Source organism: uncultured Gimesia sp. (assembly GCF_963972345.1).
GTDB lineage: Bacteria > Planctomycetota > Planctomycetia > Planctomycetales > Planctomycetaceae > Gimesia.
Genome location: NZ_CAXAVM010000041.1, coordinates 1 through 42,533 on the forward strand (window position 1 = coordinate 1; position 42,533 = coordinate 42,533).

Consider the following 42,533-nt stretch of genomic DNA (forward strand, 5'->3'; position numbering starts at 1 on the left):
GGGTCTGGTAGCTCTGTTTCTGATGAGGATGGCGTTGTTGACGATGTCTATGAAGTGCCCGGTGAATTTATCTTCAGTCAGGGCGGACTGGATGCTTACTTCACCTTTACGGCTACGACGGCTGGTACTTATTATATCGGACTGTCTGCCTTTGATAACTATGACTACGATGCGACGACCACCGGACAGGGGACTGGCTCAGTAGATCCCACATCAACCGGTTCTTATGACCTGACGATTACCGTTGAAAATGGCGGGGCTCCCTTACACGGGACGCAGTCGATTGTGACTGATACTACACTGGATGAGGGGACTGCCGTTGATCTGGTTGTGGTCCGCAATCAGACAGATCTGGGGCCAAACGGACATACTTCCGCACTGCCTGCCAGTGATACCTGGATTGACGAGTGGAGTTCGTTCTGGGTGGAAGTTTATGTCGAGACAGCGGATGCCAGAAGCATTACTGCTGCAGTCGCCGACTTGAACTACAACACAAATTTCTTCACTGCAACAACGATTGAGTTTGGCAGTGCATTTGCCGCAGCGGGAGAAGCGGTGATTGATGATTCTACGGGCGTCGTGACCGGAATCAGTGGAGTCGCCAATGCCGATAAGACCGGTTATGGTAAAAAGGCTCTGCTGGCTCGAGTCAAGTTTGAATCACTGGCGCAGGATGATGTCTCGATCGACTTTGAAGACAAATTCATCGGTCCACATGCTTTGGGTCTGTCACTGAGCAATGTCAGTGTCAGTCTGTTTAATGATGCTGAGACGACATTGGTCGTCGGTGATGCTCCTGATACCGATCTGTGGGCGATTGCCTACGATGTGAACGACGATGATACAATCAACTACCGCGATCTGATAATCCTGGCTTCCATTTATGGAGAGAATGTTCTCGATGCCGATTCTCCTTACGTCTGGGCGTTGGATGCTGATAAGAGTGGAAAAGTAGATTATCGGGACCTGAACTTTATGGCTTCCAACTACGGTGTCCACAAAGGGGGAGATAAAGATGTTGTCTATCCATCTAACTTCCTGCAACGCTGGTATGGTAAGACAACCGATATCACCGGCGATTCGACGATCGACCAGGTAATGGATGAAGCACTGGGGATCTGGCAGGATGCATTGGGCCTGGAAGCGGTTCCGGACATTCAGCTGGTAATTACCAACCTGGGCGGAACTCAACTGGGTGAAGGTAAGATAACCGCCGTCGATGAAGAGGGGCGTCCTGTTTCAGGGATTGTGACTCTGGACGATAATGCCGCCGGTCTGGGCTGGTATTCGGATCTGGATTCATCTGTCTTCAGTGATACCGACCTCGAAGGGGGCGTGGCTTACTCGGCTGATGCAGAATCTGCTGCCGCCGGTCATTATGACCTGCTGACGGTTTTGCTACACGAAATCGGCCACGTACTCGGATTCACAGATACTTACGCTCCGTTCGAAAGCTTTATTCAAACGGGCGTAGGCGGAACTCTGACCTTCGTGGGCAGTGGCTTTGAAGCCACGCTGACCGATGATGGTCTGCACCTGGATGATACAGTACATGCCGGCGATGTGATGAATGCGACATTGGATCCGGGCGTTCGCAAACTGCCTTCGATCCTGGATGCCCTGATTCTGCAGTCTGCTCACGAAGCTGCTGCATCGGGCAGCTATGAGATCCTGGTCGGAGTGAATGCTCCTCTGATGGCGAATCTGCCGCTGGTGGCTGAACCTCCTGTGACGCAGGTTACAGAGGATGAAGATTCCCTGGTGACGACCGTCGCTTCTCTGCCCGAACTGTCGCCGGTTGTGTTTGATGTGACCAGCAGCCTGCTGACGGGTGATGAGACGGTTCAATCGGGATTGGCTCAGTACTTCAATCAACTGCTGCAGAGCCAGGGGACCGAACAGGGTGAACTGGATCTGACGGTTCTGGAAGGGTTGAGCGATGAGATCATCAATGATCTGCGTTTGAACGGTCTGTCGATTGTTGACAGCGGGAAGATTGATGATTCGGCCCAGGCAGATCTGGAAATCAGTGATCTGGATCTGGCAGGTTTGAATGAAGAAATCGATGCTGATTTCGATGATGTCTTCTCAGACTGGGCAGGCCCCATACTTTAAACAGTCTGTATGAATTTCAGGCCCTGATGTGTATGCGAGTGCTGGCATCAGGGCCTTTTTCTTAGAATGTCACGTTCTGGGAGCTGCGGGGGAGATAGGGTGTCGAGTTGCGTTTTGACAACATACAGTCATTTTCGTAAGCGCTGACAGCCTGTATCCCAAGAGTTTTAAAGTCTTTGCATTCTGTTCTTGAATGCTGAACACTGCGATGGTATGTTTCAGGTGTCTTGAGTACAGTCAGGACAAATCAATCAAGTATTTTCGGGGTGAACTGCCGAAGTATCAGGGTGAAGTTCATTTCAATCAGTTCAGGTCCCACATTTCTGGAACCAGTTACTTCTTAAGATTTTGTATCACATTGAGGAGAAAAAAAGCGTGAGTGCTAAGAAAGATGACAAACCAGCTGATGAGACAACACAACCTGCTGCAGAACAGGCACAGGCTCCCGCCCAGCAACAACAGGTCAAAGTTAATGACAGCAATGTTATTGCGAGCTACGCCAACTTCTGTCGCGTATCCAGCACCCCAGAAGAACTGATTCTGGATCTGGGTCTGAATCCTCAGCCACTGGATCCAGCGAACACGGAGATCAATGTCGGGCAGCGGATCATCCTGAACCATTACACCGCCAAGCGACTGCTGAGTGCTCTTTCAATGGCATTACAGCGTCATGAGCAGGCCTTTGGTGTTCTGGAAACAGATATTCGTAAACGCGTTGTTCGTCAGCAGACCTGATCTGACAACGCTGATCGTCTCGTTTCCTGCAGCAATGGGGAGCGAGTGATGATGACAGTCTGATAAGATTAAGCTTACCCGCCGGCCCGTTGTGTTTTCACATCGGAGCCGGTTTTTTTGTGCTGCTGCCTGGTAAGTAGAGAGGCCGAGTTCCCGGCCCAGTTCCCGGAGGGCTGGTTCCCGATATTCCGGTTTTTCCTGAAAATTTGGATAAAAGTATGGCAGCGGTTGAGTAGGAAAGTGAAATCGACTTTGGTAACTTTCTTTAGGACAGCGCAAGTCTGCTAGAGTAGAGAGCTTTAAATCTCTGATCTAATACGGTAATGTAGAAGAAACATGTTTTAAACCTGTATTCGCGACAGAGCATTCTCCCTGCGTGTCGAGTTGACACTGTGTGTGCCCTGCCGGATTCATTATTCAGCCCGGAGAGGGCACAATGCTTGATAAACCAGATTCTGCTTCGTACTCCCATGAAGGCAATGGGCACTCCGATAATCAGCTGCCAGAAGAACTGATCAACGATTTGAGCTCGGAATCGTTAACTTTCGTAGAATCGCTGTACACAAGCTATCTGGAGTCGCCGAGCTCCGTGTCGCAGGAATGGCGGGAGTATTTCTCGAAGTTTCCCCAGAAGATGCCCCGGAGCCGCAAACCGAATTTCGGACCCTCTTTCAAACGTCATACGATGTTCAATCCTCCCGGCAAGCAACAGAGGGAGGGCATGGACCGCCAGACGATGAAAATCGCAGATCGTCAGGAGCGTCTGGACCAGTTGATCCGTAACTACCGTGTACGTGGCCATATTCTGGCTTCCCTGGACCCGTTGGGAAAACAGCGGGCCACGCCTCCCGAGCTGATGCCCGAGTTCTACGATTTCTCGGAACGGGACTACGACCGCGTTTTTTCTACTTCCACGTTTGGTGGTCCCAAGCAGCGAACGCTGCGGGAGATGATCCAGTGGTTGAGAAATACCTACTGTCGATCGATCGGTGCGCAGTTCATGCACATCGACAGCCTGCGTGTGCGGAAGTGGCTGCAGAACCGGATGGAAAGCACCGCCAATTTCCTCAAGTTCGAGCGCCCCGAATCATTGCGGATCCTGCGTCGCTTGACCGATGCGGTGGTGTTTGAAGAATTCATCCAGAAAAAATATGTCGGCCTGAAAAGCTTTTCGCTGGAAGGGGCCGAGAGCCTGATTCCGCTGCTGGATCTGGCGATTGAAAAAGCGGGCGAACAGGGCGTCGATGAAATCGTGTTCGGGATGGCACATCGGGGCCGCCTGAACGTCCTGACCAACATCATGGGGAAAAAGCCCCGTGAAATTTTCCGCGAATACGAGGACTCTGTCCCCGAGATGAGTGTGGGGCGAGGCGATGTGAAATATCATCTGGGTTACAGCTCCGACTGGATGACTGAAACCGGACACAACGTGCACCTGACGCTTTGTTTCAACCCGAGTCACCTCGAATTCGTGAACCCGGTTGCCATGGGCCGGATGCGCGCCAAGCAGGACCGCTGGGCCAATATTGACCGTACCAAAGGCATGGTTCTGCTGATTCACGGTGACGCTGCTTTCGCCGGGGAAGGGGTTGTGCAGGAGAGTCTGAACCTGAGTGAGTTGCGGGGTTATCGAACGGGGGGAACGATTCATGTGATCGTCAATAACCAGATCGGTTTCACCACGGATCCGGCACAGAGCCGCTCTTCGACGTACGCGACAGACGTGGCGAAGATGTTACAGATCCCGATTTTCCATGTGAACGGGGAAGATCCGGAGGCAGTGGCCCAGGTGGTTCGACTGGCGATGGACTTCCGCAAGGAATTCCACCGCGATGTGGTAATCGACATGTATTGCTATCGTCGACGTGGTCATAATGAAGGGGATGAGCCAGCATTCACGCAGCCTTTGATGTACGACATTATCAACAAGCGTCCTTCAGTGAGAGACAGCTTTCTGCAGCGCATGCTGGAACGCAAGTCGGTGACGAAAGAAGATGGTGATCGACTGCAGGATGAAAGTGTTTCCCACCTGGAGTCCGAACTGGCAGCAGCCCGGGTTGAAAATTATCCACACAGGGTTGAATTACCGGCAGGGATCTGGGCCGGCTACCGGGGCGGTCGTGAGTTACCGGCTGACCAGATTGATACCGGTGTTCCCGAGAAAAGCCTGGTGAACCTGCTCTTGAAGCAGACCGAGGTTCCCGAAAATTTCACGCCCCACAAGAAGATTCAGCGTCTGTTGAGTATCCGTCAGGAGATGGCAGAGGGAGAACGCAAGATCGACTGGGGAACGGCTGAGGCGTTGGCCTTTGCCTCACTGTTGACCGAAGGTTACCGAATCCGGGTCAGTGGTCAGGACGCACAGCGCGGCACGTTCAGTCATCGTCACGCCGTACTGCATGATGTCAAATCCGGTAAAAAATATACGCCGTTGAAACATCTGGTGGAAGGACAGGGACCGGTTGAGTTCGTGAACAGTCCGCTTTCCGAAGCAGGCGTACTCGGTTTTGACTATGGTTACAGTCTGGACTGTCCCGATGGCCTGATTATCTGGGAAGCGCAGTTTGGCGATTTCTGTAATGCCGCCCAGGTGATCATCGATCAGTTTATCGTTAGTGCCGAAGACAAGTGGCAGCGTTACAGCGGCATTGTGATGTTGTTGCCACACGGTTTTGAAGGGCAGGGCCCCGAGCATTCGAGTGCCCGCTTCGAGCGTTTTCTGCAACTGGCCGCCGAGAGCAATATTCAGATTGCGATGCCTACCACTCCCGATCAGTTTTTCCATCTGCTCAGGCGTCAGATGATCCGCAAATGGCGGAAACCATTAATTGTGATGACACCCAAGAGTCTGTTAAGGCATCGCGACGCGGTTTCCAGCTTCAAGTCGATGAGTACAGGCTCGTTTATCAAAGTGATCGGCGATACCACAGATCTGAAGCCGGAGAAGGTCAAACGAATTCTGCTGTGTACCGGTAAAATCTACTACGATTTAAGCGAACACCGAAAGCAGACAGAGCGAGACGATGTGGCTATCATCCGCATGGAGCAGCTCTATCCGGTTCCGAAAGAGGAACTGGAGGCGGCACTGGCTCCGTTTGCAGAAGGGACTCCCGTGTACTGGGTTCAGGAAGAACCGGAAAACATGGGAGCCTGGCGATTCATGTATTGTCGCTTCAAAGGGAATCTGTTCGGTCGTCATCCGCTGAAAGGTGTGTATCGACCCGCCAGTGCCAGTCCGGCGACTGGTTCGGGGCGCAGCCATCAGTTTGAACAGGAAATGCTGATTTCCGAAAGTTTCCGGGAAGAGGAATAAGGATCAGGCACGGTCGCTCAAGCGTGAGCGCTGTGAATCAGATCTTTAAGGTGAAAGTGATGTTTCCCCAGTTTGCCGCCATAGTTTCCGGCGGTAATCTGGAGGATCCCCGGTTGCTGACAGATGGTATGCAGTCCGACCTGCATTGCCTGCTGTACGGGTTCGAACGCGGCACCGTCGATGACAATTTCATAGACGCAGCCAGTGCCCTGGGGGAGTTCTGACGTGGTTTGTGCCTGTAGCGTCGGGCAATAGGCATCGTTGGTGCTGGCCTTCAGTTTGGAATAGCGCGAGCCGACTTTACTGCCGCTGCGGACGATGCCCCCCGGGAAGGGGAGGATTGTAAGGTCGACCTGTTGCATGGCCGAGACTGCCGCTTCTGTTGCGAGCAGCCCTCTTTTCTGATCGGAGGCACAGATTAACAGATTACCGCCGGCGACTCCCTTGAACGTTCCGGTCTGATCCTCGCAGACAAATTCCCCATCCATGACGGGCACACGCCAGAGTCTGCGGTTTCCCCATTTTTTGGAGATCTGAAAACCGTCTCCAAAAAAACGCAGTTGGCTGCCTAAGGAGATATTCTTTTCCGGATCTTCGCAGGTGTAGCCGGAGTAACAGGCGGTAGTCGGGCAGGTGAGAATGCATTGTCCGACGCGATTCGTGACGGCTTTTTCCAGAGCGGTCTGTCCGAAGGCAAAGAACATCAGGCTGACGCCGGGACGGCCATCGGGGCTTTCTGCCGGGGAGAGATATTTCTCGACTCCTGCTTCGGCATCACAGGCGATCACACTGGTTGCATAGCCGGTGGCTTCTGCTGCTGCAATTCTGACCCAGGCCTCGGTCAGGGCCGTCACGATAATTCGCGTGCCGACGGTGGTAAATGCTTCCGCAAAAGTATCACAAACGGGAACACCGTTTAACGCCAGTTCTGGATGCTTGTTCAAAATGGTTCCCGGAGAATTTCAAGGGGGCAATGAGAAAGTGACAGATCTTTAAATTGATTATTGCGGAATGAAAAGCAAAAACAAAGGCTCACTGATCCCGGTCATATTCGGGAACATCTTTGATCTGCAGGTCCATCTGAATCAGTTTGGGAACGCTTTTGGCCTGCATTTTTTTCATGATTTTGGCGCGGTGCGCTTCGACCGTTTTGAAACTGACATTCAGCTTTTCGGCAATTTCGCGACTGGAAAATCCGACGACAACATATTCCATGACCTCCCGTTCACGGCGGGTGAGCGTTTCTTTGCGTTCCATCAGATCCTGGTTCTGCACCCGGTTCTGTTTGTTTCTGATGTCGGTTTCGATGCCTTTCTGAATGTAATCCAGCAGCACCTGATCGCTAACCGGCTTTTCCAGGAAGTCGATCGCTCCTGCTTTCATGGCCCGCACCGCCATAGGGACATCGCCGTAACCGGAGACGATGATGACAGGAATATCGTATCCGCGTTCCCGCAGTTTTTCCTGTAATTCCAGGCCACTCATACCGGGGATTCTGACATCCAGGACCAGGCAGCCGGGAAATTCCGGTGAATAACTCTCCAGAAACTCGCTGGCGAGTTCATGTGTCTGTACTTTCAGGCCGACCGATTCGATCAGCCAGCGGAGTGATTTTCTGATGGCGGGATCGTCGTCTACAACGAAGACGGTTGCCTCTTGCTGGATAGTCATGATTTCAGACGCCACTATTTCGATCTCCATGTGCTAATGGAAGAGTGATAATAAAACTGACTCCCTGTTTGTTTCTGCGCGGGGTCAACTTGCCTCCGTGGGCTTCGATAATCGTCTGACTGATTGACAAACCGACGCCGAGTCCCTTTTGTTTTGTAGTATAGAATGTTTCGAAGATAGATTTTTCCTGGCCTTTTTTCAAACCCATTCCGCTGTCTGTTACACAAATCATCAGATTTCCCGCCTGATCCAGATCAGATTGAATCCCCACTCTGCGGTCTTCAGGGGGCTGCTCCGACATGGCTTCGAAGGCATTTAACAGCAGATTGACCAGCACCTGCTCAATCTGGATTGCATCACCGATGATCTGGAGAGGTCCCGGGCTTAACTCCAGATGCAGTGTAACAAAATTACGTTGGATTTCATGTTCCAGCAGCGCGATGGAATTCTGGATGACGGCATTAATGTCCAGTTTTTTCTGTTCGACTTCACTCTTTTGAACATGACGCCTGAGACGCTTGATCGTTTCACTGGCACGTTGTGCCTGGCGTGATATTTCTTCGAGGGGTTCCACCAGATTATCCAGAGTTGTGGTTCCGGACTGAATACGGCGAATACAGCCATTTGTATAATTATTAATTGCCGCCAGGGGCTGATTGAGTTCGTGCGAGAGTTCGGCAGCGAGTTCCCCCATGGTTGAAAGCCGGGAAAGATGCGCGAGTTCCGCGCGTCGTCTAACCAGCTCCTGTTCTGCCTGCTTCTGCTGCGTGATATCAGTGGCGATGACCATCGCGGCGATAATAACGCCTTCACTCACCATGGCACCGATGCGGCAGGAATAGAGCGTTTTTTTTCCTTCCGGATTAAGCCCTTCGGTTTCCAGTACTTGTGTCTTTCCTGAATGAAAGACTTCCTGAAGAATGCGGCGAGCTTTAGCGAGGTCTGCCTGGTTCATGTAACTGAAAATGGATGAACCGATAATGGCATCCCTGCTTACCGACTGAATCTGATGATTAATATAGAGAATGTTCCCTTCATGATCGAGCGTCAGAATCGTATCAGGCGCGTTGGTCACCAGGGAGCGCCACTTGGCTTCTGTCTGCTGCAGCACATTATAAAGCCGGTTTCGCTTGGTATATTCCTCGTTCAGAATTGCATGTGCATGTTCCAACTCGGCAGTGCGGGACGCGACCCTGGCTTCCAGATTCTCGTTTAACTTTTCCAGTTCCTCCAGGGCGGAGTGTTCCCGGGTCACGTCCTTTACGCAGGAAAGCAGGAATGTCTCGCCGCGAAAATAGATCTGGACCGCAGAGAGCATGGTACATAAGCGGGTGCCATTGGGAATGATGAAGTCAAAATAGAGTTCGCGCGCCGTCCCTTCTTTCTGCACCTGTTCAATCATTTCCCGGCGTGTCTGCTTGTCGGGCCAGAACCCGATGTCAAATGCACTTTTGCCCAGAACGAATTCCCGGCTGCATTGCAGCGCGGTCAGAAAGTTCTCATTGACTTCAATGAAGACTCCGGTGTCAATCTCCGTAATGCACATGGCGATCGGATTCACCTGAAAGATCTTGCTGAAGCGATCTTCGGAGCGGCGGAGTTCTTCCTGCGAAGTGACTTTCTCGGTGATATCAATGGCGACAGAAAGAAAGCCGTCCACCTGTCCCTGTTCATCGAAGAAGGGATTGTATTCGGCGTCAAAAACCAGCTCATTGACTGTCCGGATCTGCTGCTGTGGTTCACCGTTGAGTGTTCGCCGGAAAATATCGATCAGGTCGGGTTCAGCAGCGTACTCATTGAAGATAGATTTGCCCACCCATTCGCCCGGGAGATAACCCAGTCGGGACAGGCCTCCCCCTTCGGAGAGTGTGACGATACCGTGGCGATCGACGGCCCAGATGATCAGGGGAGTGATGGAAAGGATTTTTCGCATCAGTTGCTGATCTGAATCGATGATGTTTTGCAGGAGTTCGCTGGTCTGCAGTTCAGGGAAAGTTTCGGAGATGATGCGGGAGGCGAGACTGTTGTGTTCTGCTGACTGATTGTGGTTCACGGGGCAGCTCCTCAACACATCTTATCTTCAGGTCACTGTTAACAATTTCGCGGAGGTAGGAATGCCGAACCCCTCTATCGGGACAGGTTCTGAGAAATCCTGTCAGAGCAGGGTTCTGCCGCAAACGATCGGTTTAAGCTTTGATTATCCCGCATTGTGGTGAAATGTCAAACTTTGGAACGCCTCGGGCGTTGATTCCCGTGTTTGAGATCAAGTGAGGTCGACATCGATCTCACCGCCAGCCTGCTGATCTGACGCTTGTAAATGCTGGTGATCTGTTAAGTCAAATTTCAGGGGAGTGACAGTGACAAAGCCATCTGCCAGCTCATGGATGTCAGTGCCCGGGTCCAGTTGATGATTTTGAATCGGATCAAGTCCACTCCAGAAATAAGGACGCCCACGGGGATCAATTCGTTTTTCCATCACATCAAAATGTCGTTTTACTCCCAGGGAAGTCCATTTGACCCCCCGTGGCCAGTCGGGCCGTATGGCGGGAAAATTGATATTCCAGAGACGGTCGGCGGGAGATTTTTCCTGTAACAGTTTTCTGATGACGGGAAGACTCTGTGTGGCGCAGCGGTCGTAGTCCGGTTTGGTGTCGTTGGCAAAACTGCTGGCTGCCGAAATGGCGATTGAAGGAATACCGGCGAAGGCACCTTCGATGGCTCCTGCAACAGTGCCGGAATAGAGCACGTTAATCCCCACATTCGAACCGGAATTGATGCCACTGACAATGAGGTCGGGACGTTTCGGGCAGAATTCCAGAATTCCCAGTTTGACACAGTCAGCCGGACTGCCGGCCACTGCCCAGCCCCAGTGCTTTTCACTTTCAAATTCCTGATGTATCATCAGTGGATGTAAATAGGTAATACTCAACCCCACCCCGCTCTGTTCGGCGAGGGGGGCCACTACTTCCACATCACCGAGTTGCGTTAAAGCTTTCTGCAGGCTGCGAATGCCGGGGGCGTGTATTCCATCATCGTTCGTCAATAAAATTTGCACGATTGATCCTTAACTCTGAATGGTTCAGACAGGTTCTGAACGACAGCTTATCTTAGTAACTTATTGCGAAAATCCGCCGGTATCTGATTCAGAATAAGCCGGCCTGACTCTATCTTATCGGAACAGGTGATTTAATGACAACGCGCCGACTGTTTGCGATTGTGCCTGCTGCTGGCCGAAGTCGACGTATGGGAGCCCATAAACTGCTGCTCTCGCTGGGCAGCGAAACAGTGATTCAGCGACTGGTGCGGGCCCTGAGCTGTAAATTAGTCACAAAAGTCGTCATTGTCGCCCGCCGGGATGACGCGCGTTTAGCAGAGCATCTGGCTGATTTGCCCGTCGAACTGGTGCAGCCGGAAACAGATCCCCCCGATATGAAAACCAGTGTCCAGCACGCGCTGCACTGGATTAAGGAACGCTATCAACCAGCGGAGGATGAGAGTTGGTTACTGGTTCCGGCAGATCATCCTGTGCTTGAGCAGTCTGTCATTGAAGAATTATGCGAGGGGTGGGAACAGTGTCCGGCTGACGTGATGATCCCCGCGTACCAGAATCGTAAGGGACACCCGACTTTTTTTCGGTGGTCGATGGCGGGGGAGGTCTTTAAGCTCCCGGCAGAGCAGGGGATTAATGCACTCTGGCAGCGAGGGGGCGTACAGCCTCACCTGCAGTCATGCGATGTGCCGGAAATCCTGCTGGACCTGGATACTCCTGAAGAATTTGAGGAATTGCAAAAGAAATATGGCAAAGATTAAGAGACGTTGATGCATCCAGAAATAAAGATGTATTCATTCTCGGCAGAAAGTAACAGATCGGATGTCGTTTCTATGATTCATGTTGAGTTCTGATAACAGGTTACCACGAACGAATGTTGCATTTGTGAAACTTTGCAGGTGATAACGGTTATAAAGTGGAACCGGTAACAAGCTCTTCACTAAAAAGAGATATCCCCCTTTTTTCCTCAAGTTGCCGAAACTATGTGATCTATGCTTGAGTGCTAAATAGAACAACCCGCGATGATTTCGATTTTTCCATACGGGACGTCAGCTTTTGATTTGCATCTTTTTTCAGGTCATGTCAATAATGCAGACAGTCATGTATGAGATGAAAAATCGGAAAACGCACACTTTCATCATGTGACGCACTTTTTTGGAGGGGGAAAAATGAAAAAGACTCTGGCCTTGGCATTCGCCGCTGTGGCAATGCTGGCTGTCAACGATTCGGCACAAGCCTGCAGGTATTTTGGAGCAGCCAGTTATAACTGCTGCCCGACTACTGCCTGTCAGCCAACAGCATGTTATACCGCCTGTCGAGTTGAGCGGAAAACCTGTTATCGTACTGTTTACGACCAGGTTGCAGAACCTCAACAGTACACGGCTTATCGCACCGAATACGAGACAGTTTACGAAGACAAGCAGGAAACCTGTTATCGCATGGTGAATGAAACGGTTTACCGCGATGTCGAATATACGGTTCAAAAGCCCGTATATGAAACATCGGAGCGGGAAGAGCGTTACACTGTCCGACGACCGGTGGTCGAAACCAAGTACCGTGATTGCAGCTATCAGGTACAACGTCCTGTCTGGGAAAACCATGAACGGGAGTGTCGACGGACTGTGATGCGACCTGTTGTGGAAACAATCGAACAGGAATGCCGACAGACCGTAATGCGACCTGTCACAGAAACGGTTAACCAGGAACGGTGTTATACGGTTATGAAGCCGGTAACGACCTACCGCACGGTGCATCGTTTACAGGGAGTCTGGGAAACAAAACAGATTACCAAACCCGGAAAATGCCGTCCCTGCTGGACCACTGATGCTTGCGGGATTCCGCGGATGACCATGGTTCAGGTTCCAGGGCGGACTCACTGTCGCAAAGTCTGGCGATTGAAACGTGTTGCCTGCCAGGTGCCTTGCACCCAGTATGTACCAGAAGTCGTTCGCCAGAACTGCCCGGTACAGGTAACGCGTTATGTACCCGAAGTGATTGTGAACAAAGTACCTGTAAAAGTCTGTAAAATGGTACCCGAAGTGGTTGTGACCAAAGTTCCTTACCGGACCTGCCGGTGGGTAACGGAAACCGTCGCTCAGAAGGTTCCTTATCAGACGTGTAACTGGGTTTGTGAAGAAAAGGTTCGTAAAGTTCCTGTTCAGACCTGTCGAATGGTCTCGGAACAATGCACCCGTAAAGTCGCTGAATGCGTCACGCGGAAAGTGCCTTTCACTGTCACACACCGGGTTGCCCGCTGCGTACCCAAACAGGTTCCTGTAACCTGCACACGGTATGTCACCAAATGCGTGGCCCGTAAGGTTCCTTACGAAGTCTGCACGATGGTTCCTACCACAGTCTGTCCTACGACTGCCTGTGCTACTGGTAACTGTGATCTGGCTCCTCAAAGCCAGGAAACAGCAAAACCGGTTGTTCCCGAACCACAGCCTGAACCGGAAGCAAATCCGGATCTGAATCCTGGTACGCCGAGAGTATCTGCTTAACAGGACGCTGGATTCGCTTGTGATGTAAATGAACAAAGGCAGGTTTCAATTGAAACCTGCCTTTTTCTAATTTCGATTCAAAGAAACTGAAAAATCGCTACTGTCGAGAGTTTTTCCTGTGCCAGGAACTGGTTTACCATCCACCTTCTGATTTCATGCCTTCAGCACCACAGACGATGTCGCATGAGGTATTCAGGTCACAGTCATCGAACGCGTCATCAAACTCACTTCCGAGAATGTAGCTTTTGGTTTTTCCATGGCTGCCTGACCAGAACCCGGTATAAGCATAAGTCTGGTTGAGTGCGCCGATGGCATTGGAAACGTCGTTAAGTTCCGTATTCACGGCGACAGCAACTTCGCTTAAACCGACGATCATCGCCAGTACAGCGATTGTCAGAACCAGCACTAATTCTGCAGAGATCACGAACCCAGCTTCGTCATTGTACAAACGCTGAACGATACACAACATGAGAGAGTCCCCTTACTTAATCGTAGAGTGCGCCGACCGTCGAATGCGAGTTCAACAGGCAAGCTATGTGAGAGAGAGTTTTGTTTGTGAGAGAGTATTTTGATTCGTGAATGTTTTCGCAGGGTGTTACCCCGTCAATCAATTCACGGAAGTTTTGTAATGCAGACGGTATGCCAGAGGGAGGGGATTGGCTGCTGTTCACAGGCCGATTGAACAGTTTATGTTCAAAACTGATAAAGACTTAGGGTGTGATGGAAATCAAGGAATCAGTGCGGGCATTAAAAGCGTGGATCCCCTTGAGGTGTTAAACAGCTTGAACACAAAGGTTAAACAAACTGTAAGCGCGTGTAATCGAAAAAGAACCGGCGGAAGTTCCGTCGGTTCTCTGAGAGAGCTTGTTTAGCAGCTGTCGATTATGGTGTGACGCTTTCAGAAGCAGTTACCGCTGAAGTACCTGTCACCAGGTCACAGGTGGTGTTCAAATCGCAGTCATCAACCGCATCATTGAACAGGGAACCAGCGTAGTGGCTTTTGGATTTGCCATCACAAAAAGTACTGGCACTAAAACCGGTATAAGCATAACTTTGATTCAGTGAACCGATGGCATTTGAGACATCGTTCAATTCGGTATTAACAGCAACAGCGACTTCGCTCAAACCGACGATCATTGCCAGTACAGCGATGGTCAATACCAGGACCAGTTCTGCAGAAATAATAAAGCCGTTTTCATCTTTCCATAATGCCCGCAACATGATTTTATCCCCTTGTTTTTTTAAATGTCTATTTTGAGAGCTGCTATAATGTATCCAGTTTTCGGTAGCGCCTCCAAGTCCATTTGGACCGAGTATAATAGATCGACAGACGCTATGGTTAAATGTAATGCGATCTAGAACTCCACTTGACGGAGTTTCATTTTCTTAGAAGTAAAAAGCTCTGTTCAGGATTTTCCTGAACAGAGCTTTTCAAGTTTGTCGTAATGAAAATTACGGAGTAGTAGCTTCAGAAGCAGTCACTGCTGCAGTACCTGTAACCAGGTCACAAGTTGTGTTCAGGTCGCAGTCATCGACAGAATCACTGAAACGTGAACCAGCGTAGTGGCTCTTGTTTTTCTCACCGGTACCAGCGAAACCTGTGTAGGCATAGCTCTGGTTCAGAGATCCGATTGCGTTTGAAATGTCGTTCAGTTCAGTGTTGACAGCAACAGCGACTTCGCTCAGCCCAACGATCATGGCCAGAACGGCGATGGTCAGTACGAGTACCAGTTCGGCTGAAATTACGAAACCTGCTTCATCGTTCCAAAGTTGATTTAACATCTTAGTGAGTTCCTTGGTCATAAAAATAAATTGAGAGACGAGTTTGTGGTTTGATTTCCGAGATAGAAAACAGCCCACGACATTGAGATAAATAAAGCGAAAGCGATATTTATCAATTTGCCAGATTGAGAGACTACGCTCCATTCAGGCACTTTTTGTGAAGTTACCGGCCCGTAACTTCACGGCACAAACTGCAGTGTTGTATTCATCAAAGTTCTATAAAATGCACGTTATGACCCGCGGAGCGGTGGAAGCCCAGAAAATGATGCAAAGACATCATCCGCATTGAATGCTCTCTCACCTTCATGCAATGCCGTTGACTTCTCTTCTTCTTTCGGGGACAAGTCGCGAGAATAAGAAGAAGCCTCAACACGGGTCACAACGTTGCGAATCAAACTGTGTCAGTAATCTCCAGGTAAATGAGTCGGTGATTGTTTAGCTTGTTACTTTTGTTTCTTGTTGCAGAGTTCATATCGCAGTCGGTGTGCCATTAGGGTGGTGGGGGAGTGTTGTGGGAAGTCCACAAAGCGTGTGGACCAGAAGAAACGCGAGGAGGGAATCGCTATAACTGTAATCAAACTTGTGGTTTACACATTCTGAAAAGAAAGGGCCAGAATGGCGCAGAAAGTTTGAGAGGTTGCGTGCAGGCAACATTCGTTATCAAGGATGTTGAACAGTCTGTAAAAGCGACTGTGAATCAAATGAGTTTTTTTTGAAACATCGGAACTCTGGCAGGGACGAATCCCTGTCAGAGTTCCGGATGAGTCGAATTAACTGATTATATCAGTTTCTCTCAATTCACACCTTAAGACCAAGGTGTAGTTACTTTAGAAAGTAGTACCTTCGTCAGCGGTGACAAGAGCAGTTCCAGTAACCAGATCACAAGTTGAGTTCAGGTCACAGTCATCTACCGAGTCAGCAAAGCGTGAACCGGCGTAGAAGCTTTTGGTCTTTCCACCATTACCCAGAAAACCAGTGTAAGCATAGCTCTGGTTCAGTGCTCCGATTGCGTTTGAAATGTCATTCAGTTCAGTATTGACAGCAACAGCGACTTCGCTCAGGCCAACAATCATAGCCAGAACAGCGATGGTCAGCACGAGTACGAGTTCTGCAGAGATGACGAAGCCAGCTTCGTCGTTCCAAAGTTGATTCAACATTTTTGAGTTCCTTGTGTTTTACTTGAGAGTTACGTTTTTGTTTTCGGCCCTGATCGAGAAACCATGAACCGCGAGAGACAACCTGGACGCTAACATGCTTCCAGGTCCCGGCAGTGGTTATCACTGGACCGGACAGACCTTGAGAAGGTCTCTCCGAAACTTCGTTAACCACAGGAAAGCAGCAGTTCAGAACAAAAGGTGAGAACCGGTTCACTCACGATCTGCCTGGGTTCAGAGATGTGGAGTACACATTCCCCTCCCTGCTCATTTCCCTTTTTGCCAGTTATGCTGATCGCATAGACCATGCCGAAGGAACTATCTTCATAAACGTTACAGGATGCAGAACACTCAAGTTTTAACTAACACCTTTAATGATTGCAGTTTAACAGCAACATTCTCTGCACTCGACAACGCTGGTTGTTCAGCAGGTGTGCCGGCTTTTGTAAGGATTCCGTTACATCGCTTTACATTTCATGTTTACGAAATCCAACAAATTCTTACATTGATCAGGATTGATCCGGTCGGCGAAAGATTCTGTGCCTTCCATTCAGAAGCAGCAGAGACTGGATTCGAGATGTGATACAATTACTGACCGGGTAAGAACATCCGGCTAACCGGAAGAGCAATATCACCGTTTGTGAAAGTGTAAAGACAGCATGCAGGTTACCATCACAGCCGTCGGACCGGACAATCGCGGACTGGCTGACCCCATCGTTCACTATGTGACCGGTGTGGGAGCCAATATTCATGAAATTCAGATGTATGACCATGATTCGGAACGTCTGTTTGCGATGCTGTTACGTATCGACTGGCCCACTGAGGTGGAGCCGATCTCCGTATTGCGCGAGCGGATTATGCAGATCGGGACGCAAAAAGGTTTGACGTTGCGCGTCTGGGCTCGCGATGAGCACGAACGGCCTCCCCGGATCGCAATCTGTACAACTTATCGTAGTGAGCCTGCTGAAGCCGTGTTAAAAGCGATTGAAGCGGGTGAGATCAACGCGACGCCGGCAGTCATTATCGGGAACCGGGATCGTTGTCAGTCTCTGGCCGATCGGTATCAGCTGGATTTTCATCATATCGGCGATGAGCGCGGGAATCCCGACAATACCAGGCTGGTCGAACTGTTCGATACCTATGAAGTCGATTATGTACTGCTGGCCCGGTATATGCGTGTCCTGCCACCACGTATCTGCTGGAGTTTTGCCGGCGGTCGCATTATTAATCTGCATCATGGCCTGCTCCCTTCGTTTCCCGGATTTCAGCCCTACGAAGATGCATTCAGCCACCATATGCTGACCTTTGGTGCCACGATCCATTTCATTATTCCCGAACTGGATGCAGGAAATCAGATCATACATCAGAACGCGTTCACGGTTTCGCCGGGAACATCCCTGAAAGAAATCAAACGGATTGGCGAAACGGAGCATGAGCCCGAATGCCTGGTGGAAGGGGTACGACGTGTGATCGATCAGGAAGTGGAACTGCATTTCCATCGCGTCGTTGGCAGGGAAGACAAAGCCTGACCCGATTCTGTTTTACCTGGCGTCCAGTTTCGTTTTGATCAGATCAAACACCGAATCAAACATGGGTTCCGTCAATCGACCGGTAAACGTGTTCTGCTGACTGGGGTGATAGCTGCCGATGAGCCAGTGACCGCCTGAAAACTGGTAGGCGGCGCCATGGGAAAATGCGGGTCGCTTTTCGGTCAGTTCTCCCTGGCGTTTTTTGAAGTCGAGCACGGCTTTCCAGCCGATCTGCCCGAGTGCCAGGAAAATCTGGACCGGCAGCATCTCTACAGTCTGTTCCAGCCAGGGGTGACAATTTTCGATTTCGTCGCGGGTTGGTTTATTCGCGGGCGGGGCACAATGGCAGGTGGCAGTAATGGCGCAGTTTATTAATTTCAGTCCGTCTGAACTATGTTCTGCGGTGGGCTGGCTGGCAAAACCAGCTTTGAACAGTGCACGATACAGCCAGTCTCCACTGCGATCGCCGGTAAACATTCTACCGGTGCGGTTGGCACCATGGGCGGCGGGAGCCAGTCCGACAATCAGCAATTGAGCCTGCGGGTCACCGAAATTAGGCACGGGTTGTCCCCAGTAGTCCCAGTCTTGAAAGGACTTTCGTTTTTCTTTCGCAATTTTCCGGCAGTGGGTCAGTAAACGTTCACACCGGGTGCAGTCAATAATGTTCTGATTCAATTTGTTCCACTGTGAAGCAGACATGCAGTCCTCAAGGCAAGGTAGTTGATGATCTCTGTCGGTAATGAATATCGTAACGATTAATCCGACAAAAACGATTTAAAGTGAATTCTCTACGCTACCAATACCAGCAAACAGGTCATATCGTCAAACCGGAGTCTATATTTAAAACGAACATTTTAAATTCGGGACTTGATAATTCGTCGCAGGCCACTTTACGATAGTGGGTACGTGATTCCAGCACCGACCAGGCCTCGGTAGATATTCCCCCAACAGATTTACAGCTTTTGACCTCGTTTCAGGAACAGCCACTGTGTCGAAACTACAACTTCCACTGATCTCCCTGATTGCTGCTATCCCTGGTGGCTTTTTAGCTTATCTGCTGGTGATGGCATTTTTGAACCATGCGGAATCGATGTCAACCATGCTGCTCGCGGTTGCTGGCACGACACTGCTGATGAGCGCTGTTCTGGTATTGATGCCCATCGGAGCTTTAATCTTTGGTCCCAAAGGGGGAGCGAAGAAAAAAGCGAAAGGCAAAGATTCGGAGGCAGCGGATTCATTTGACGAAGACGAAGCAGGCGACGAGGAACTGGTTTCCGATTCTGCCGCCGAACTGTCAGGCGAATTTGAAGACGATGAACTCGGCGATGATTTTGACGAAACGGATGACGATTCATTCGAATCAGCCGGTGATCTCGAAATCGGTGATGATTTTGATGATGCCGAAGTCAGTGGCCAATTGTCGGACAGTGAATTCGATTTCGCTGACGATGATTATGAATTCGATGAGGATGATGAAGAAGAGAACAAATAAACTTCGTCCCCTGCTTCACCCCTCGTCAGCCGTTTATTTCAGATTCTGCTGAAAGAACTGGTCCATATCTTCGACCATGTCATTGAACCAGGGCAACTGGTTCCAGCAGCCATGTTTGCCTTTGGGATAAACTTTAATGCCGGTGGTGACGCCCAGCAACTTCAGTTTTTCACGGGAAGGCACATTGCGGTCGGGATTATCGAGTTCACCCGTCATAAACAGCAGTGGTGGCGTTTTCTTATCGAAGTGCAGATAGGGATCGCTGAGCTTGTATAGCTCAGGAGCTTCATCAACCGATTTTCCCAACCATTGATTAGAGTAAGATTTGTTTCCGCTGTTGCGGGAGCGTTCTGCCACAGAGCCGGATGCCATTTCCATGGGGCCGGCCATCACAATGGCCGCCTGCAGCTTAGATGATTGAGCCGGATGGCCGGCGTCTCCCTGCAGCTGTTTTTCATCAGGTGCGGCTGCCATCAAACCGACCAGGTGACCACCGGCAGAGCCGCCGACAGCTCCGATCTGCTTCGGGTTAACATGGTACTTTTTCGCTTCCGCTCTCAGGAACCGGACGGCTGCATTGCAATCCTGGATAGCCGCAGGAAATTTTGCTTCATGGCCCAGACGGTATCCGACGGCCATGGTGACATATCCGCGTTCACTCAGCGCGACAGCCAGGGCGCGGAATTTTGTTTTGTCACCGTTCATCCAGCCGCCACCATGCACGACCACGACCGCAGGAAAAGGGCCTTTGCCCGACTGGGGGACGAAGATATCCGCCAGCAGTTTACGGGTTCCCGACTGTCCGTAGACCACATTCAAATGCGGCGTGACCGATTCGGGAACGGTGGTCGCGGGACGCTGTATCTTTCCGCCTGTCGCAGAGACAGCCGGTTCCGGCATACAGCCATAGGCATTCATTCGCTGACGATACAGGCCACCGAAACCGGTGATGTAAAGCGAACGCATGTCCGAATCCCCGAAAGCACAGTTGATGGGGCGTGTCGGCGTCGGAATTTTTGCCAGCAGTTTACCTGCGGGATTCCAGATCCAGATGTCAGCAGGACCCGCGCAATAGACGTTTCCCGCGCGGTCGATGGTCATTCCGTCTGCTCCCTTGTCCGGGCCGGAATCCATTTTTGCAAACAGCCGCCCGTTGTTGGTGACGCCAGGGCTGGTGACATCATAGGCCCAGATTTCTTTGGGAACGTAGGCAGCGACATACAGGGTTTTCCCATCCGGTGACAGAATCAGTCCATTCGGGGTTTTGATATCTTTGACGGCGACAGACTGCTTGCCTGCGGGCGAAATCCAGATGACTTCACCTGCACCTGTAAGTGTGTAATAGATGCCTCCCTGTTGATCGACGACCAGATCGTTGGGTTTGCGAGGAGGTTTGGCATCGGCGGGCTGACCGGCGATGGGAGTTTTCGTTTTGCCATTCAGCACACAGATCTGGCTGTTTCCATTGTCGGACAGGAAGAGCTTGCCATGGTTGAAATAACTGGCACTGATCCTGCCGGCGTCATCCAGAAAGACCGAAACTTTTCCCGTGCGGGGAGAAAAGCGATAGAGTTTCTCCCCCTTTACATCCGGGAAATACAGATTGCTTCCCCCATCCCAGGCAGGGCCGTCTGCCAGATCAAAGTCTGTGGCGATCGTTTCCAGCGGGGAAGTCGTATCGACGATGGAATCATCTGCCAGGGCGTGATTCCAAAGTAGTGAGAATGTGAATAGAAATAGCACGAGCGGTTTCATAGATGTTTCCTGATGTTTGAGAAAAAAAGTTCCCAACGAACATAATCAGCTGTTTTTTCCGGACCAGTCCAATCGGTCGCACGTTCCGGGTCTGCTTGATTCACTTTGCGGCGGCTTTTCAGAGCGATTTACATTTAATCAGAGCGATTCTCAAACTGATATACTCGACCCCAATGGCCCTGCAGACTCTACAGTAAACAGGATCCAGTCTAAGTGGCAAAAACCGCTGATGGCACATACAATTGAAGCAATCAGAAGTGGCAATCCAGGATGCCCGGAATTTGAGTGAACCTCGGCAGTAATTTATGTATCAAAAAAATAGAGATCGATCCAGCGTCTCTGCCTGGGCGTCTCTGTCTGGTCGTCGCATGTGAATCTGGTATCTATTCTCAGTAAACTGAATCAGCAGATCAATCGTTAAGGGGACGAATGAGCCTGTTCTGTCTAAGAAACATCCTGAGCCTGTTTGGGTTTCCCAACCTGTCTATTTGCATGAATTGAAAGATCACGATGAACGAGGAAGGTGAGGAATCCGATCAGACGATCATTGAACGCCGCTTTATCAGGCTGGTCCAGCGGGGGCGCTGGGAGTTTGTGCAGCGCGTGAATACGACGGGTGTCGTCTGCCTGTTTCCATTGACGGTGGATCGGTGGGTAATTTTTGTTGAGCAGTACCGTCCCCCCGTGGATGCGTGTGTGATCGAATTTCCGGCAGGTCTCGCGGGGGATATTGCAGGCCAGGAAGCGGAACTGCTGGAGACCGCTGCTGCCCGGGAACTGCTGGAAGAAACCGGCTACCAGGCGGGACGGCTGGTGCCGCTCGGTTCGACTGTATCCTCTGCGGGATTGACCGATGAAGCGGTCGAGTTTTTCCTGGCCCTGGACCTGCAGCAAGTCGGTGCCGGGGGAGGAGAGGAAACCGAAAATATTACGGTGCACGCGGTTCCCTTCGAGGAAATTGACGTGTGGCTACAGGCCGCACGAGACCGGGGATGTCTGCTGGATGCCCGGATTTATGCGGGCCTGTACTTTATCACGCAGCATCTTCAGAAAAACGGGTAAACGGTTCCTGCAATCATGGATTGAAGCGGATATGATAAGCCGCCGGTTGCTAAGTTGATCAACTCAACACTTAAATAAAAGAGAATGAAAACAAATGAGTGAAGAATGGATTGCCGACCGGATGCATCTGATTGATGCGTCTGGCATTCGAAAAGTATTTGACCTGGCAGCAAAGATGGAAAATCCGATTAACCTGAGTATCGGACAACCCCACTTCGATACACCAGATTCCATTAAAGATGCGCTCTGCCAGGCTGTGCGGGATGGCAAAAATGCTTACAGCCAGACGCAGGGAATTGCCCCCCTGATTGGAAAAATCCAGGCGCAGGTTGATGAGACCTATGGGCATGCGGACCGCCAGGTGTTTATCTCCAGTGGAACGAGTGGTGCGCTGATGCTGGTTTTAAATGCGCTGATCAATCCGGGAGATGAGGTCATCATCTTCGATCCGTATTTTGTGATGTATACACACCTCACGCGCGTGGTGGGAGGGACGCCGGTTTTTGTGGAAACCTATCCGGATTTCTCGATCGATATCGAAAAAGTCCGCGCCGCGATCACCGATCGTACGAAACTGATTTTGTTTAACAGCCCGAGTAACCCGACCGGGCATGTGGCCTCGGAAGAAGAGACCCGGGCGCTGGCGGAACTGGCGGCAGAGAAGAATATTGCGCTGGTCAGCGATGAGATCTATCGTTCCTTCTGTTATGACGACCCCTTTGTGAGTCCGGCTGCATACAACGAACAGGTCATCGTGATTGATGGCTTCAGTAAATCGCACTCCATGACCGGTCATCGGCTGGGCTTCGTGCATGGCCCCCGGAGCGTGATTCAGCAGATGATCAAACTGCAGCAATACACGTTCGTCTGCGCGCCCCATCCTGTGCAGTGGGCAGGGCTGGCTGCACTGGAATGCGATATCTCGGAGCGTGTCGACGAATATCGGGAAAAACGCGACCTGATGCGGAAGCTCCTCTCTGAGAAGTATACGATTTCCGGCGCCCAGGGAGCATTTTACATGTTTATCCGGACTCCCTGGGGGACGGCAACCGAATTCTGTACCGCGGCCATCCAGAATAATCTGCTGATTATACCGGGTAATGTGTTCAGTGGTCGGGATACGCATTTTCGGATTTCGTATGCCCAGGAGAACCCGATTCTGGAGCAGGGAGCCGAAATTCTGAACCGTCTGGCAGACCATCCAATGTGAATTATCCGTTAACCACGTGTTTAACTTCCGTCGGGAGCCGGTTTTTTGAGACAATTGAAAACTTTCTCTATACCTGAAAGGGTATCACCTCTATTATGGAAAGAGTGTGCCGCTTTCTTTCAGTGATCAATCGACTTACGATACTGCCAGATAACAACTTATGCCATCTGAAAAGCCGCAGAATAAGACCAGTAAGGTTTCGGCTGAAACCACTGACGACAGCGCTGTCTCTCCCTCGCGTGAGCCGGAAGGGCTGCGTCTACCCCCTGCAACCGGGTTTGAGGAGTCTGATTCCACACAGGAGACTATCTATCGGTCCAGCGAGACCACACAAAAGCTGCATTATCCTCTCGAATCGGTGAGGCTGATTGGCAAACAGCTGGGTGATTTCAAGATCCTGCGCAAACTGGGGCAGGGAGGGATGGCGACCGTATACCTGGCCGAGCAGGTTTCGCTCAAACGTGAAGCTGCCATCAAGATCATGCACAGTGAACTGATGAGTGATGAAACTCACGTCAGACGATTCGAACGGGAAGCAAAGGCTGCTGCCGGTTTGACCCACCCTAATATAGTCCAGGTTTATATGACGGGCGATTTTGACGGCACGCATTATATCGCGCAGGAATATGTACGTGGCGTCAATCTGAAAGAGCATCTGGCACGGAATACTCCCCCCGATTGTGCCTTGATCCTTCGCATTATGAGACAGGTGACGGCTGCTTTAAACGCGGCTGCAGAAAAGGGAATCGTGCATCGGGATATCAAACCTGAAAATATCATGATCACTTCTAAAAAGCTGATCAAGGTGGCTGATTTCGGTCTGGCACAGATCGGTCAGACAGAAGAACGGGTGAACCTGACGCAGGTGGGAACCACCATGGGCACTCCCCTGTACATGAGCCCGGAACAGGTCAATGGCAGAAACCTCGACCAGCGGAGCGACATCTATTCCCTGGGAGTCACCTGTTATCATCTGATCTCGGGCAAACCCCCCTTTCATGGCGAAACGGCTCTCTCCATTGCTGTGAAACATCTGAATGAAGCCGCTTTTCCACTGAAAAAACGCCGTCCCGATCTGCCTGAGGAACTCTGTAGCCTGGTGCATCGGATGATGGAAAAAGATCCGGACAAGCGGCCTGCAAATGCGACTGAACTGATGCAGGAAATTAAAAAAATATCGGAAGAGAGTCCCGGCATTCACAAACGCAGCTGGCGCGAAATGCTGCCGTTCCAGGAAAATCGCAGCTTTCAGAAACAACTGCTGGCATTTGTACTGGCATCCCTCAGTCTGGGTGGCGTGGCAGCAGCAGTGGGTTGGGTGAATCGGCCCGGCAATCCACTGGAGGCGCCCTACCAGGCATCCAGCGACGCGGACTCGGAACCGACCATCATTCCCAAAGAGGAAAATGCATCCAAACAGTTTTTCCTGGCAACGCGACTGAGTGTCAGTGAAGATGCCTGGCAGGCCGTCATTACGAATTATCCGGACGATGAAATCTATACGCCTCGGGCGAAAATTCGCCTGGGAGTGTTATTGATCAGGCCGGGACGGTATGGGGAAGCCAGGACGATTTTTCAGGAACTGGTTAATTCAGGGCAGTCAGACCAGGTGACCAATGGTTATGCCGGCCTGATGGCTTTGGAGAGTCTCAATGGACAGGCACGAAAATCACAGGATATCTGGGAACTTTATGTCAAAGATCAGATCAATGGACTGGATGCGGAATTACGGGATATCGTGATACTGGCATTAGAGAGAAATCAGAAATCACCTCAGATTACAACTAAAGAAGATCTACAAAAACTATTTGAATCTTTTCAAACTGAAGAAGAGCAGAATTTCACTCCCTGATATCGGGGGCCGGCTTTCTCAAGGGTTCTGGGAATCTTCGGGAGACAGCGGGACGCAAGCGCTGTCATTTTTCAGAAAATGTTCTATAATAAGCTTTTGTACTGAAGGGACTGAGGATGCCTCTGGATCTGCGAGATTTTGAAGGCAGGTTCAGGCCGGAGCCTCGGTACCGAGCTGTTCAACTTTATCAGTCAAACTCCAGTCTAGTCGGGCACAACGGTGGCGATTTTACAAATACTCAAAGGGAAGGTTCCCGAACAGATCGTCGAGCTGAATGGCGAGCGGGTGATCATGGGCCGCCACCCGAATTGTGAAATTGTGCTCGATAATGTCGCCGTCAGTCGTTATCACGCCCAGATTCTGGAAAGTCACGGCTTTTTTTATCTGGAAGATCTGCACAGTCGCAATGGCACCCTGCTGAACGGGACCGTGATCGAAGGTCGGACGGAACTGCATGAAAACGATACGATCAGTATCTGCGATATTGAGATGCAGTTCCTTTTGGACTATCAGCAATCTCCGGAATTCATTGATTCCGCGATTCAGCAGACCCTGGAAGTGACGAATCAGTCCCTGAAACAGGATTCGCATCTTTCGCTGGATGACGCCGATTCCAGTGAAGGAGTGCTGGATGGGTCGTCGATTATCAGTTCACTCGATCTGAATACCAGCAGCCAGTTACGGATCAACGTCAAACCCGAAGTGAAGCTGCATGCGGTGCTGGAAATCAGTCAGATTCTCAGCCGCGCCTTGAAACTGGACGAAGTGCTGCCGCGAATTCTGGATGGTCTGTTCAAGATCTTCCCTCCCGCTGACCAGGGCTTCATCATGTTGCAGAGCCCGGAGCGAAAAAAACTGGTAGTGAAGGCTACCAAAGCCAGGCGGAATGAAGACGAAGATTCGATTCGCATAAGTACGACCATTGTCCGCCAGGCGATCATGAGCGGCTCTGCGATTCTGAGTGCGGACGCCGTTGAAGATGATCGTTTCAAGATGAGCGAGAGTATCACTTCGTTACGAATTCGTTCCATGATGTGTGTTCCCCTGGTTTCCCAGGGAGGGGACATTCTGGGAGTGATTCAGATTGCGACCCGCGATATCGGCCAGCAGTTTAATAAAGATGATCTGGATGTGCTGGTGGCGATCACGCAGCAGGCGAGCCTGGCGGTTGAGAATGCGAAGCTGCATGAGGACCTGGTCAGGCAGCGGGATATCGAACGCGACCTGGAGTTTGCCCATCAGATTCAGCTGGGATTACTCCCCCACAATCGTCCGAAATATAAAGAGTACGAATTCTTCGATTACTACGAATCGGCCCAGAGTGTGGGCGGCGATTATTTTGATTACATCGAATTGCCCAGTGGAAAACTGGCTGTCACGCTGGGAGACGTCGCCGGAAAAGGGGTACCCGCGGCGATTCTGATGGCGCGGTTGTATGCGTCTGCCCGGTATCAGGTGCTGTCCCGGAATACGGCTGATAAAGCGCTGGCGGAATTGAATACAGAAATCGCTTCGAGTGGCGTGGGGCTGCGTTTTATCACCTTCATCCTGGCGGTCCTGGATCCCAAAAAACATACCGTCTCCCTCGCCAATGCCGGTCACATGGCGCCCCTGCTGCGCAAATCGTCTGATGGCAGTGTCGAACCGATAGCCCAGGACAAGTCGGGGATGCCCCTGGGGGTATTGAAGAAGCAGGTGTTCCATGTGGAAACGATCACCCTGGAAAAAGGGGATACCCTGCTGCTGTATACTGACGGGGTCACCGAAGCCATGGACCAGGACAACAAGTTGTATCATAAGGATCGACTGGTCAAATATCTGAAGGCCGGTCCCGAAGCGGTAGAGCCACTCGTGAAGGGGCTGCTGTCGGATGTGGAATCCTTTCGAAACGAATCCATGCAGAAAGACGACATCTGTGTGGTCTGTTTCCGCCGCAAAAAATAATATTAACCGGCAGAACGTTCCTGACCGATCCCTGGTTCTGCTGTTCAATCTCACTGGATGAGGCCCACTTTGACTACTGATGTACTTTCTATTCTCGGCAGCGATGGCAAAATCGCGCAGCGGCTCGAAAAATATGAGCATCGCCCCGAACAACTGGAGATGGCGGAAGCCGTGGCCAGCGCGATCGAACAGAAACAGCATCTGCTGGTAGAAGCAGGAACGGGGGTCGGAAAAAGTTTTGCTTACCTGGTGCCTGCGATCCTGGCGACCTGTAAACAGAACGAAACCCGCTCGGGCAAGGATCGGAAGCGGTTGATTGTCTCCACGAATACGATCAGCCTGCAGGAACAGCTGATTACCCGCGACATTCCGTTTTTAAATGCCGTGTTGCCGGTCGAATTTTCTGCAGTACTCGTCAAAGGGCGCTCGAACTATATCAGCCTGCGTCGACTGAAAGGCGCTGTCGAGCGGGCCAGTAGTACCTTTTCGAAAGAAGAAGAACTGAGTCAGCTGGATCAGATCGTGAAGTGGTCTCATAAAACCACCGATGGCAGTCGCGCGGATCTGGAGTTCCGGCCCATTCCTAAAATCTGGGATGAAATTCAGAGTGAGCACGGGAACTGCCTGGGCAAACGCTGTGCGACTTACAACGACTGTTTTTATTACCGGGCACGGCGACGTGTCTGGAATGCCGACGTGCTGGTGGTGAATCATGCGTTGTTCTTCTCTGATCTGGCAATTCGCCGGGAGGGCAGCAGTATTCTTCCGGATTACGATACCGTCATTCTGGATGAAGCGCATACCATCGAGTCGGTCGCCGGCGATCACCTGGGGCTTTCCATTACGAACAGTCAGTTCGATTACCTGTTTAACAAACTGTATAACGATCGTACCCAGAAAGGCCTGCTGCTGCATCACAATCTGGTGGACTGTCAGCAGCATGTCACGCGACTGCGATTTATGGTGGAAGATTTATTCGATCACCTGCTGGAATGGCAGGACAGTACCGGGCTGTCCAATCGCAGGATCAGGCAGTTGCCTCCGATCGAAAATGGTGTTTCCCACGAGATGCGATTACTGGCGGCACGCATTACTGAATACGCTTTCACTCTGAAAAATGAAGAAGAGAAGATCGAACTGTCCTCGGCAGCGGAGCGCTGTACTGCCCTGGGAGACTCCTTGAACAGCTGGCTGACGCAGCAGGCGGAAGGCGATTCTGTCTACTGGGTGGAAACTACTCGCGGGCGCAATCAGCGGGTGAAAATGGTCAATGCGCCGGTGGATGTCGGGCCGGTGCTTCGTGATGAACTGTTCAACCAGGCGCAGACGGTCATTTTAACTTCAGCGACCTTAGCGGTCGGCGATCAGGATTTCAGTTTTACGCGTTCGCGCCTCGGGTTAAATCAGTCAGAAGAATTAAAACTGGGCAGCCCGTTTAATTACAAAGAGCAGGTGCGGTTGATTCTCCCCGCTTCGATGCCCGATCCGGGCGAGAACCCGGCGGCGTATGAAGCGGCGGTCGCAGTGAAATTAAAGCAGTATATTGAACAGACCGACGGTCATGCCTTCGCGTTGTTTACCAGTTATAAAATGATGCAGCAGTGTGCCGACCGCATCAGTGGCTGGCTGCAGGAACACAACCTGGCATTGTACCTGCAGGGCGAGGGGTTACCGCGTTCCCTGATGCTGGAGCGGTTTCGTAATAATCCACGGGGCGTCCTGTTTGGGACGGACAGCTTCTGGCAGGGAATCGATGTGCCCGGCGATGCCTTGACCAACGTCATCATCACCAAGCTGCCTTTCAGTGTTCCCGATCATCCGCTGCTGGAAGCCCGCGTCGAAGCCATTCGGAACCGGGGGGGAAATCCTTTTATGGATTACCAGATTCCGGAAGCGATCATCAAACTGAAACAGGGTTTTGGCCGGCTGATTCGAACGGCCAGTGATCATGGCCAGGTGGTCATTCTTGATCCCCGCGTGCGCACCAAACGCTACGGGGAAAAGTTCCTGGAGAGCCTGCCCGACTGCACGATGATCATTGATGAGCAGGATGATTGAACGCAGTAAAGAAATCGGTCGGGATTATTCCGAACCGAAAACGATGTCGCTGCTGCAGTATGAACCGCCAAAATTATTGGCCAGGGTGACGACCTGGTCCAGCCCATCCAGAAAAAGCGCGCGGCTTAAATCGCTGAGCGGGTGTAAAAAGACGGACCACAGCACACCATCGCCAATTGCGTAGCGAGCATCCAGGGAGCGGTCAAAATTGGCTTCCATCACATCCCACAGATCGTCTTCTTCCAGGTCTTCCTCTTTGAGAATGGGGGTCATGATACGCACGCGATCATGTTCTGTATCGACAATCAAAAACAGGACTCGCTTACCGTATTCTACTTTCCAGCAACCCTCTCCCGCTTCCAGAATCTGACCTACTTCATCAATCAGTTGTGAAATCGATTGCGCGTTTAACGTTGATTTGATGGTCGCAATCATTTGTCCTGCTCCTTGAACAAGTATCCTGAACTTTTGAAATCGGAAACCGGTAAAAAACCGAGTGGAACCTGAAGGTCCGGGTTCTTGTCCAAACCAGTACTTTCAGGAACTCTGCCCTGTTTTTGTTCACAGGATGTGATACGATTCCTGTTACCGGGCCGATTTCCATGTGCCTTTAATGTCTATTGTTTATCACTTCACTTCAAAAAAGCAACAATTATTTTGAATCGTTCCCGAATTAGAGAATGCCGCCAATTTTACATTCGGCGAATCCTGATTATGATACGCGATCCAAAAATGCTCACGAAATCGGATTCCCTCGGAAATGATCCTGTCTAACAACTGTCGACACTTTGTATTTCGATTCCAATCTGTCACGACAGTCGCAGCAACGATTTCGGTATGAATTATTTCGAGAGACTCTGATTTCTTTACTGATGCGGAAATACTTTGACTACGAATAACTCCTCACATCCTGTTTCGCTGGACGAATTAGACCAGCAATACCAGAGCCTGCTCGACGGCCAATCCCTGGTCTGGCAAAATCAACGGGATTTTTCCCGCTGCCTGGGTGTCGGCGGACAGGGGGTGGTGTATTTAAGTGCCCGTCAGGGCGCGGATGGATTTCAGATCCCGGTCGCGCTGAAGCTCTTTTCACCGAAACGTTACGCCGATGTGACCGCCTATCAGAGCGAGATGGCGCGACTCTCGCAGGTGGCAGCCCAGGTAGCGCGGGTGCAGGAAAATCACCTGGTCGCCGTACAGAATTTTGTCACCCGCAATCAAATCTACATCATGGAAATGGAGTGGATCGATGGCTACGACTTGCGGAGCCTGTTGACGCCGGCGACATTCAAACAGATTCGTGAACAGGTCACGTCGAGGCGCTGGCGGAATATCAATAATAATGTGTTTACCAAGGGAGTTCAGCAACCGCGCCTGAAGCCGGGAATTGCAGTGGCGATACTGCGGGAGTGCCTGGCAGCGCTGGCGGCGTTACATCGTAACGAGATCATCCACTGCGATATGAAGCCGGCCAATATCATGCTCAAACGCAGCGGGAACGCCAAGATTATCGATATTGGATCAGCCATCGATTTAAACAATCTGCCTTCCACGCAACCCTGTACGCCGACATATGCGGCTCCGGAAGTTCTTTCCGGCGGGCGGGCCACCCCCCAGTCCGATCTTGCCAGCCTGGGATATATACTGATCGAAGTCATTACCGGATTTCAACCATTCGCGAATCTGAAATACGCGCAGTTGATTAAAGCCAAACAGAATATCCTGCAACAGCTGCCCCAGTGGTTTCCCGCTGAAGAGTTCGCGCTCAGTGAACCATTGATGAAGCTCATTCATCGTCTGGTGCATCCCGATCCGACAGAACGCTTCCCGTCAGCAGAAGCCGCTGATCTGGGCGAAGATGGTGCGGCCGAATTTCATCGACTGCTCGTCAAAAGTGATCTTCCCAGTGACTATGAAAACGAATTGCGGCTCTGGATTGAGGAAGTCGAAACGGATTACTTTGAAGATGTCCAGTTGAACTCCGATCCGGACACCACCGTGTTCACCACCCGGGAATGGCAGGAAGAGGGGCAGGATCAGTGATCAGCGGAGCCTTGAATCGCGGTCATTCATCGCGATAACTTTACAAGGCTAATTTAAACAGACCCGGTGAGCATTTGTTTTGAATCGCCGATTCCTGACCTGTTTTTTCTGATTCCTGATTTGCTGTCACTCACACGGCCTGCTATTTTAGCGTAGAAGAACTATCCACTACACATATATTGTATTTGAGGTTTCTCCGTGAATCAGCGTCTGACCGTCTGCCTGCTTCTGTTTGTGTTTTTCTCTGCCCGATTCGTTTCCGCGGCTCCTCCTGCACTGGAATTGAAATCGGGTGACCGGATTGTCTTTCTGGGTAACACCATGATTGAACGGGCCCAGAAATTCGGGAGCTGGGAAAGCGTATTTCTGCGCAGTTTTCCCCAGGCAAAGCTCTCATTCCGTAACCTGGGCTGGAGTGGCGATACGGTCTGGGCGGAATCACGGGGTATCTTCGATCCTCCGGCCGTGGGTTATCAGCGGATGATCAAGCAGATCAGCGAGCTCAAACCGACTTACATTCTGCTGGGATACGGCGGAAACGAAGCGTTCGCCGGCAAAGACGGTTTATCTGCTTTTCAGACACAGTTACAGAAGCTGATCACCGATTTGAAACCGACGGGCGCGAAATTGATTCTGGTTTCGCCTCACCGCTATGAAAATGAAGGCGCGCCACTACCAGACCCCGGGAAACACAATCAGAATCTGAAGCCGTATGCCGACCTGCTGCAGCAGACTGCGGAGAAAGGCAATCATTATTTTGTCGATTTTTATTCGCAGTTGATTCCGGAACCCAAAGGGGAACCCGGCTTAGAGTGGACGACCAACGGGATTCATCTGACGAAAGCAGGTTATGAACGGGCGGCAGGCATCATCGCCGTTGATCTGGGACTGAAGCCGATTGAACTTTCCCCTGCCGTGGCTGAGGAAGTTGCTCAACTGACATTCGAGAAGAACCGTCAGTATTTTTATAACTGGCGTCCTCAGAATATTACCTATCTGCTGGGCTTCCGCAAACATGAGCAGGGACAGAATGCGAAAGAACTTCCCCAGTTCATTCCGTTAATCGAAGCCAAAGAAGCTGCGATCCACAGCCTGGTTTCTTCGCATTAGCTGCCTGAGCCTCATTCCGACTCACGACAATATCCCGACCTGTTATAGATCTCTGCAAGGATCGTTCCTGTGATAAATCAACGCTCTTCCTTATTTCAAAGTATTTTCTTCAGTGCCCTCTGTCTGTTGAGTCTGTTTTCGAATTCAACAGTCCGGGCCCAGCGCGACCTGACAGACATTCCCGCTCCCGATCCGGAACTGGAACGGAAGTCGTTCAAGGTGGCTGAAGGGTTCGAGGTGAATCTGTACGCGTCCGATCCTCAGATTGCCAAACCGATTCAGATGAATTTTGATGCGCAGGGGCGACTCTGGATTGCCTCATCGGAAATTTATCCGCATATCAAACCGGGTGAAAAAGCCAACGACAAAATTCTGGTCGTGGAAGATCAGGATGGTGATGGAACCGCAGATAAAACAACGGTTTTTGCGGATGGTCTGCTGATTCCGACCGCTGTCATGCCCGGCGATGGCGGCGCGTATGTCGGGAACAGTACCGAACTGCTGTTTCTGAAAGACACTGATGGCGACGGCAAAGCCGATGTCCGCAAAACGGAACTGGCAGGATTTGGAACAGAAGACACGCATCATATCCTGCACACACTCCGCCGCGGACCTGCGGGACAACTGTTTTTCAATCAGTCGATTTATATTCACAGTCATATCGAAACACCCTATGGGGTGCGTCGACTGAATGGCGGGGGGATCTGGAAGTACCAGCCGGAATCGATGGAACTGGAAGTGGTCATGCGGGGCATGGTCAACAGCTGGGGACACCACTTCGATCGCTGGGGGCAGTCGTTCTGCACGGACGGAGCCTATGGTCACGGAATCAACTACACATTCCCCGGCGCCGCGTTTGTGACGGCGGTGGGCATGGATCGGGTTCTGAAAGGACTGAATCTCGGAAGCCCCAAGCATTGCGGCCTGGAGATTCTCAGCGGTCGTCATCTGCCCGATGACTGGCAGGGAAACATGATTACCAACGACTTCCGCGGACATCGCGTCTGTCGTTTTGTCGTGACGGAAAACGAAGCCGGTTATGTTTCACGCGAACAGGTGGAGCTGATTAAAACCGACCATGTCGCCTTCCGGCCGATTGATGTCAAGATGGGCCCCGATGGTGCGATTTACATCGCCGACTGGTACAACCCGATCATTCAGCATGGTGAAGTCGATTTCCGGGATCCGCGCCGCGATCACACACATGGCCGAATCTGGAGAGTCACTTATAAAGGCAAACCCACTTTACCCCGACCGCAGCTGGTGGATGCGTCAAACCAGGAACTGCTGGAAGCCTTGAAACTGCCCGAAGAATGGACACGTCAAAACGCCAAGAATGTGCTGCGTGAACGAGGCCGGGAGAAAGTAGAACCCGACCTGAAAGCCTGGCTGGAAACTCTCGATCCCCAGGATCCGCAGTTTGAGCACAATCAGCTGGAAGGCCTGTGGGTCGCGCAGAGCATCAGCAGTGTGCAGCCCGAGCTGCTGAAACGCTGTCTGTCTGCGAAAGATGGCCGCGCCCGGGCGGCCGCGGTTCGCGTGGCCCGGCACTGGAAAGACAAACTGCCGGAAACGTATGCATTGATCGCTCCCCTGGCGGGAGACGAGCATCCCCGTGTGCGTCTGGAAGCGGTTCGGGCGTTGTCCTTGTATGATCAACCGACTCTGCTGACAGACGCCTACCAGGCCCTCGATCACCCCGTGGATGAATTTCTGGATTACGCCTTGTGGCTGACGACCCGCGAAACCAAATCAATCTGGCTGCCGCAGGTGCTGAAAGGGACTTCCACGTTGCAGAAAGAACCCAAAAAACTGCTGTTTGCTTTAACGGCCGTAAATTCCCCCGAAGTCGCGCCGGTGATTACGAAACTGATTCAAACGGGACAGATCCCCGACAGCGAACTGCAGACGAGTCTGAATCTGTTGGGAAAATTTGCCAACGCCGGCGATCTGCAGCAGTTATTTGAACTCGCGCTCAAACCGGATACGAAGCCCGCACACCAGGCGGCAATTCTTCGTGCTCTGGCTCAGGCCGTTCAGACGCGAAAAATGCGACCTACCGGGGAACTCGAAGCGTTACAGCAACTGTTCCGGTCTGATAACCCCGCGGTGCAGCAGGCGGCCATTGAATGTGCGGGTCTCTGGAAGATCGGTTCGTTAGAGCAGCCTATTCGCGAGCTGGCACTATCGGATCAAACCCGTCTCGCATTGCGTAAGACAAGTCTGCATGCCCTGGCCCGACTGGGAGGCAAAGAGAATCAGCAATTGTTGCTGAAACAGAGTGAGGGTGCCGAATCAGAGGCACTGGCGATTGCAGCGGTCGCTGCTTTGGCGGAGATGAATGTCAAACTGGCTGCCGCGCAGACGGTGAAGCTGATGGAAACGGTGACGTCCCCCGATCAGTTAACGGCGCTGTCAAATATCTTTCTGCAGCGTAAGGGGGGCGCGGAAGTACTGGTGCATGCGTTGAAAAGGAAGAACATCGCCAAGGATGCTGCGATTCACCTGGGCCGCTCCATTCAATCGACGGGACGCTCCAACCCGGCGCTGGCGAAAGCGATTGCCGTTGCCGGAGGGCTGTCCAGCAGCGGTGCGCCTCAACCGGTCAATCTGTCACCCGAGGAAATGGCGAGCATGATCCATGCTGTCAAAACAGAGGGCAATGCCCGGCGTGGTGAAGCGATCTTCCGCCGGGAAGATCTGTCCTGTTTGAAGTGTCATGCGATTGGTGGCGCTGGTGGTAAGGTCGGTCCCGATTTAATCAGCCTGGGAGGCAGTTCCCAGCCCGATTACATTGTCGACTCACTGCTCAATCCGAATAAAGCGGTTAAGGAAAATTATAATGCCGTGACCGTGGTGACGTTACAGGGGAAAGTGTATTCGGGCGTGCTGGTGCGACGTTCTGACAGCCAGCTCGTGTTGCGGGATGTCAACGACAATATCATGAATATCCCCCTGGAGCAGATCGACGAAGAATCGCCGGCGGCTTCATTGATGCCGGTTGGCCTGCTGGAGAAATTGACTCAGCAGGAACTGACCGACCTGGTCCGTTTCCTGACGGAGCTGGGGAAAACAGACGCGTATACGGTCAGCAAGGATCGCGTGGTCCGTCGCTGGCGCGTGATGAAAGGCACCCCCGACGCGATGAATGCGATCCGCCGGACCCGTCATGCGACCGCAGCGACTGAGAACCCGGCCTTTGTCTGGGAACCCGCTTACAGTCGCGTGGATGGCAGTCTGCCCGTGCGAAAATTTGATGAGATCGGTAAGTTGCATGTTTCGAATCGCGCGACAGGCGCGGCGTTTGTCCGCTGTGAACTGGAAGCGCTCTCACCCGGCAAAACGGTTCTGAAGTTCAATTCCGTAGATGGTTTGAAAATGTGGCTCGGCGAAAAACCAATCGTCCTCAAACCGGAAACCGAAATCGAACTGACGAAAGGCGTGCACCGCCTGACGTTCGCCATTGACCTCACCCCCGAACGCGATGTACTGCGGCTGGAGTTACTCGATGCTCCCAGCTCACCGGCCCAGGTGGAGATTCTTAATGGGAAGTGAGTTGAGATTTACGGCTTGAGTTTCATTCGGGAAACTGATGAATGTAAGAGTTGATCTGGCGTTCCGGGGCCGGATAGAATGAGCTTTCGTACTGGTATCTCAGTTTAAGTTGACTTGAGTCTCTCGTAAGGATTGCCGTTCGTGAATACTCCGCCTCCCCGTCGTAGAAAACGCAGAACTTCCAGTTCTTCTGAACCAGAGTATCAGTCACCCCGCAGAAGAAAAAAGAAGCCGGGTGCCAGCAGCCCGAAGAAAAAAAAGCAGTCCGTCAATAACGTGCTGCTGCTCAAGGTTGCTCTGTTTTCAGCCGGCGCACTGGTGCTTGTCGCCGGTATATTCATGTTTGACTGGAAGGGGCTGAGCAAGGACTTGGGGCTGGGGAACTCTCATGAGAAGATCTTGAAACAAGTGCTGGCAATTAAAGAAGAGCAGGCGGATATTTTTGCCTCCATAAAAGATCCATCAAGTGCCAGAGCCGCTCTTCCGCGCATGAAAGAAGTGACTGTGGAGATCGCGAAAGCAATCGCGGCTCACAAGCAACTGAAACAGACTGATAAATTAACCCCGGAAGAAGACAGGGACCTCAAGGCAAAATACGATCCGTTGAATAAAGAAACGGATGCACGCTTAAGAAAAGAGATGGAACGGATTATGCAAATTCCGGGAATGGCGACGGTGATGGCGGAAGTGTTACAGGAAATCCGATTTGCTCAGATGGAAGCCCAGTCTCAGATCCAAAAAGATGCAGCATTAGCCGGCTTCAATGCCAGTGGCTATTCTCCTGTGACAGACAGTACCAGTATCACACCAGACATGCGGATCGAGGTACTCCATTTAGGCGATATCTGGAGACCGGGAAAAGTGACGGACGTCGCCCCCAATGGCAATGTCAAAGTCAATTTGGACATCCACAAACAGACAAACGCCTTCGATCAATATTATCCACGCAACAAGTTACGAATTCCTGATTAAACTGAGTTACAGAAGCGTTGAGGCCTCCTGGGACGGCAATTGTGCGCTGGTGATAAACTTTGTGAGTCAGTTTAGCTACCAGCTCACCCCGGACCTCATCTTCCCGGGCGACGGGCTTTCGTTTCTGCATGACAGGCATTCCAGAGCATAGACCAAACCAGAGTAATGATAGATTGCGTAGACTGGCAACGTTCAGAAAACAAGGGGCGAATTTGTCAATGGTGGAACCGTGGACCTGCAGTTCCCTCTCATCTGGAAAACTAAAAAGCGTTTTCAGTTAAAATCCGGATTGGTTCCAGTTATAATGGAGAGTGGCAGCAGGAAGCCGTCGGGAATTAATAATGCAATATTCGGCCCTTTGATCAAACATGGTGATGTATTGAAGATCGGGGCGTGAAGCAGTCTTTACTGAAATTCATTGAACAGGAGCGCGCGATGTCAACAACTACTGCGAATGATCTGTATCCCGAAGTCCAGGCCTTTCTGGAAGGGGGGCCGCTCAGAGGAGTCGTCGGCGGAAAAGAGATCGAATCCACGGGGGGCGAGACGTTCGTCACGTCCGATCCGGGTTCCGGCAAACAGCTGGCAGAGGTCTTTAATTTTCAGGCCGCTGATGTGGATATGGCCGTCGATGTTGCGGATGCCGCATTCCGCAAAACCTGTTGGGCCAAACTGCCTCAGAATGAACGCAGCGCGCTGCTGCATCGTCTGGCAGATGCTGTCGAACAGCAGAAACATGTGATTGCCCAGCTCGAGTCTCTGGATGCCGGCAAGATTGAAGCCCAGGCGCAAGGCGACGTGCAGAACTTCGTCGATACGATTCGTTATTTTGCGGATCTGGCACAACACGTCCAGCGACGTTCGGTGCTGGCGGTGAAGAATCACGAAGCCTGGACCGTGCGTCAGCCTTACGGGGCGTGTGGATTTATCTTCCCCTGGAACTTTCCTTTTCTGCTGATCGGCTGGGGAATTGCTCCCGCACTGGCAGCCGGTAATACGGTTGTCATCAAACCAGCCGAAGATACCCCCATGTCCGCCATCTATCTGGCGCGACTGGCCAAAGAAGTGGGGATTCCCGATGGCGTAATCAATGTCGTGCCCGGCGATGGTGCTGTTGCGGGGGCTGCTTTGTCGGGGAACCCCAAGCTGAAACGAATGTCATTCACCGGTTCCCCTGAAGTCGGTCGCATGGTGGCGGAAGCCTGCGGTCGTAACCTGGTGCCCGTCAAACTGGAACTGGGTGGTAAGGGAGCCGCGGTCGTCTTTAATGATGTCGACATTCCGGACACGGCTGAAAAACTGGTCAATGCGATTACCTTTCATACAGGGCAGGTCTGCTGTGATGCAACCCGCTGGCTGGTTCACAAAAATATCTACGATGAATTCGTGAATGAATGCGTGGGACGACTGCAGAAAGTGCAGGTCGGATATCAGCTGAATGACGCCTCGCAGATGGGGCCGGTGGTCAACGCCAAACAGCATCAGCGTGTGCTTTCCTACCTGGAAAAAGGACAGGCGGAAGGCGCTGAATGCGTGCTGGAAGGGGGCGTTGCTGATGTTCCCGGTTACGAGGGCTATTATGTCAAACCGGCTCTGCTGGCAGGCACGCTGGACAACGTTGCGGCCCGGGAAGAGATCTTCGGACCGGTGGCGTTTCTGGCTCCGTTTGAAAATGAAGAGCAGGCGATTGAGATGACCAACAGCACGGATTACGGACTGGCCAACAGTGTCTGGACGTCCGATCTGTCACGGGCGGCCCGCGTGGCCGAAGCCATGTGTGCGGGCAACAGCTGGATCAACGCCCACAACGTGTTTGCCCATGGTATTCCTTACGGCGGTATCAACAAGAGTGGGATGGGAGGCGGCGTACTGTCAGTGGAAACGCTGTTTGATTACTGGCGGAGCCTGTCCGTCGTGCGTCCTCTGTAAACAGGACTGCATTTTCACTCTGAAAACAACGGGAAACCCGCCAGTGTTCTTTTGTCTGAAACACTGGCGGGTTTCTGTGTTTTCTAAGTCTGGTTAGGTGGATCGTTCAATTCGGAGTGGCATTTCTGTTGAGTCAATTGAAATGCTCCTCTCAGCCTATATCGTACCTTGACAGGCGTTATTCACAGGCTTTAAGATCAATAGTACGATCCGTTTGCTGGGACCCACCTGTTCTCCCGGACCATGATGGCATGTTCCGGTTCTTAAGAGACGCACCAGGATCGAATTCAGCTTAATAAACACAGGGCATGATCAGTATGCGTACCCTTTCTCTGCGACACTGGCTGCCAGTACTGGCCGTTGGTATTTCCTGTCTGACTCTGTTTGCGGAAGAAAAGCAGCCAGCTCCCGCAGCAAAATCTGACGCGACGGTCGACTTCAGCCGTGATATCAGGCCGATTCTTTCCAATAACTGTTTTTTCTGCCACGGTCCGGATGAAAAACATCGCGAAGCTGACCTGCGGCTGGATACGAGGGCCGGCGCTTTTGAATCGGTGATCGTCCCCGGCAATCTCAAAGAGAGTGCGCTGATCGAACGCATTCTTTCTGATGACCCTGATATGCAGATGCCACCCGCAGAGTCCGGAAAGAAACTGAAGCCGGCGGAAATCGAGCTGTTAAAGCAATGGGTTCAACAGGGGGCCGCCTGGCAGGAACATTGGGCCTACCTCAAACCGGAACGGGCTGCCCTGCCGGAAGTCAAACAGAAAGACTGGCCGCAGAATGAGATCGATTATTTCGTGCTGGCGCGTCTGGAACAAGCGGGTTTGAAACCTGCGAAGCAGGCCGATAAACGGACGCTGGTACGACGCCTCTACCTTGATCTGCTGGGTCTGCCCCCCTCGAAAGAGGAAGTCGATGCATTTGTGAAATCGGATGATCCCCGGGCTTACGAAAAACTGGTGGACCGTCTGCTGGCGACACCTCAATATGCAGAGCGGATGACACTCAAGTGGCTGGACCTGGCCCGCTATGCGGATACGAACGGGTACTCGATTGACGGCGGCCGCCACATGTGGCTCTGGCGTGACTGGGTGATCGACGCCTTCCACAAAAACAAACCGTACGATGAATTCATCACGGAACAGATTGCCGGTGACCTGCTGCCTGAGGCGACGGACTGGCAGAAAGTGGCGACCGGCTTTAACCGCAATCACATGATTACCCACGAAGGGGGCACGATTCCGGAAGAGAACCTGGTCAACTACACCGTTGACCGGGTGAAGACCACGTCTGAAGTCTTCATGGGACTGACGATGGGTTGTGCCCAGTGTCACGACCACAAATACGATCCCATTACGATGAAGGACTTCTACCAGTTCTTCGCGTATTTCAATCGGCTGGATGACCGGGGCCTGGATGGGAACAGTGGCATTAACGCCGGCCCGAAACTGTCTGTGAAAACAGAACTCTCGTTTGCCAGCGAAGAATTAAAATCGCTGGATACGGAATTGAAACGCCTGCAGGCGGAGCTGGATCACCCTGATGAAGCCGCGATGCGGAACTGGGAAGCGGCGACACAACAGCAGTTGGCGGAACGGGGAAAAAATCTGAAGCTGCATGAACTGGAGATCGTCAAGGTTTCCGATCCGAATACACGCTCTGATTTTGAAACCAGCGAAGAGGGACACATCCTCGCACTGGCAGCCAGCGGCCGTTCGCCTTCAATTTCCCTCAAGGTTAAACCGGGAACCGATCAGCTGACAGGCCTGCGAATTGTCTTCTACCCTAACGAGAAACTCCCCGAAGGAGGCATCGGGCATGGCAAGAAAGAATCGTTTCCCGGCGGATTCATTTTGACGAGCCTGGCTGCTTCGGGAACCGCCATTCATTCAGATCAGCTCGACCTGTACTCCATGTTCAATATCGCAAAGATTACGGCCAGCCAATCCCATCCCGATTACCCGGTGCAGGACTGCCTGGATCCCCGCGATCATAACGGCTGGGCCCCCGCGCCGCACAATCAGAGTCAGCAGCATTTGACGGCGACCTTTGAGAAGCCCTATGAAACCAAAGACTCAAAATATATTACCGTGATGCTCGTCTGGGGCGGGGGTGAATTTGGTGGTCGGCAGGCCCTGATGGCCGGCGATTACCAGGTCTTCGGAATCTCTGGCATCGATGACGGCTCCACCATTCCGGAAGCCATCCAGACCATTCTGGCAGTCGAACCGGCGAAACGGGATGCAGCGCAGCAGACCGCGCTCAAAGTATATTACAGCCAGATTGCTCCTGAGCTGAAAAACACGCGGTATCAGCTGTCGAATCTGCAGGAACGCCGCAAAATGCTGACCGATTCATTCGAAACAATGGTGATGAATACGGCTGCGAAACCCCGTGAAACATTTATTTTAGATCGCGGTCAATACGATCAGCCGACCGTTCAAGTCAGTACGGGGGTTCCGGGCTTTTTACCAGGTCTGCCTGAACAGGCTCCTGGAAACCGCCTGGCATTAGCCGAGTGGCTGACGTCGCGGGAGAATCCGCTGACGACGCGCGTGGCGGTGAACCGGTTCTGGGAAATGCTGTTCGGTCAGGGAATTGTTTCCACGACGGCGGACTTCGGCTCGCAGGGAGATCCTCCCACGCATCCCGCGTTGCTGGACTGGCTGGCGGTCGAATTTTATGAGCAGGGTTGGGATGTGAAACACATCCTGCGCAAGATTCTGCTCTCGGCGACTTACCGGCAGTCATCGGAGGGCACACCCGAACTCTGGAAAGAAGATCCGCAGAACCGCTTACTGGCCCGCGGGGCCCGTTTCCGGTTACAGGCCGAAGCAATCCGGGATGCGACGTTGAAAGTCTCCGGGTTACTTGTCGAGCGCGTGGGCGGCGCGAGTGTGAACCCGTATCAGCCGGAAGGCTTGTGGCGGGAAGTGAGTCATTACGGCAGCTCTCCGGCAACCGCGCAGGTCTTCGTACAGGATCATGGCGAAAAACTGTATCGCCGGAGCATGTATACGTACTGGAAACGCACGGTGCCTCCGCCGAATATGCAGACCTTTGATGCGCCGAACCGTGAGGTCTGTCTGGTGAGTCGCGCCCGCACCAATACCCCGTTGCAATCGCTGGTGTTGCTGAACGATGTGCAGTTTGTGGAAGCGTCCCGCAATTATGCAGAACGCATCATGAAAGAAGGGGGCGCGGGAATCGAGTCCCGAATCCGCTTCGCTTTTGCAGAAGCCTTAGGGCGACCTCCGGAAGCCTGGGAAGTGAAAACCGTCACAGAGGCCTACCAGCGTGAGCTGAAGAATTACCAGTCGAATGATCGTGCAGCGGTGGCGCTGTTGAATCAGGGGGAATCACAGCGAGACAAAAGTCTGCCCACTGCAGAAGCCGCTGCCTGGACGACCGTGGCGAGCATGATTTTCAATACCTACGAATTTATCACACGGGGATAAGCATGGATCCTGTTTTTGAATACGAACGAATTGTAACGCGGCGGACGCTGCTGAGCCGCTCGGCACGCGGCATCGGTGGCGCGGCGCTGGCCAGCCTGTTGCAGCCGGAGCTGTTTAACGGGAGCGCACAGGCAGAGACGACCATTCCCGCGGGTGTCAAAAAAATCGCTCCCAAAGCGAAACGGATTATCTACCTGTTTCAGTCGGGAGGCCCTTCACACGTCGATCTGTTTGATTACAA

29 protein-coding genes and 1 pseudogene are annotated in these 42,533 nt (G+C 51.9%); 19 read left to right on the top strand and 11 right to left on the bottom strand.

Features of this window, described 5'->3' with window-relative positions; translation table 11 throughout:
• The 3 genes from AACZ40_RS09435 to AACZ40_RS09445 all read left to right on the top strand — a co-directional run.
• Nucleotides 1-2,115, top strand: a 2,115-nt coding sequence (locus tag AACZ40_RS09435; protein WP_339674199.1) for a hypothetical protein, incomplete at its 5' end; no start/stop codon positions are given.
• Nucleotides 2,116-2,490: 375 nt separating this feature from the next.
• Nucleotides 2,491-2,850 (top strand): DUF3467 domain-containing protein, encoded by a 360-nt coding sequence (locus AACZ40_RS09440; RefSeq protein WP_291176711.1) that lies wholly within the window; start codon nucleotides 2,491-2,493, stop codon nucleotides 2,848-2,850.
• Between the two features lie 436 nt (nucleotides 2,851-3,286).
• Nucleotides 3,287-6,163: a 2-oxoglutarate dehydrogenase E1 component gene (locus AACZ40_RS09445; protein ID WP_291176714.1), complete on the top strand. Its 2,877-nt coding sequence runs from the start codon at nucleotides 3,287-3,289 to the stop codon at nucleotides 6,161-6,163.
• Nucleotides 6,164-6,180: 17 nt separating this feature from the next.
• Here the strand turns inward: AACZ40_RS09445 and fhcD are convergent, their stop codons facing one another.
• The 4 genes from fhcD to surE all read right to left on the bottom strand — a co-directional run bounded on the left by fhcD (nucleotide 6,181) and on the right by surE (nucleotide 10,889).
• On the bottom strand, nucleotides 6,181-7,107 hold the full coding sequence (gene fhcD, locus AACZ40_RS09450) for a formylmethanofuran--tetrahydromethanopterin N-formyltransferase (protein ID WP_291176717.1): 927 nt from the start codon (nucleotides 7,105-7,107) through the stop codon (nucleotides 6,181-6,183).
• Between the two features lie 88 nt (nucleotides 7,108-7,195).
• Nucleotides 7,196-7,834, bottom strand: a complete 639-nt coding sequence (locus AACZ40_RS09455) for a response regulator transcription factor (protein WP_291176720.1) — start codon at nucleotides 7,832-7,834, stop codon at nucleotides 7,196-7,198.
• A gap of 4 nt (nucleotides 7,835-7,838) precedes the next feature.
• Complete coding sequence (locus tag AACZ40_RS09460) at nucleotides 7,839-9,887, bottom strand: PAS domain S-box protein (RefSeq protein ID WP_339674204.1); 2,049 nt, start codon at nucleotides 9,885-9,887, stop codon at nucleotides 7,839-7,841.
• 210 nt (nucleotides 9,888-10,097) lie between these two features.
• Nucleotides 10,098-10,889, bottom strand: a complete 792-nt coding sequence (gene surE, locus AACZ40_RS09465) for a 5'/3'-nucleotidase SurE (RefSeq protein WP_291176726.1) — start codon at nucleotides 10,887-10,889, stop codon at nucleotides 10,098-10,100.
• A gap of 134 nt (nucleotides 10,890-11,023) precedes the next feature.
• Between surE and AACZ40_RS09470 the strand changes: the two genes are divergently transcribed.
• Both AACZ40_RS09470 and AACZ40_RS09475 read left to right on the top strand, forming a co-directional pair.
• Nucleotides 11,024-11,644: a nucleotidyltransferase family protein gene (locus tag AACZ40_RS09470; protein ID WP_291176729.1), complete on the top strand. Its 621-nt coding sequence runs from the start codon at nucleotides 11,024-11,026 to the stop codon at nucleotides 11,642-11,644.
• A 408-nt stretch (nucleotides 11,645-12,052) separates the two neighbouring features.
• Nucleotides 12,053-13,384, top strand: coding sequence for a hypothetical protein (locus tag AACZ40_RS09475; protein ID WP_291176732.1), 1,332 nt, complete (start codon nucleotides 12,053-12,055; stop codon nucleotides 13,382-13,384).
• Between the two features lie 133 nt (nucleotides 13,385-13,517).
• Here AACZ40_RS09475 and AACZ40_RS09480 read toward each other — a convergent pair whose 3' ends face one another.
• The 4 genes from AACZ40_RS09480 to AACZ40_RS09495 all read right to left on the bottom strand — a co-directional run bounded on the left by AACZ40_RS09480 (nucleotide 13,518) and on the right by AACZ40_RS09495 (nucleotide 16,323).
• Nucleotides 13,518-13,844 carry a hypothetical protein gene (locus AACZ40_RS09480; RefSeq protein WP_291177171.1) on the bottom strand — a complete coding sequence of 109 codons (327 nt, stop codon included), beginning with the start codon at nucleotides 13,842-13,844 and terminating at the stop codon, nucleotides 13,518-13,520.
• Nucleotides 13,845-14,266: 422 nt separating this feature from the next.
• On the bottom strand, nucleotides 14,267-14,605 hold the full coding sequence (locus tag AACZ40_RS09485; RefSeq protein ID WP_291176734.1) for a hypothetical protein: 339 nt from the start codon (nucleotides 14,603-14,605) through the stop codon (nucleotides 14,267-14,269).
• A 231-nt stretch (nucleotides 14,606-14,836) separates the two neighbouring features.
• Nucleotides 14,837-15,166, bottom strand: a complete 330-nt coding sequence (locus tag AACZ40_RS09490) for a hypothetical protein (protein WP_291176737.1) — start codon at nucleotides 15,164-15,166, stop codon at nucleotides 14,837-14,839.
• An 827-nt stretch (nucleotides 15,167-15,993) separates the two neighbouring features.
• Complete coding sequence (locus AACZ40_RS09495) at nucleotides 15,994-16,323, bottom strand: hypothetical protein (protein ID WP_291176740.1); 330 nt, start codon at nucleotides 16,321-16,323, stop codon at nucleotides 15,994-15,996.
• Between the two features lie 656 nt (nucleotides 16,324-16,979).
• Between AACZ40_RS09495 and AACZ40_RS09500 the strand changes: the two genes are divergently transcribed.
• The gene (locus AACZ40_RS09500) at nucleotides 16,980-17,849 is read left to right on the top strand and encodes a formyltransferase family protein (RefSeq protein WP_291176743.1); all 870 of its coding nucleotides are present in this window, start codon (nucleotides 16,980-16,982) and stop codon (nucleotides 17,847-17,849) included.
• Nucleotides 17,850-17,861: 12 nt separating this feature from the next.
• Here AACZ40_RS09500 and AACZ40_RS09505 read toward each other — a convergent pair whose 3' ends face one another.
• Nucleotides 17,862-18,548: a uracil-DNA glycosylase gene (locus AACZ40_RS09505; protein WP_291176747.1), complete on the bottom strand. Its 687-nt coding sequence runs from the start codon at nucleotides 18,546-18,548 to the stop codon at nucleotides 17,862-17,864.
• Nucleotides 18,549-18,837: 289 nt separating this feature from the next.
• Here AACZ40_RS09505 and AACZ40_RS09510 point away from each other — a divergent pair, with 289 nt between their 5' ends.
• Complete coding sequence (locus AACZ40_RS09510; protein WP_291176750.1) at nucleotides 18,838-19,341, top strand: hypothetical protein; 504 nt, start codon at nucleotides 18,838-18,840, stop codon at nucleotides 19,339-19,341.
• A gap of 33 nt (nucleotides 19,342-19,374) precedes the next feature.
• Here the strand turns inward: AACZ40_RS09510 and AACZ40_RS09515 are convergent, their stop codons facing one another.
• Nucleotides 19,375-21,096, bottom strand: coding sequence for an SMP-30/gluconolactonase/LRE family protein (locus tag AACZ40_RS09515; RefSeq protein WP_291176753.1), 1,722 nt, complete (start codon nucleotides 21,094-21,096; stop codon nucleotides 19,375-19,377).
• 510 nt (nucleotides 21,097-21,606) lie between these two features.
• Between AACZ40_RS09515 and AACZ40_RS09520 the strand changes: the two genes are divergently transcribed.
• The 5 genes from AACZ40_RS09520 to AACZ40_RS09540 all read left to right on the top strand — a co-directional run bounded on the left by AACZ40_RS09520 (nucleotide 21,607) and on the right by AACZ40_RS09540 (nucleotide 29,222).
• On the top strand, nucleotides 21,607-22,158 hold the full coding sequence (locus tag AACZ40_RS09520; RefSeq protein ID WP_291176757.1) for an NUDIX hydrolase: 552 nt from the start codon (nucleotides 21,607-21,609) through the stop codon (nucleotides 22,156-22,158).
• 94 nt (nucleotides 22,159-22,252) lie between these two features.
• A complete protein-coding gene (locus AACZ40_RS09525; protein WP_291176760.1) occupies nucleotides 22,253-23,368 on the top strand; it encodes an aminotransferase class I/II-fold pyridoxal phosphate-dependent enzyme in 1,116 nt (371 codons plus the stop codon).
• A 160-nt stretch (nucleotides 23,369-23,528) separates the two neighbouring features.
• Nucleotides 23,529-25,220, top strand: a complete 1,692-nt coding sequence (locus AACZ40_RS09530) for a protein kinase (RefSeq protein WP_339674213.1) — start codon at nucleotides 23,529-23,531, stop codon at nucleotides 25,218-25,220.
• Between the two features lie 219 nt (nucleotides 25,221-25,439).
• Nucleotides 25,440-27,164: a SpoIIE family protein phosphatase gene (locus AACZ40_RS09535; protein ID WP_291176766.1), complete on the top strand. Its 1,725-nt coding sequence runs from the start codon at nucleotides 25,440-25,442 to the stop codon at nucleotides 27,162-27,164.
• Between the two features lie 69 nt (nucleotides 27,165-27,233).
• Nucleotides 27,234-29,222: a helicase C-terminal domain-containing protein gene (locus tag AACZ40_RS09540; protein WP_291176768.1), complete on the top strand. Its 1,989-nt coding sequence runs from the start codon at nucleotides 27,234-27,236 to the stop codon at nucleotides 29,220-29,222.
• Between the two features lie 24 nt (nucleotides 29,223-29,246).
• Here the strand turns inward: AACZ40_RS09540 and AACZ40_RS09545 are convergent, their stop codons facing one another.
• Entirely contained in the window at nucleotides 29,247-29,657 is a 411-nt protein-coding gene (locus AACZ40_RS09545) for a hypothetical protein (protein ID WP_291176771.1), read from the bottom strand.
• A 450-nt stretch (nucleotides 29,658-30,107) separates the two neighbouring features.
• Here AACZ40_RS09545 and AACZ40_RS09550 point away from each other — a divergent pair, with 450 nt between their 5' ends.
• The 7 genes and pseudogenes from AACZ40_RS09550 to AACZ40_RS09580 all read left to right on the top strand — a co-directional run.
• Complete coding sequence (locus AACZ40_RS09550) at nucleotides 30,108-31,265, top strand: serine/threonine-protein kinase (protein WP_291176774.1); 1,158 nt, start codon at nucleotides 30,108-30,110, stop codon at nucleotides 31,263-31,265.
• Between the two features lie 198 nt (nucleotides 31,266-31,463).
• The gene (locus AACZ40_RS09555; protein WP_291176777.1) at nucleotides 31,464-32,375 is read left to right on the top strand and encodes an SGNH/GDSL hydrolase family protein; all 912 of its coding nucleotides are present in this window, start codon (nucleotides 31,464-31,466) and stop codon (nucleotides 32,373-32,375) included.
• 69 nt (nucleotides 32,376-32,444) lie between these two features.
• A complete protein-coding gene (locus AACZ40_RS09560; RefSeq protein ID WP_291176780.1) occupies nucleotides 32,445-35,930 on the top strand; it encodes a PVC-type heme-binding CxxCH protein in 3,486 nt (1,161 codons plus the stop codon).
• Nucleotides 35,931-36,071: 141 nt separating this feature from the next.
• The gene (locus AACZ40_RS09565) at nucleotides 36,072-36,902 is read left to right on the top strand and encodes a hypothetical protein (protein ID WP_291176782.1); all 831 of its coding nucleotides are present in this window, start codon (nucleotides 36,072-36,074) and stop codon (nucleotides 36,900-36,902) included.
• 435 nt (nucleotides 36,903-37,337) lie between these two features.
• Complete coding sequence (locus AACZ40_RS09570; protein ID WP_339674224.1) at nucleotides 37,338-38,831, top strand: aldehyde dehydrogenase family protein; 1,494 nt, start codon at nucleotides 37,338-37,340, stop codon at nucleotides 38,829-38,831.
• Nucleotides 38,832-39,148: 317 nt separating this feature from the next.
• Nucleotides 39,149-42,292 carry a PSD1 and planctomycete cytochrome C domain-containing protein gene (locus tag AACZ40_RS09575; RefSeq protein WP_339674227.1) on the top strand — a complete coding sequence of 1,048 codons (3,144 nt, stop codon included), beginning with the start codon at nucleotides 39,149-39,151 and terminating at the stop codon, nucleotides 42,290-42,292.
• 2 nt (nucleotides 42,293-42,294) lie between these two features.
• A pseudogene (locus tag AACZ40_RS09580) lies at nucleotides 42,295-42,533 on the top strand (sulfatase); the annotation flags it as partial.

What these genes read in the sequence shown, in the direction of transcription:
- AACZ40_RS09525 (WP_291176760.1), top strand. Translation starts at nt 22,253, where the DNA reads ATGAGTGAAGAATGGATTGCCGACCGGATGCATCTGATTGATGCGTCT.
- AACZ40_RS09490 (WP_291176737.1), bottom strand. Translation starts at nt 15,166, where the DNA reads ATGTTAAATCAACTTTGGAACGATGAAGCAGGTTTCGTAATTTCAGCC.
- AACZ40_RS09495 (WP_291176740.1), bottom strand. Translation starts at nt 16,323, where the DNA reads ATGTTGAATCAACTTTGGAACGACGAAGCTGGCTTCGTCATCTCTGCA.
- AACZ40_RS09515 (WP_291176753.1), bottom strand. Translation starts at nt 21,096, where the DNA reads ATGAAACCGCTCGTGCTATTTCTATTCACATTCTCACTACTTTGGAAT.
- AACZ40_RS09575 (WP_339674227.1), top strand. Translation starts at nt 39,149, where the DNA reads ATGCGTACCCTTTCTCTGCGACACTGGCTGCCAGTACTGGCCGTTGGT.
- AACZ40_RS09475 (WP_291176732.1), top strand. Translation starts at nt 12,053, where the DNA reads ATGAAAAAGACTCTGGCCTTGGCATTCGCCGCTGTGGCAATGCTGGCT.
- AACZ40_RS09455 (WP_291176720.1), bottom strand. Translation starts at nt 7,834, where the DNA reads ATGACTATCCAGCAAGAGGCAACCGTCTTCGTTGTAGACGACGATCCC.
- AACZ40_RS09485 (WP_291176734.1), bottom strand. Translation starts at nt 14,605, where the DNA reads ATGTTGCGGGCATTATGGAAAGATGAAAACGGCTTTATTATTTCTGCA.
- AACZ40_RS09545 (WP_291176771.1), bottom strand. Translation starts at nt 29,657, where the DNA reads ATGATTGCGACCATCAAATCAACGTTAAACGCGCAATCGATTTCACAA.
- AACZ40_RS09470 (WP_291176729.1), top strand. Translation starts at nt 11,024, where the DNA reads ATGACAACGCGCCGACTGTTTGCGATTGTGCCTGCTGCTGGCCGAAGT.
- AACZ40_RS09505 (WP_291176747.1), bottom strand. Translation starts at nt 18,548, where the DNA reads ATGTCTGCTTCACAGTGGAACAAATTGAATCAGAACATTATTGACTGC.
- AACZ40_RS09500 (WP_291176743.1), top strand. Translation starts at nt 16,980, where the DNA reads ATGCAGGTTACCATCACAGCCGTCGGACCGGACAATCGCGGACTGGCT.
- AACZ40_RS09520 (WP_291176757.1), top strand. Translation starts at nt 21,607, where the DNA reads ATGAACGAGGAAGGTGAGGAATCCGATCAGACGATCATTGAACGCCGC.
- AACZ40_RS09530 (WP_339674213.1), top strand. Translation starts at nt 23,529, where the DNA reads ATGCCATCTGAAAAGCCGCAGAATAAGACCAGTAAGGTTTCGGCTGAA.
- AACZ40_RS09445 (WP_291176714.1), top strand. Translation starts at nt 3,287, where the DNA reads ATGCTTGATAAACCAGATTCTGCTTCGTACTCCCATGAAGGCAATGGG.
- AACZ40_RS09570 (WP_339674224.1), top strand. Translation starts at nt 37,338, where the DNA reads ATGTCAACAACTACTGCGAATGATCTGTATCCCGAAGTCCAGGCCTTT.